The sequence below is a fragment of the Phocaeicola paurosaccharolyticus JCM 15092 genome (assembly GCF_000613805.1).
Lineage (GTDB): Bacteria > Bacteroidota > Bacteroidia > Bacteroidales > Bacteroidaceae > Phocaeicola > Phocaeicola paurosaccharolyticus.
Map to the genome: position 1 here is coordinate 1 of NZ_BAJR01000025.1, position 48,702 is coordinate 48,702.

The window sequence follows — 48,702 nt, forward strand, 5'->3', positions numbered from 1 at the left end:
TAAAACTTATATAATGTCTGATTTGGCTCTAGCAAATATTGAAGCGCTTGCCAATATTGAAAGCAATTCAGATTGTAATACATACTGCACCACAGATCCGAATTATGATTGTATTATACTTTATGGTTCTGGAGTTGAAGGTATAACATGCTTTGATATGAGGAAAAGATAAGTAGTACTATAGAAACTTTCATAATATCCAAATTGAACAAAATGCCACTGTTATACATAGCTATGGCAGTGGTGATTTTTGAAAGAAAAAAGATTTGATTCCCCTACTTAATATATAAAATATAGATAATGAGAAAATATTTTTTTATTCTAATTTCAATTAGCATATTGTTTATATCCTGCAACAATGTGGAAACATATAATGATGCTGAAACTTTTGATCTAAAAGGTTTTTTCTAAAATAGAAAATCTTAAGGGTAAAACACTAGAATTTGATAGTTTGGTAATGCATCCGAGTGATATTATTGTGTATGATTCGTTATTGGTACTTGTTGAACCCAAATGCGATAAAATGATTCATATTTATAATCTTAATTCAAGGAAAAGAGAAGCATCACATATTTCATTTGGTCAAGGACCCTATGAGATGATTAGACCTAAATTTATAGCAAACAATACAAGTGGTGATACACTCCAACTTTTTGACAAGTCTTCGTACTGTATTATGAAATACGATATGAAAGCATTCAGAAAACCTGAGAAAGTTATGCCATTTGATCGTGTGAAACTTTCTCAGCAAGTATTCCTGAATGTGGAAAAGATTGGCAATGATATTTGGGGATATTCGCATAATCCCAAATATCAGTTTTATCTTTTTGATGCATGTAATGGCAATAAGATAAATGAAATTATAGGATATCCATTATGCAATGTTGAGTATTCTGATATTGAGAAAGTCGATGCGTTCTATATGAATTTTGTAAGCAATGGTGCAGATAAGATTGCTATCTGCTATTGTATGACTGACTTGATTGACTTCTATAATATAGATGGTACCTTACATAAACGTATTCATGGACCTGAACATTTCTTCTCACATTTTAATGATTATAAAGATGGTAAGGTTGTTTCTTCATCTCCTGACAAAAATACTCGCGACGCTTATTTTTCTCCTTGTTCAGCAGGTGATAATCTTATGGTTCTTTATAATGGTGGTTTAGTAAATGATTCCAATCATAGTAGCTCATGCAAATGGATATTTTCATTTTCATGGGATGGTAAACCAAATGTAGCGTATAAATTGAGTGACCCATTATTGTTTATGACTGTTGATGAGAAGCATCGTAAAATATATGGAATTAGTAATATACCAGAATATCATATAGTAGAATATACATTCTAGAATTTAATAATTCAAATTATAAATGAGAAAATATATCTATCACCTCTATGGTATCGGAATCTGTATTCTTATTGCATCTATAATACTAATAATTGATAGATCTAATAATATTTATGCATGGACTTTAGGAGATTTATCTTCAAGGTATGATTCTGTTTTCGAAGCTATCAATTCTCATGATTATATTACAGCTCGTCAGGAATTGAAACCATTAGCAAGGATTGATTCAGCCAAGTTTGCCCAATATTCTTTAGGAGATTTATATTATCGTGGTCTTGGAGGAGAAAAAGATTATGATAAGGCATACAAGTTGTTTAAAGAATCAGCAGAAAATGGAAATATGGATGCAATGAACAACATAGCTTTCATGTCTTTGTACGGTCATGGTACTGATGTTAACTATGCAAAGGCTTATGAATTATTTCGTAATGCAGCATTGCAAGGCAATCCTCATGCTCAATTAGGATTGGGGACAATGTATCGTCATGGATGGGGAGTAACACGTAGTTGCATGCTAGCTATGGACTGGTATAAACGTTCAGCATCGCATGGTAATAGTGATGCCATGAATAACATAGGATATATGCAATACAATGGAATAGGTGTCCCAATGGATTCACAACAAGCCTTTTATTGGTTTAGCAGAGCTGCTGTACTTGGTAATCCTATAGCCGAATATAATATGGGTGTTCTTTATTGCGTTGGAAGAGGGGTAGACCATAAAGACTTAGTTAAGGGAGCTGAATGGCTTACAAAATCGGCAATGAAAGGTAATTCATCGGCACAATATAACTTAGGGAATATGTATTACTTTGGTAAAGGAGTAGAAAAGGATGTAGAGAAAGCTGAATTATGGTATCGCGCAGCAGCAAAGGAAGGACATAAAAGAGCATCTTTTACAATAAAAGATTTAGAGAACAAAGGCTATATTGAACCTAAAGATTCATTAATGGAGTTTGATGTTGAAGATTAAATGCTTAGGAGATATTTTCCGAAACTTTAAAATTAAAAATAAAAAGTGAAGCGATAAACAAGTTTACTGATATGTTAAAAATAAGAAAAGTCTTAGATAGATTGTTGTCTGTATGCTTTTGGCTGTGCATTCTACTATTGGTATGGTTGACTCTTTTAGTAACTTCATTTGCTTCTTTTAGAATTCCATCAGATTCTATGGAACCATCAATACTTCCTGGAGATAATATCCTAGTAAATAAATGGGTTATTGGTGGGAGAATCTTTAATATATGGAAAGCTGTAGAAGGGAAAGATGTAAATATATTTAGACTTCCAGGGTTCGGAAAGATAAAGCATAATGATGTATTGGTCTTTAACTTTCCCTATCCTGCGTCATGGGACAGTATTGGAATTAATCTTCATACATATTATGTGAAGCGTTGTGTAGCATTGCCTGGTGATTCATTTGAAATAAAAGATTCACGCTACATGGTAAAGGGATATAATGGAACTTTAGGTCCGGAGGAATCGGAGTACAGAATGAAACAGATATTATCATCTGGTAAGGAACAAATTAACGATGTTATAATGAATAGTTTTCCTCTTGATGATTCAATAGGTTGGACTATCGAGAATTTCGGACCTCTGTTTATTCCGTCTGAAGGTTCTACGGTAAAGATGACTCCTACAAACTGCAAATTGTACCGAAATGTGATAGAATGGGAACAGAAGAAAAAATTGGTTCTGAAGGGAAATTCAGTCATGCTTGGTGACAGTCTGATTAGTGAATATATGTTCTGTAAGAATTATTACTTCGTGGCAGGCGATAACAGGATAAACTCGCAGGATTCACGATACTGGGGACTTCTGCCAGAGGAATTCATTGTAGGTAAGACTACACTGATCTGGAAGTCGGTTGACCCAAATACAGGAAAGATACGCTGGGATAGGTTATTTAAAAAGATACGTTAGCTATAATGATTATATTACTATGAGAGACAGATATTTCAGATTTGCAGTGATGCTTGCTATATTTATTACTATGGCAACATGTCTTAGTGTGGTATGTCATGGCTCAAGCTATCTGCCTGTCGAGATATTGGATGATGATCGGGCATGGATGCATATCAGTCTTGCTGTTTCCATGCCTATTCTTGCTACCTTTATATTGCTTCGTCCCAAAGAGTTTGCAGGAATATCAGCCATGCTGACTCCTTGGGTGTTCATAATATATGGAGGCATTCTGTGCGTTTGGGGAATGATGCAGATTTATGGATACTCATATTCCAATCACTCGCTCTATTCACTCACAGGACCTTTCTATAATCCGGGACCATACTCCGGCTATATTGCATGATACTGCCTATCTGCGTGCATGAATGGTTTAACCAAAGGAATGCCAACAAATGGCTATCGTATATCTCGTTATCAGTTATGCTGCTTATAGTCTGTCTGTTGCCAGCCGGTATGAGCCGTTCTGCCTGGATGGCAAGTGCTATATCATGTATTTATGTTATTTCTATGAATTATTGGAGTAAGATTGGAACATTAATAAATAGATACAGAAAAAGAATCGTTCCGTTTGCTATAATATCATTAGTTATAATATCATTAGTTATAATAACATTAGTTATAATAACATTATCGGTCATTGGCTTATATATGCTGAAGAAAGACTCGGCCGACGGCCGTCTTTTTATGTGGAAGATCTCATCACAGGCAGTTGCACAAAATCCATGGACGGGGTCAGGATGGGACAATGTCCCAGCTGCTTATGGTCAGGCACAGGAAAAGTTCTTTGCCGAAGGTAATTATTCGGAAACAGAAGAATATGTAGCTGGTACTCCTGAATATGTATTCAATGAATATCTGCAAGCATCAATTGCATGGGGATTACCTGTTACCTGTATGTGTTTGCTTGTTGTAATTTTTTGTTTTTATATTGGAAACAGGAATGGTCTGTATGGTATCTGTGGAGCTATACTATCATTATCGGTCTTTGCTTTTTCCTCTTACCCTTTTCAATTCCCTGCATTTGTTTCTGCCTTGTTTGTTCTGTTATTTACCTGTATTGTTCAAACAATCAAATCAAAGAAATCTATTATTCTTTATCCTGTTGTTTGTGGTCTGTTGTTATGCACTTTTGTCTGTTCCCAAAACTACAGGCAGGATAGCAGGATAGTCGAGGCATGTAAGAAATGGAACGGAAGCCGTATCTTCTACCAATCAGGAGCATATAGCCGGGCAGAACTGGAATATGCAGAAATTGAAGCAGAGATGAAAGGGAATGCACGCTTTATGTTTGAATACGGTCATACTCTACATAAGCTTCATAAGTATAAAAAATCAAATGAAATTCTTATTAAAGCTTTAAGTCTCAGTGGCGATCCTATGATTCTTAATATAATAGGTAAGAACGAACAGGAGCTGAAAGAATATGATAGAGCTGAACATTATTTTCTCCGCTCTGTACACCGTCTTCCAAGTAGGATATATCCCTACTATCTGTTGGCAAAGCTATACAGTACACATGAGTACTACAACTATGATAAGTTTAAATGGGCATGTAATATGGTCATACATAAAGAGCCAAAGGTTCAGTCAACTGCAATAAGACAGATGAGAGATGAGATAAGAAAGCTTTCAAGAACCACTAATATCAAATAATTAATATAGAATATCAGACATGAAGAATATTACCATAATCAGCATTTTAATTATTTTGCTTTGTTCCTGTTCAACAGTGGACAGTCAGTTGGATATTGCCCTTGATATGGCGGGCAGTAACAGTGTAGAGCTTCAGAAAGTTCTAAAGAGGTATAAGGATGAAGACCCTGAGAAATACGAAGCAGCCTGCTTCCTTATAAGTAATATGCCTTTCCATGGCTCATATAAAGGAAAGGACTTAAAAAAATATTATAAGTATTTTGAGGAATATTCTAAGCTACCATTCTCAAAGAAAGTACAGGAGCTTATTGATTCCTTAAAAAAAGCTGATGGGGATTTTGATATATCACAATTATCATACCAGAAAGACATAACTCATATTGACTCTGCTTTTCTTACAAATCATATTGACTTCGCTTTTAAAGTCTGGAGGGAAAAGCCATGGTGTAAGAATGTAGATTTCAATTCATTCTGTGAATATATATTGCCATACCGTATAGGTGATGAACCATTATCCTGTTGGCGTGAGGATATTTATAATAAGTACAACCCTATCGTAGAGAAACTTTCTAAAGATATGGATGATCCTAAAGTGGTAGCTCAGATATTACTTGACAGTCTGTGTACTGGTAAATACCATCATACTTCTCTTTTCCCTTCAGGGCCTCATATCGGGCCTGATGTTTTAAAATGGAAATCGGGCAGTTGCCGTGAGTTTACTGATGCAATGATATATGTACTCCGTTCTTTAGGAATCCCGTGTGGAGTTGACAGAACTATTCTGCTGGGTGACAATAATGCCTCTCATTTCTGGAATTTTATCATTGACAAAAATAAGGAAACATATTATACCAACCTGCCATATGATATAATATGGCGAAAAGCAATAAAATATAATACCACAAAAGCAAAGGTTTACAGAGTGACATTCGGGATGAACTTTAAAATATATGATGAACTGAAAGGTTACGAAAATATCCATCCTAATTTTAGGTTTCCATTGTTTAAGGATGTTACAGATATTTATATAGGCGATAAAAATAGAAATGTTTCTTTTGATGCTCCCAGCTGTTATGCAGTATAAAAAGTAACAAATTGCTTTACCTGTCGCTTACTAATAGAATGGGATGGGAACCTGTAGCATACTCTGTTTTTAAAGATGGCAAGATAACATTCAAGGATGTGGAGGGCGGTGCTGTGTACATATTATCATATTGGAATGGTGATAAATATGAAACGGTAACCAACCCTTTTTTTATGGACAAGGAAACAGGTAAGATACGTTATATAACAGCTAATAGAGAAACAGAGCGAATGACAGTCTACAGGAAATGTCATTTCCCATCCAGCGCATGGCTTGATGAAAGAATGATTGGAGGTGTATTTGAGGGAAGCAACAATGTAGAATTTAATGATGCAGATACATTGCACAGCGTAACAGAAGTTCCATATCGTCTCTGTACGTCTGTAAAGCTTAATGCAACAAAGCCATATCGCTATCTGCGTTATAAAGGAGCCGACGGTTACTATTGTAATGTTGCAGAGATAGGTTTCTATGAGAATTATAATGATTCAATTCAGTTATGTGGAGAGATAATAGGTCCCCCCAGTAGCCTTGAGGACAGAGGACGTGAATACAAATATGCATTTGACGGTGATGTAAACACATCTTTTGGTTATAAGAATCCGGATGGAGGATGGACAGGGATGGATTTCAGAAGGAAGACTTATGTAAGAAAAATAGTATATACTCCACAGAACGATGTCAACTTTATATATAAGGATAATATATATGAGCTTTTTTACTGGAATGATAACAATTGGGAATCATTAGGAAGGCAGACAGGTAAATCAGATTCATTGCTTTATACTGTTCCCAAAAATGCTTTGTATTATTTGAGGAACTATACGACTGGTAAGGATGAAAGAATATTTGAATACATAGACGGGAAACAAATATTCAGATAGTATAATTAAAATGATATAATTAGATTCTGAAATGTACACTGGTAATAATCACAGTAATAAAACCAGATAAAATATGAGATAAGATAGGTGGCAAGGATTTATGGCTCTTCACACCAAATATATCCTTTACCACCTACTGATTCTCCAAAAAAAGAAAGGAGGAAACATTAAACAAATTTATTTAAAATAATCAGAAAACACAAAGCTATAGCTTCTTTCTTCTGCGGTTCTAATCTTTACGAAAACAAGATTAAGATTAAAATGATTAATAACTCAAAAATTTAAAACGATGAAAAAGAATTTATTTAAGATATTTACAGTGATAGTATTTGCAACAATTGCAGGGTATAATTTATATAATTCTCAGAAGACTGATATGATGTCTGATTTGGCATTGGAGAATATAGAAGCTTTGGCTCAATCAGAAAGTTCAAGTGGAATTAGATGTTATACTGGAGATGGGCATTCATTTTTGTGTATATGTAATAGTTGCGTATGGGGTTATACAGGAACCTCTTCAAATGGTTCATGCTACAAACAAACATATTAGTCTTACTTCTTTGTTAAGTTTGTAATGTACTTTAATTTAGTTATACAATAATAAGTACTTGCTAATTCAATTAATAGAACAGCACTTATATTGTATAACTATTAAAAATCATCATCTATTAAAGTGTGATGTAATTAAAAGCATACTTAATCTATACAATCAGATAAATTTATTTCTTATTAATAAAAAAATGAAAAAATATTTATACATATTCTGTATTTTACAACTATGTTCTTGTTCTTCTATTAATAAGAAGAACTGTATTATTGAGGAAAATAATATAGAAAAGACAAACTCAGTAAGAATTACTACTAATGAGGCTCTATACGTAGATAAGGTATTTGCCGATGATTCACTTTTATATTTAATAAACAGGAAGACTGATTCATTCCTTTATGTTTATAATAAATTTGATTTTTCTTTTAAATGTTGTTTCGGAAATTTAGGACAAGGACCAGATGATTTTCAATTTCCGTTTTTTCTTGAATCAAAACAAATACAAAAGAACGTCCTTAAATTATATGATGTCAATTTAGTCTCTTTTAAAAATATTGACATAGACAAAATGCAGAAAAAGGAAAAAGATGCAATTATCTCTGTGTCTATGCCAAAGTATATTATAGGCTCACCAAATCTGTATATGACAAATGATTCTATATTTATAGGGAATATGGATAATAGTCAAGGACTATTTTTTACATACAATAGCATAAGGAATGATTTAAAATGGATTAATTTCCCAAAAGAACTAATACAACCAGAAAATGATTTTTCTGTTATGAATATGAATCGTGTAGCCATTAATGAGGATGAAAATAGAATAGTCTCTGCTATGTGCTACTATAACCTATTCTTTTTATATGATATGAATGGAACTCTAAAAAGAACAGTTCAATTAGGCAAGGAGAAAATTATTCCGAAAATTATAGACAAACAAATCATAAGTGAGGATAATCTAATAATTAGTAGAGATATTGCATCTAGTAATAAATATGTTTTTATTCTTGTCGAAAATGTAAAAGAGAAGGATTTTGAGAACTTAAATAATAAACATTCTAAGATTATTGTATTAGATTGGGATTTAAATTATATAAAAACGTACAAATTACCACATTATGCAATAAGTGTATATTTTGATAAATTTGCTGAAAGAATAATTTATACAACATTAAATAGTGAGGGTGGAACCGACTTGTATTACATTCCGACACGTCTGTAGGAATTACTTACTAATTTTCACCTCATTCCTAATATATTAGATTTATCAAACATATTTTTTATGCAATATCTCAACCTGAAAATTTGGAATATAATATAATAGCATTTAGTTTGAATTAAATAAAATATTCATATTTATCTCTACAAAATATATGAAGAACACAATATTACTATGTACTTTGGTATTCGGAGGAATGCTTATCTCCTGTTCTGACAGGAAGCAGTCGGATAATGACAAGGAAGGAGTTGAGACATCCTTACCCACCCTTACTAACGAGGTGACGGTGAGGACACTTAAAAAGGGTACGTTCAACCATGAGCTTATAAGCAACGGAAAGGTATCGGCAGATAGTTATGCGGATCTGTATTTCCGCACTCCCGAGGTGATAGCACATATATGGGTGAAGAACGGTGAACATGTACGCAAGGGGCAGAAGATTGCTGAGCTTGACCTGTTTAGGCTCAACAATTCCCTCTCACAGACAAAGAACAGCATGAAGCAGTCACAGCTGGAGATGCAGGATGTACTTATAGGGCAGGGATACTCACCCGACAAGACAAAGGGCATTCCGGAGGATGTAATGGAACTGGCAGGTGTGAAGAGCGGATACATACAGTCAAAGGCTCAGTATGAATCTGCTAAATACGACGTACAGCAGGCAACATTAATCGCTCCATTCGACGGAGTCGTTGCGAATCTTTTCTCGAAGAGCCATAATATGGCGAAGACTGCGGAACCTTTCTGCAGGATAATAAATACCGGAGATATGGAAGTGGACTTCACAGCACTGGAGAGCGAACTGCCTTTAGTACGGAAGCGAGACAAGGTTGCCATTATTCCTTACGCTGCTACTGTAGATGAATGTTCTGGGAGTGTCAGCGAGATTAACCCGAGTGTGGATGATAACGGAATGGTGCGCATCAAGGCAAAAGTAAACGGTAACGGTAAGCTGTTCAACGGAATGAATGTCAGGGTAAGTGTACACAGGTCGGTTCCCGATCAGCTTGTGATACCTAAGAGTGCAGTAGTACTCCGCTCAGGCAAACAGGTGGTATTCACCCTTGATAAAGGAAAGTCAATGTGGAACTATGTTACAACAGGACTTGAGAACATGAACGAATATACCGTCACCGACGGACTGGAAGAGGGAATGCAGGTAATAACATCAGGTAACGTGAACCTTGCCCATGAATCTCCTGTGAGAGTGGTGAAGGAAAACAAAACAGTCAAGTCTGAATGATAAAACAGGTGTGATATGGTAAAATTTCTATTACAACGTCCGATTGCCGTGCTGATGGCATTTACCGCCTTCTTCATAATCGGATTGGTAACATATTTCACGCTTCCTGTTTCATTGTTGCCTGACATTGCGATACCGCAGATAACTGTACAGGTCAGCGGTGACAATACATCAGCACGTGAACTTGAGAACACTGTAGTGGCACCTGTACGCAGACAATTACTGCAGGTCGCAGGTTTACGACAGATAAGCAGTGAGATAAGGGACGGAGCAGGAGTGATACGCATGGAATTTGACTTCGGTGTGAACACCGACCTTGCCTTCATTGAGGTGAACGAGAAAATCGATGCTGTGATGAACTATCTGCCCAAGGAGATTGCACGTCCCAAGGCAATAAAGGCAAGTGCTACAGATATACCTGTGTTGTATCTGAACATGACACTCAAGGGGGACAGACCTTATTCCGCTACCAATGAAAAAGAATTCCTTGATATGTGCAACCTTGCCGAGAATGTAGTGAAGAGACGTATCGAACAGCTGCCCGAAGTGGCAATGGCTGACATGACAGGAGTACCAAGTCGTGTGCTCCAGATCGTTCCCGACAAGGAGAAACTTGCAATGACCGACATCAGTATAGAAGATATTGAAAATGCCCTTTCCTCGAATAATGTGGAACCAGGAAGCATGCTTGTACGTGACGGTTATTATGAATATAATATAAGAATATCATCCATGCTCAGGACAGCTGATGATGTAAAAAACATATTCATACGTAAGGGAGAGAGGATGATGCAGCTCAAGGACCTATGCTCTGTGGATATAACAACACAGAAAGAGACAGGACGCTCCCTCTTCAACGGCAGACGGGCAGTGACACTTGCGGTAATCAAGCAGAGCAATGAGAACATGGACAGAATGAAGGAGAAACTCAGTGAGACCACTGATTATCTCTCCTCTGTATATCCGGACGTAGAGTTCAGCGTGAGCCGAAATCAGACTGACCTTCTCGACTATACCATCAGCAATCTGCAGCAGAACCTTTCCTTAGGATTCCTGTTGATATTCATAGTTGCCGTGCTCTTCCTGGGTGACGTACGTTCACCACTGCTAATAGGAATAAGCATGGTCACGTCCATAGTGATCACATTCTTCCTCTTTTATCTGTGTCATATATCACTGAATGTCATATCATTGTCAGGACTGATACTTGCCGTTGGTATGATGATAGACAGTGCCATAATAGTAACGGAGAACATATCACAATACCGTGAAAAAGGATATTCACTGAAACGTTCATGCGCCATTGGCACTACCGAGATGATTACTCCTATGCTAAGCTCCTCACTGACTACGATTGCCGTATTCGTTCCGCTGATATTTATGAGCGGTATTGCTGGAGCTATATTCATGGACCAGGCATTCTCAATAACCGCAGGACTCATGATATCGTATATTACAGGTATCATGCTGGTACCTGTACTATATCTCATATTCTACAGGACAGGAATCAGACGTAAAGGATTCCTTAATGTACGTTTTGATAATATATTCAGGAATGAATGGCTTGAGAGATTCTATGACAACGGTTGTAACTGGGTGTTCTCACACAAGACTGTATGTATGATTACAACCGCCGTTACAATCCCTCTGTGTGTGCTGCTGTTCGTCATCATGCAGAAGTCACGTATGCCTGAGATTGACTACAACGAGCTTGTGGCACGCGTGGAGTGGAACGAGAATATTAATGTGGAGGAGAATAACAGAAGGGTTGAGAAAATAGAGGAACAGATATATTCAATGGTAAGGGAACATTCTGCATCAATCGGTGTGCAGGACTATATACTTGATGGCGGCAATGACATGTCGTCTTCCGAGTGCGAGCTATATTTCAGAACTGGAAATCCAGATGAGATAGCACCATTAAAAAAGAAAATTGAGAATGGCATACACGGCAGCTATCCGCTAGCCAAGGTCACTTTTTCTCCTCCCCAGACGATATTCGAAAAACTGTTTGTCACTGCTCAGGCAGACATAGTAGCACAGCTTCATACATCCGACAGGAGTCGTGCTCCTGAAGCACAGGAACTAAGAAAACTTGAGGGAGAGATATCCAGGACAGCAGGTGTCACGGCAGAGGAAATAGCCTTCAGCAATCAGCTCGGTATTATTGTGGACCGCGAGAGACTACTTCTGTACGCTGTGTCATATGATGAGGTTACAAGAACCATCCGTACAGCATTCAAGGAGAATTATGTGTCAACCCTGCATTCATACCAGCAGTGCCTTCCTATAAGCATAGCGGGTGAGCAGATGAGTGTTAACTCGATACTTGAGAATACCATGGTGAAAACGATAGCAGATGGCAGCGGCAATTACAGCTATATACCGCTGAAGAGTCTTGTAAAGGTAATACCTTCAGAGGATCTCAAGAACATAACTGCTGGAAAGAACGGAGAGTACATACCACTGAATTTCTACAATGTAAAGGATGCAGACAGACTCACTGAGAATATACGCAAGGCAGTAAATGCTGACAAGAACTGGGAGGTTGACTTCTCCGGCAGTTTCTTCGACAACGAGAAAATGATGGGAGAGCTCGTGGTGATACTTATGGTATCACTTCTTTTGATGTACTTCATACTGTGTGCCCAGTTCGAAAGCTTTCTCCAGCCGCTCATCGTACTTCTTGAGATTCCGATAGACACCGCATTCGCTCTTGCAGCACTGCTTATTTTCGGTCATACCCTGAACCTTATGTCGGCAATAGGTATAATAGTGACATGCGGTATAGTGGTCAACGATTCAATTTTAAAACTCGATACGATAAATGAACTGCGAAAAGGTGGCATGCCACTGCTTGAAGCAATACATACCGCAGGAAGGCGCAGGCTCAGGGCAATAATAATGACATCGCTTACAACCATCTTTGCAATGGTACCGCTACTATTCACATCCGACATAGGCTCTGAGATGCAGAGACCATTGTCTATTGCCATGATTGGTTCCATGAGCATAGGTACTCTTGTAAGCCTTTTTATCATACCGCTAATATATTGGTTCATATACAGAAAACATGATGTCAATGAAATACATTAGGATAATACTCATGGGACTCATCGTCCCTGTATTAATGTCGGCACAGCGCAAGGTACGCCTTGACCTAAACCGCACGATAGAGATGGCAGCCAAGAACTCACTCTCGGCTTTCAGATACCAGAACCTGTACCTTACAGGATACTGGGAGTACAGGACATACAGAGCAAACCGTCTGCCAAGCCTGACGCTAGACATTACTCCAGCAAGATATTACCGCTATATCACACAGAGATACGATTCGGAAAATAACTTGGATGTTTACAGGGAACAGCAGATGTTCAGTGCCTCCGGATCAATGAATATAAAGCAGAACTTAGACATTACGGGAGGTACATTTTATATAGACTCGGAACTAGACTTCATGCGCAACTTCGGCGATACAAGGTCGACGCAATACTCCACTATCCCCGTGCGTATCGGTTATCAGCAGAGCCTTCTGGGATATAACGCATTCAAATGGGACAGGAAGATAGAACCCCTTAAATTTGAGAAGGCAAAGAGACAGCTACTCTACAACATGGAGAGCGTGTCGGAAAATGCCGTGACATGTTTCTTCAATCTAGCAATGGCACAGGCAGATATGAAACTGGCCAAGGAGAACGTTTCCTCTAGTGACACACTATATGCCTTGGGGTTACAGCGACATAAGATAGCTGCCATATCACAGGCCGATCTTCTTACATTGAAACTTGACAAGGTAAATGCACACAACACACTTGAGAATGCTAGGATAGCACTGAAGAGGGCAATGTTCTCACTTGCATCCTTCCTCGACCTTGACAAGAACACGGAGATAGAGCTTGACATTCCGGCACATCTGCCAGGTAAGATGATATCCGTCGACGATGCACTTCTCAGGGCGAAGGAGAACAACCCTACATACCTTGAACAGAGACAGAACATACTCGAGGCTGAGCAGACAGTTGACAGGACAAAGAAGGAATCACATTTCGATGCGAGTTTCAATGCCAGCATAGGATTCAATCAGGTAGCCGACAAGATAGGAAACGCATACAGGAATCCGCTGCAGCAGGACCTCGTATCGGTTAGTGTATCAATTCCGCTTATCGACTGGGGCGTGAGAAAAGGAAAACATAATATGGCACGCAACAACCTGAATGTCATCAGGACTACTGCAAGGCAGGAAGAACTTAGCGTGGAAGAGGATGTGGTAATGACAGTGAACGATTTCAACGTTCAGCAGAATCTCATCGGCAGCGCCGAGGAAGCACTTGACATAGCAATAACGGCATACGACCAGACACGCCAGAGGTTTATTATAGGCAAGGCTGACATAAACAGTCTTACACTGTCACTCAACAGACAGCAGGAAGCGCAGAAGAACTATATTTCATCGCTTAAGAACTACTGGCTGAGCTATTACAAGATACGCAGACTGACACTGCATGACTTTGAATCTGGATTCTCTCTTTCAGACAAGTTTGTCTTCAATCATGGAATATCCAGATGACAGGTATGAATAAAATATCATCATTCACGCTGATAGTGACATTCGTATGCCTCTCCCTTATAGGAGCGGCATTCATACCCATGCTAACTGTCAAGCTTGCCCCGTCACGCAACCTTCCCGGACTAAGTATAAGTTTCTCAATGCCGGGCAACTCATCAAGAGTGATAGAGATGGAGGTTACAGGGAAGCTGGAGGGAATGATGTCAAGGGTGAAAGGTATAAGGAAGATTACCTCGACATCCGACAACGGTAGCGGACAGATAGACCTTGAACTTGACAGACATGCCGACATAGAGGTGGCACGCTTTGAGGTATCCACCATAATAAGACAGGTATGGCCACAACTACCCGAAGGTGTGAGCTATCCTCAGATATCTACGAGACGTTCGGATGACAAGTCTGCCAGACCATTCATCACATATACCATCAATGCTCCGTCAAGTCCCTATCTTATACAGAAATATGCCGAGGAGAACATCAAACCGGCTCTCTCTTCACTGAAAGGAATCTACAAGATAGACCTTAAAGGAGCCACACCTATGGAGTGGAAACTAGAGTATGATACCGACCAGCTCAGGCGTCTGGGCGTAGAACTATCCGATATTCAGGTGGCAATTAACCAGAACTATGAGGGTGAGTTCATCGGTATATGTCCGGTCGATAACGGAACAGGAAAGGATGAATGGATAAGGGTGGTACGCAAGTCATCTGACAATGAAAAGGAATTCAATCCTGAAAGAGTGAGTATCAGGAACAGGAACGGTGATATCATAACCCTTGACAAGCTGATAAAGGTACGTCATCAGGAGCAGGACCCGCAAGATTACTACAGGATTAACGGACTGAATTCGATCTACATGAACATTACGGCCGATGAGACAGCAAACCAGCTGAAACTGAGCGGAAAGGTCAGGGAGAAGATGCAGGAACTTGAAATGAAAATGCCAGGAGGGTATGAGGTACATATAGGATATGATGCGACTGAATATATACAGAGAGAACTTGACAAGATATACTTCCGTACGGGACTGACAATACTTATCCTGCTGCTGTTCGTCGCACTTATAACGATGAATCTTCGATATCTCTTCCTGATAGTGACAAGCCTTGTTGCAAATATTCTTGTGGCAACGATATTCTACTATCTGTTCGGACTTGAGATGCAGCTCTATTCATTGGCAGGCATAACCATATCACTGAACCTTGTCATAGACAATACTATAGTGATGACCGACCATATAGTGCACCGCAGGAACCTTAAGGCGTTCACGTCAGTACTCGCTGCGACTCTTACAACCATTGGTGCCCTTGTTATCATATTCTTCCTCGATGAGAAAATACGCCTTAACCTTCAGGACTTTGCCGCAGTGGTAATAATAAACCTTGTTGTTTCACTTTTCGTGGCTCTTTTATTCGTACCGTCAATGATAGAAAGGACAGGTTTTGCAAAAAGAAAAAAGAAATGGACAGGAAAGAGGTTGAGGTTTATCCCTGCCATGTCATTGAAACGTATTACGGTATATATCACACATCTCTATCAGAGGATGATATGTAATTTGATCCGTTTCCGTGTTGCTACAGTCATACTCCTGGTGCTTACCTTCGGAATTCCTGTATTCATGTTGCCAGAAAAGTTGGAGGGTGAGGGTAAGATGGCATTGTTGTATAACAAGGTTTTTGATAATGATGTTTACCGCGATAAAATAAAGTCCGTGAGCGACAAAGTTTTGGGCGGCAGCCTGCGTCTGTTCGTTGAGAATGTATATAATGGAAGCTATTTCAACCGTGATGAAGGAGAGGTTGTACTATCTGTATCTACCTCACTGCCCAATGGGAGCACTATGGAACAGATGGATGTGCTGGTAAGGAAAATGGAAGCCTATCTGACGGAATTCAAAGAGATAAGACAGTTTCAGACCAGTATATACAATGCACGTCAGGCACTCATACAGATATATTTCAACAGGAAAGACCAGAGAGGATCATTCCCATACATCCTTAAATCCAACATAATCAGCAAAGCATTGACTCTTGGTGGTGGTAGTTGGAGCGTATATGGTCTGGAAGATCAGGGATTCAGCAATGACGTACGTGAGAATGCTGGCAGTTTCAGGGTAAGGATGTACGGATACAACTACGATGAGCTGACCCAATATGCTGACAATCTTAAGAGTATCCTGCTCACTCACCGAAGGATAAAGGAGGTTACGGTCGGTGCAGAGTTTTCATGGTGGAAGGATGACTACAGTGAATTCTTCCTCAAATTCAATAAAATGCGCATGGCACAGGAAAGGGTGACAGCATCACAGCTATTTGCTGCGCTGCGTCCAATATTCGGAAAGGATATATATTGTGGCAACGTTATATACGATAATCAGTCGGAAGCACTCAAACTCTCATCCAAGCAGTCAGACGAATATGATGTTTGGGGACTTTCAAACATTCCCATCACAATAAGTGAGCATACATATAAGCTGTCCGATCTTGCAACTGTGGAGAAAGGTCAGTCACCACAGAAAGTTATCAAGGAGGACCAACAGTATGTTATATGTCTGCAATATGAATATATAGGCTCATCGGAACAGGGTAAAAAGATTCTCAAGGAAGACCTGGAGAAATTCAACAGGACACTGCCAATGGGTTACGGAGCTAAGGATGAAGAGAGCTACTGGTCATGGAATGATGAGGACAAGAGCCAGTACGGACTTCTGCTGGTGGTGATAACCATCATATTTTTCACAACGGCAATACTCTTCAACTCTGTCAAGCAACCACTGGCCATAATATTCATAATACCGGTATCGTATATCGGGGTATTCCTGACCTTCTATCTATTCGATTTAAATTTCGACCAGGGAGGTTTTGCATCATTCATACTGCTCTGTGGTATAACCGTCAATGCAAGCATCTATATACTGAATGAATACAACTCCATACGAAAACGTTATATTAGGTTATCTCCTTTGAGGGCATACACCAAGGCATGGAATACGAAGATCATCCCTATATTCCTTACAGTAGTTTCTACCATATTGGGCTTCATTCCTTTCATGGTAGGAGAGGGAAAAGAGGCATTCTGGTTTCCTCTTGCTGCAGGAACGATAGGCGGACTTGTTGCTTCGGTCATCGGGATTTTCATATTCCTGCCTCTGTTTTCATTGAAAAAAGATAAACATTAGGTTAATATATATTGAAGCTCAATGAAATAGGATATTTCTATTCACTAATATATAGAGTATAAATATATCGGCATTGATTATTTAAACTTACTTTTTCTAATCTATTTTTTGTATATACTATGGCTGAAATTTGTAACAGAATAAAGTCTTAGAATGGGAACAATAACGGAAGCAAGAATATCATAACAATACCAAGTATTATTTGGAGTGGGAGACCAACCTTTATATAATCCATAAATGTGTATTGTCCTGCCGAGAGCACCATTGCATTAGGTGGAGTAGAGAATGGAGAAGCCAAACACATTGATGCTGCTACTGTAACTGCGAAAAGAAATGATACGGGACTTACGCCTATACCAATGGCACACTGAAGGGCAATAGGTGCCATCAGCAGGGCTGTTACGGAATTACTTATAAAGATGGTCATTGTTGATGTTGCAAAGTATATTGCTGCAAGGGCCATATATGGGCTGCTTGCTCCGAAACTACCGACTATATAATCGGCTACCATGGTAGACACTCCTGTTTTTTCTAGTGCTGTAGACATAGGAAGCATAGATGCAAATAGTATAATTGTTGGCCAGTTTATAGTTTTATAAGCAGCATCCATACTTCGTACACATCCTGTAACTACCATCAGTATTGAAGCCAAAAGGACTGCTGTAACAGGTGCTATAGGTATTGAATCGAACACCATGGAAACAATCATAGCTACCATGATAGCTCCAGCTATAGGAGCTTTATAATCTAAGGTAACTTTTGCAGCCTCATTCAGCGGACGGCCAAGGACGACCCAGTTATTCGACTCATCACTAAGACGTGAGATATCTTTCCATTCTCCCTGAATGAGAAGGATATCACCTTCATGTATCTTCTGATCTGCTATATTATTCAGGATTATGTCATGATTGCCTCTTCTAATGCCAAGTACATTGATGTTAAACTTACTGCGGAATCCTGTTTCTGATACTTTTCTGTTATTCATTGATGAGGATTGCATGATAAGGATCTCAGCTATACCTATATCATAAAAATTGAGTTCAGGATTGCTGTGCCCCTCTATTTCATCTGTATGGACATCAAGTAGCTTGCATGTATACTCATTGGCAAACGTCTGGATCATCTCTATATCACCTGATAGGTAGAGGATGTCTCCTTGTTGTAGAACAAGAGAGGTAGATGCCAATTGCTGATTAACAGTTCTCACAAACATATTATTGCCTGAGCTACGGCGTAACTCCATGACATTGATGCCATATCTGCGATATACATCAAGGTCGACTATAGTTTTCCCTATGGCTTGTGAAGGAGTATCTAACTGTACTCTGAATAGGTTTTCTGTCAATCCATACTCTTTGACCAACTGATTTAAAGACTTTCCACCAGATTTCTTTTTCCCTTGTTTTTCTTTAGAAGTCAAGAACCATTTTGTCACTGGCAGAAGATATAATACTCCTACTAAAAGTACAACTATTCCCACCGGTAGGAATGTAAAGAATGATATCTCTTGAAAAACCGGCTTCCCTTGTTCGGCAAGTGAAAGGTTATAATTATGTAATACCTCTTGTATAATCATATTAGGAGGAGTACCAATCAGCGTCATCATACCTCCCATACTACTAGCAAAAGCAAGAGGTATTAGAAGCCTGCGTGATGATGTGTCTGCATATGCTGCCATACTTACAACAATAGGAAGCATTAAGGCTACTGTTCCGGTATTACTTACAAAAGCTCCGATAAAAGAGGTAACAAGCATTACGAGAATAAATAGCTTTGATTCACTTGTTCCTGCTAGTTTAATTATGCGGCTACCAATCATCTTTGCCAGCCCGGTCTGGAAAATACCTCCTCCGACAATAAACAGACCAATCATCATGATTACGACTGTATTCGAGAAACCGGCTAATCCTTCGGCAGGTGTTAATACTTGAGCTAAAAGCAAAACTATGAGAGAACAAATGGCAACAAGGTCTGAACGGACCTTGCCACTGACAAATAATATCGCAGAAATTAATAGTACTATAAGGGTAATTAGCATAATATGTTTTTATGATTTATACAAAAATAGCAATTTTCTGCCAAATTTCCTCCTCTCTAGTACGACCGTAATGATATATTTGATTATAATCTATTAAGCTACATTGATAATTAATCATTATGTAATTTGTTTTATTGCAATCATTTGTATTATTTAGTCCTATCAAAATTTATATTCAGAAATATGATAAGCATAGTTTTACAATAAAACAATAGAAGGCTGTTGATATAACATCTTGATTGATTTGCTTCTCACTAAATTTAGACCTTTTGCCTATTTGTATTTGTTATATATTAAACCAAATATCTGTATAATATGAAAGCATGGATAATCTCTTCTCTATCAATTATATTCTGTTTGATAATAGGATTTATCTCAAGTATGTTTCAGACAGAATCTATGATTTCTTGGTATCCCACACTTGAGAAATCAGTTCTTACTCCTCCTGGTTTTGTATTTCCTATTGTCTGGACTTTACTATATATCTGCATTGGTATCTCACTTGCTTATATCCTATTACAAAAGCCTGAGAAAAAGTTTGTATTGGTATTTTTATGGTCTTCCCAGATTCTGTTTAATTTCTTGTGGAGTATTTTATTCTTTTATATGAAGAGTCCTTTGCTGGGATTTATAGATATAATCTTACTTGACATCGTGGTTATTCTTTTTATTATCTGCAGTTTTAAACCATCTAAGGTATCGTCAGTACTGTTTATACCATATTTGGTATGGCTTGTTTTAGCAACATATCTGAATGGCTATGTAATGTTGAATAACTGATTGTTTATAGATAAAAAATGGAGCAGATAATTATCTGCTCCATTTTAAATTCATATAGTATGATTTATTGATTATCTTCTTTATCGATCTCTTCCTGAATAGATCTGTCAATAATATCAATCTTTTCAAGTATAAGATCAAGATCTGATCTAAGCTTTTCAACTTTACGATTCATCTCTGTCAGCAATGAACTACCTTTCTTTGATGAACTTGATAAGAATCCAAGATTATTTTCATAAGTCTGAAGATCATTTTTCAAGTTTTCGTATTGGCGGCTCAACTTCTCCCTTTCTCTATACAAGTTAGATTCTTTATTGTTTATTGAGTTTTTAAAGCTGCTCAACTTCTTTTGCGAAGATGATATGTTCAATTTAGTAAAGAGCTTGTCAATAATATCGTGATATTTATTATATAACTTGTCTTTCTCTTTAAATGGAACATGCCCAACATTGCTCCATTCTTTTATAAGACCTTTTATTGTTTCTTCATCACTCTCTTCAGCAACCTCTTTTGCATTGATAGCATTAAGCTTTTCTATAATCTCTTTCTTAAGTTCCAAATTGGTTATCTCAACTGAATGTTTAGATGAACTATTCTTATTCTTTTCAGCAAAGAAATAATCGCAAGCAGAGATGAAACGTTTCCAAATAGCATCTGATTGCTTCTTTGGAACTGGTCCTACGCTCTTCCACTCTTTCTGGAGATTAGTAAGTAATGCAGCAGTCTCTTTCCAATCAGTGCTATCTTTAAGAACTTCTGCTTTTTCACACAATTCTTTCTTCTTCTCGAGATTGTTTGACATGTTTTCTTTTAAGCCCTTGAAGAATTCACCTTTCTTAGAGAAGAACTCATCGCAAGCTGTTCTGAAACGCTCGAAAATTTTAACATTCATCTTCTGTGGAGCGTATCCTATGGTTTTCCATTTAGCCTGAAGTGCAAGTATTTCCTGAGTCTTATTATCCCAATCTTGGAAAGTCTTGAAACTATCGTACTCCATGCTCTCTACTATTTCACAAATAACTGTCTTTTCATCGAGATTTCTCTGCTCTTTCTCTTTCAACTCATCGAAGTGCTGTTGATGTCTTTTGTTTACTGCTGTAGAAGCAGTCTTGAATCTATTCCACACATCTTCTCTTAAATCTTTAGAAACAGGTCCTGTCTCACGGAATTCTTGATGTAGTTTTTGGAGTTGGTGGAAAGCAGAAATAACATCCTCTTCGTCTTCAAGTTTCTCGGCAGCTTCACAAAGGTGTAGCTTAATTTCAAGGTTTTTCTTGAAGTCGTATTCTCTAAATTCGTTGTTTAGCTTAATGATATCGTAGATTTTCTCAACATATATCTGATAGCTATTCCATATCTCATTAGACTTAGCTTGTGGAATACCCTTTATTTCATTCCACTCTTGCTGCAGTTTCTTTAATTCGTTATATGCTCTGTTAGAGTCTTCTGTAGATTCAGACAAGACTTTCAACTTCTCAATAATTTCAAGTTTTCTTCTAAGGTTTTCTTCCTTGTCTTTATCTTCCACTGCTAACATTTCATTTCTTTTCTCTTTTATAGAACTCATGATCTCTTTGAACTGATTCTCATAATCATTGGCCACCATTTTGTAAGACTCTGGAGCACCACCAGCTTCCAGATACTCTTTATAGAGGGTGTCTTGATTATACTTAAGAGTTTTGTAAAAAGATTGTTTCAATTGATTCAGCTCTGATTTGTCAGCGTTGCATGGATCATTGTTAATCTCTTTTAACCTCTCAATAATTTTTTCCATTTTCTGTTTAACATCAAGCACAGGAGTTTCCTCTTCTGCTGTAATAGGAGAGACCGATGTTTCTGGAGCTTTATCTTCAGGAACCTCGGTTAAAGAATCATTAATTTCATTAGAGTCCATCATATAGAATTTTTAGAGTAAAATATCGTTAATGCAATTATATTAAAATACAAATTAAATAAAATTAATTATTAAATTGCAATTAATATCTTTTTTTTTTAATATGGGACGAAATAACTAATGATCCTCTGCTGTTAAGATAAAAGAACAGTTATACTCATATAAACTAGCATTCCTATGATGTCGTTGGTTATGGAAATAAATGGTCCGGTAGCTATTGCAGGATCAATTTTCAGCCTGTCCAAAGTCATAGGAACGAGCGTTCCGAAAATTGAAGCGAACATAACTACAGCAAACAAACTTATAGAAACGGAGTATGATATAGTATTATTTGCACCGAATCGTACAAAATTGTATATGTAGACGAGCATTGATATAATTGTTGCATTGATAAGTGCAACGATGGCCTCTTTAATGATCTGTTTCCAGGTATTAGAGGAATCCAGAGAACTATTGGCTAGGCCTTGAACAACAATAGCTGAAGACTGTGTTCCTACATTACCACCTGTACCGCCGATTAATGGAATATAGAGTGCCATTTCAGGGTGCATAGCAAAAGTGCTGTCGAAATTACCTAAAATCATTGAGTTACCTATTCCGCCTATCATACCGATAAGAAGCCAAGGTAGTCGAGCTGTTGTTTGCCTCATAAGTGAGTCGTCAGTCTCTACATCCTGAGAAAGACCTGAAGCCAACTGATAATCTCTTTCAGCCTGTTCACGTACCTCATCCATAACGTCATCGACAGTGATTCTTCCAACCAAGCGTCCTATACTGTCAACAACAGGTACGGCAACAAGGTCATATTTCTCGATAAGCTGTACTACCTCCTCAATTTTAGTATCAACATGAGCAGAAATAGGATCTTTCTTCATCACATGCTTCACTTTAGAAACAGAGGGACTTGTAATCATCTTTTTGAGAGGGAATACACCTCTTAATCTTTCATCATCATCAACTACATAGACATAATAAATCTCGTCCATCTCTTCAGCTTGTAGCCTCATCTCTTTGAGGCATTCGGGCATACTCCAGTTTTCGTTTACGACAACCATTTCTGTACCCATCAAACCACCGGCAGTATTCTCATCATATTTAAGCAGGTCGACGATATCTCCCGCCTGCTCAATATCTTCAATGTGAGATAGAATCTCTTCCTGCTTTTCTTCATCCATTTCTCTGATGATATCAACAGCATCATCAGTATCCATGTAGTCTACGAATTTCTTGGCAATAGTTTCGGAAGGAAGAAGATCAAGAAACCTCTTTCTAGCATCTTCGTCCATTTCAATGAGGACATCGGCAGCAGTCTCATTATCTAAAAGAAGATAAATGAACCTGGCATCTTCTGTATCCAAATCATTACAAAGTTCAGCTATATCGGCAGGATGTAGCCCATTTAATAATTCTTTTACATTCTCAGAATCCTTATCCTCAATAAGTGATTTTACTTTGTCTTCAATCTCTTCCTTATTCATCGCAAAACTATTTGTTCTTTAAAGCATCCTCTACTCTGTTTGTTAATTCTACGAACTGCTCTACTGACAGCTGTTCAGGCCTTTTGTTGAATATCGGGTCTGCACTTAATGGATTTTGCTTGTCTAATATAGATGATATAGAATTACGTAATGTCTTTCTTCTTTGATTGAATGTTGTCTTTACTATCAGTTTGAATAGTTTTTCATTGCATCCCAAATCGGTAGTTTCATTTCGAGTCATTCTGATGACTGCGCTTTTAACCTTTGGAGGAGGGTTGAAAACATGCTCGTGTACAGTGAAGAGATATTCTACTTTATACCATGCCTGAATTAGGATGCTGAGAATACCATAGGTCTTGCTGCCTGGTCCGGCTGCAATTCTCTCTGCTACCTCTTTTTGTATCATTCCGGTACAGCAAGGAATCAGATCTTTGTAATCAAGCATCTTGAAGAATATCTGACTTGAGATGTTATATGGATAATTACCTGTGAGTACAAATGGATTATTGTCGAATATTTTATCAAGTTCCATCTTCAAAAAGTCACTTTCAATTATGTCTTCTTGAAGCTGAGGATAGTTCTCTTTAAGATAATCTACGGATTCGAAGTCTAGTTCTACAACTTTAACTTTTCTTCCTTTCTGAACGAGGTATTGAGTAAGTACTCCCATACCGGGACCAACTTCCAAAATAGGTAGGGATGGGCATGAGTCGACTGTATCTGCTATGTCTTTTGCAATATTCAAATCTTTGAGAAAATGCTGACCTAGAAATTTTTTCGGTTTTACTAATCCCATTGTTATATTTTATTTCATTAATAAATAGTTTTATTTCGCTAAGATAGTATCTTTGCAGGCAACAAAGGTAATTATTATAACGATAAAAAATTACTATAAAATTTTATATCTGAATAAATTTTGTGAGAATCAAGTATAAAAAAATAATTAGTAAGGCGCTACAAATTGTATTCCCCATAGTTTTAGGTGGAATAATTTTGGTATACATGTATCAAGGCTTTAATTTTGATCGTGTATGGGAAGTGCTTAAGGATGACATGAATTATTGGTGGATGTTCTTGTCATTAGTATTTGGAGTATTAAGTCATGTCTTTCGTGGAATGAGGTGGAAACTGACTTTGGCACCTCTTAATGAATATCCAAAGACCTCCAATTGTGTCAATTCAATTTTCATTTCGTATGCAGCCAATCTTGTAATTCCACGTGTTGGAGAGATTTCACGATGTGGCGTATTGGCGAAATATGATAATGTATCATTTGCAAAGTCACTTGGAACAGTAGTTACGGAGAGACTTATTGATACATTATGTGTTGTTATAATTACAGCTGTGGCTGTACTTATGCAGACTAATATCTTTCTGACCTTCTTTACAAAGACGGGAACAAAATCGGATGTTATTGAGAGTATCTTGTCATCATCCAATTTCTATATTACGTTGGCTTGTATTGTTGCCATATTTGTACTCTTTTACTTTTTGGTAAAGAACGTAGCTATGTTTGCCAAGATAAAAGGTATAATCAGCAATATCTGGTTAGGCATAATCTCTTTGAAGGATGTAAAGAATATCAATCTGTTTATACTATACACAGTAGCAATATGGGCATCTTACTTCTTCCAGTTTTATCTCTCTTTCTTCTGCTTTGACTTCTCTAGTAATTTGAGCATTATGGCAGGACTTGTGATGTTTGCTGTTGGAAGTATTGCTGTCGTTGTACCAACTCCTAATGGTGCCGGCCCTTGGCATTTTGCTGTTATAACAATGATGGTACTTTATGGAGTGGGCAAGGAGGATTCAGGAATTTTTGCACTTTTAGTGCATGGTATACAAACGTTTTTGCTAATTTTGTTAGGTATCTATGGATTGGTGGCACTGCCACTTACAAATAAAAATAAAAAATTATGAGTACAATTCTTTCATTGGCTCCACAAAATGTGTGGAAACACTTCTATTCATTGACTCAGGTACCTCGTCCATCAGGGCATCTAGAGAAGATTCAGAAGTTTCTTTTAGACTTTGGAAAAAGTATTGGCGTGGAAACTCTTCTGGATGAAGCGGGCAATATTATCTATAAAAAACCTGCCACTGCAGGTATGGAAAACAGAAAAAAAGTTATTCTTCAGGCTCATATGGATATGGTTCCTCAGAAGAATAATGATACAGTTCACGATTTTGTAAAAGACCCTATCGAGACTTTTGTTGACGGAGAGTGGGTAAAGGCTAAAGGCACTACTCTTGGATCAGATAATGGTATGGGTGTTGCTGCTATCATGGCTGTAATGGAATCGAAAGAGATCAAACATGGTCCTATAGAGGCTTTAATCACTGCTGATGAAGAGACCGGAATGTATGGAGCTTTTGGACTGAAAGCAGGAGAACTGGACGGAGAGATTCTTCTTAATCTAGACTCTGAAGATGAGGGTGAACTATATATTGGTTGTGCCGGAGGTGAAGATCTGACAGCTACTATTCAATACAAAGAGGTAGAAACAGATCCAGAGGATATCGCTTTTAAGGTTGTTCTTAAAGGTCTTAGAGGTGGTCACTCAGGATTGGAGATTAACCAAGGTCGTGCAAACGCAAATAAGTTGATGGTTAGATTCGTAAATCAGGTTATTGCATATGATGAGGCTTGCTTGGTATCATGGAATGGTGGTAATATGCGCAATGCCATACCAAGAGAGTGCGAAGTTGTGGTTACTATACCTGCTAGCGAAGAAAATGATTTCTTGGATTACGTTAATGAGTGTGAGACTACCTGGAATGAAGAGTTCCATGCTACTGAGACTCCTATAAGTTTCAAGGCTGAAAAAGTTGAACTTCCAAAAATGATGGTCCCAGATGAGATCAGAGATAACTTAGTTGATGCCATCTACGCTTGTCACGACGGAGTAATGAGAATGATTCCTACTATCCCTGATATTGTTGAGACATCTTCAAACCTTGCTATTGTTACTATAGGTGGCGGTAAAGCAGAAATCAAGATTCTTTCTAGAAGCTCCAGAGATTCTATGAAAGATTATCTTAATACAACTCTTGAAAGCTGTTTCTCAATGGCTGGTATGGAGGTAGTTAGAAGTGGAGCATATTCCGGTTGGGAACCAAACGTTGATTCTCCAATTCTAGCTGCAATGCGTGAGTCTTACAAAGAACAATTCGGTGTAGAGCCTGCAGTCAAAGTTATTCATGCAGGATTGGAATGTGGCATCATCGGTGCTGTAATGCCAGGACTTGATATGATTTCATTTGGACCTACACTTCGTTCACCTCACTCACCTGATGAACGTTGCAATATTCCAACTGTACAGAAGTTCTATGATTTTCTTGTAGCTACTCTTGAAAATGTTCCTGTAAAATAATAGGATAGAGATAGAATAAATATAAAATATATAAATAGCAGGCCATATTTAACTCATTTTGAGATTGATATGGCCTGCTTTATTTATATAGCCTTAGCTAGTGCTTTTAAATAATTTTATCTGATTAATATGAAACCATATTACAATAATTGCTTAATTTGTTAGCAGTAATATTAATTACACTATTATGAGACACCCTTTTTCAATTTTATTTATTTCATTGCTGATATTCTGCACAAGTAGCTTTGCTCAAAGCTATGATAAGATGTGGCGTAATATTTCAGAGTATCAAAAGAAAGACTTGCCACAGTCTGTTATAAATCAAGCTTATGTCATATTTGATAAGGCATGTCAGGAAAAGAACAGCTCACAGATAATAAAGTCTTTTCTTACTGCAATGCAATATAGAGAGGAGATATCAGCTGATAGTTTGAATAAAGATATAACATCACTTGAGAAGCTTGCTTCTGAGTCTAGCAAAATAGAAGAGAAAGCGTTGCTGTATTCTATTCTAGCTAGGATTAAGTCAGACTCAGATCCGGACAAAGCCTTAGTGTATATAGTTAACTCTATGAGAGATGCTTCCAAAGTAGTAGAACTCTCAGGTGATACATATAAGCCCATAATCAAAAGCGGAGATATTAGTGAAAAATACTTCAAGAATAATTTGTTGCATATAATAGCTGATATTAATCTCAAGAGCATTAATAGAATGAATAACTCATCCTGGGATAGGAAGAAAATATTAGACTATAAAATAAATAGTATCTCAGATTTCGAAAAACTAGAGATTGTACCCAGCTCTGATAAGGATCTTTCAAGGCAATATTTAATAATATATCAGACTCTTCTTCGTCAATATAAGAGGATTGGCATGGTTGATGCCTGGATAATAACTGCTTCAGACCTTCTTAATGAACTGAAATACTATGTCAAAGGATATAATGATTCTAATGTATCTAATAGCCTGGAAAAACTTATTAAGGAGAATTCTCAGCAGGTCTCATCTGCATATGCTAGCTCTATATTGATAGACAATAAATATTCTAATGAAGATTATGTAGAGGCATTGAAGCTGATAAGAAGCACTGTCGCTGAATATCCTGGATATGTAAGGATTGGATATATAAAAGATAGAGAGAAAGATATACTAAGTGAATCATTATCTGCCTCTACAAATAATCTCTACGCAGGAGTGGAAAATAAGTTGCAGGTTTCGTATCGTAATGTAACATCCATGAAGATGAATCTGTATAGCATGGACTCTTCCATTACACCTATAGATATCTATAATAACCCTGATACTCGTGATATAATAAAGAAGAAGGGTTCATTGGTAAATAGTAATGTCTATAATCTAACCAAATTCAATGACTATAAGTTTCATAATGAAGAGGTAGCAATTAGGATTGATAATCCTGGATTATATTATCTAGAACTCCAGACAGAGAATGGAGTAAAGGATGGTAGGATTATAACTGTTACTTCTTTTTTGCCATTTATTCAGGCACTTCCAGGAGATAAGACAAGAGTTGTAATTTTAGATGCATTGAATGGTAAGCCGGTTGAAGATGCTGATTTCAATATCTATTCAGAGAGTGCTGAAAAAAGAAAACTTCAGCTGTTCAAAAAAATAAAAAGTGGTTCTGATGGAATAATATACATTGATTCAAACCGTGAATTTAGGAAATATAATATAACTAAGGGCAAAGACATTTCTATGGAACTGACCAACTTCAACTCTGATGTATATAGAAGTTTTACTGACTATAAGAAAGAGAGGGTAGCTCTATTTACTGACCGCTCTATATACAAGCCTGGTCAAACAGTAAATTTCAGTGGATTTGCATATACTCAAGTTGATGATTCAAGTAAGGTGTTGCCGTTGAAGGAGTATGAAGTCACTCTTTCTGATGCTAATCATGTAGCTATAAGCTCTATAAACGTTACTACTGATAAGTATGGAGCATTTAGTGGCCGTTTTAATTTGCCAAATGCATCACTTAATGGACGTTTCTGTATTAAGGTTATATCATGTGAGACATCTTTTATGGTAGAGGAGTACAAGAGTCCCTCTTTCCAGGTTGAGTTTATGCCAATAAAGGAGTCATTTGCTATAGGAGATACTGTGAATGTAGTTGGTTATGTAAAGACCTTATGGGGAATAGCTTTGCCAAATGTTTCTGTGAAATATAAGATAAGCAATGCACCACTCTATATGAGAAATGCTGAACCAATAGAAGAGAAAGAGATAAAGAGCGATGAAAAGGGCTATTTTTCTATTCCTATAACTATTAGTGAGAATGAAGATAAACTTTCAAAATATTGGTATAGGCAATATGTTTTATCTGCTGTTGCTACAGATAAATCGGGTGAGAGTGTTGAGAATAGTATTTCCATCCCTTATGGGTCATCATCTTTGGTTATTGACTGTGAAGGATTAAAAGATATAGTATTAAAAGAGAGCAGTGACAGTGTTGTATATAGAGTGAAGAACTTATCTGGAGAGGAGATTGATTCAAAAGTGTTGCTGAAACTCTATAAAATAAGAGAAGAGGGTAAAGATTCACTCCTTGTATTAGATAGAACAGAAAAAGCGAATGTTAAATTAGATATGGACTGGGCTAAGAATTTGCAGAGTGGTAGATATAGAATAGTTCTTCAATCTTTTGATAGCAATAACAGAGAGGTTCAGTATAGTAATAATGTCACATTGTTCTCAAAGAGTGATAGCCGCCCACCAATTGATAGCAACTTTTGGATATATGATGATGGTGCTGAGGGCTCACTATTATCTTTTGGAACAAGTAAGAAAGATGCAGATATTTATTATAGCATTTTAGCTAAAGACAAGATTATTGAGGATAAGGTATACTCGGTATCTGATAGTATAATTAATATGGATTGCAGTTACAAAAAAGAGTATGGAGATGGAGTTGAGATAAGCATTGCATTTGTAAAGGATGGTAATATATATACCTATAGTAAGGAGATTGTAAAACCGTATCCTTCAAAGGAACTATTACTGCGTTGGGAGACATTCAGGGATAAACTTCAGCCAGGAAAGAAGGAGGAATGGAAATTAGAAATAACATATCCCGATGGAAAAGCTGCAGATGCACAACTGATGTGTACAATGTATGATGCCTCTTTAGATGAGATATATAAAGATAGATGGAACTTTGGCATTTTCTATACAAGGGATATATATAGATATCCATTTAGTTCTTTCCAAGGTGAGTCATGTTTCTTTAATATTGCCGAGAATGTATCATATAACAGAGACTACAGACAAGAGTTTTCATATCTTGATCTCCCTTACATTAACGGTAATGAAAGAGTCTTTTCTCCTGTAAGATATGAAAAATCTGCAATGGGTGTTTCTATGTTATCAGTTAATAAGATGGATATGTCATCTATGATGAAACCTAAAGCTATCATGTCTCGTTCTGGAGATGAATCTACTGTGACAGTACGCAAAGATTTTTCGGAGACTGCATTCTTCTATCCACTTATGAATACTGATAAGAATGGAGTAGTAAAAATCTCCTTCACTTTACCTGAGTCTCTTACTAAATGGCACTTTACCGGATTTGCACATACCGAAGATGTATATTCAGGTTTGATAGATGCAGACATTGTGTCGTTTAAAGATTTTATGGTAAGACCCGAGCTTCCTCGTTTCCTTAGAAGTGGGGACAGATGTGTAATTCCTGTATCGGTTACCAACCTGAAAGATAGAGTGGCTAAAGGTGATTTGTCGATTGAAATGATTGAGCCTGCAACAAATAAAGTTGTCTTCTCTTCAGTTCATGAGTTTGACGTTCATGAAGGTGATATGAAAACTTATCAGTTTGAATACACAGTTCCTGAGAACTATTCAATGCTTATCTGTCGTATCATAGGTAAATGCAAGAAGTTCTCGGATGGAGAACAGAACTTTGTGCCTATTTTATCGGATAAAGAGATGGTTACAGAGTCTGTTCCAATGATAATGTCCGACAAGGGCAAATACAATTTCAGCGTTACACCATCGAAGGATAAAAAGATTGTTCTCGAGGTAACAGCCAATCCTATATGGCATGTAGTTCAGTCGATACCTGGTATTATAACTCCAAGGGATAATTCAGCTTATTCATGGGCAACTTCGTTATATGCGTCTTTTGTAAATGAGTATATTCTGAAAAATAATCCTGCTATTCATAATCTATCATCTGCATATAAATCTACACCTGAGGCTGTCCAGGATGATATGGTGTTAAGTGAACTGCAGAAGAACCAGGAGTTGAAGGAGATTATTCTCTCTGAGACACCTTGGGTAGCTCAGGCCAATAAAGAGGAGAGCCAGAGAAAAATGCTCTCTCAGATTGCTGATCTGAACTTTATCAATTATAACAGAGAGATAGCTGCACAGCATCTTTCTGATCTTCAAAATAATGATGGTAGCTGGAGCTGGTATAAGAGTATGAGCGGAAACATATCTGTTACATCTGATATACTGGAGGCTTTGGTTAGGATAAAGATACTAACAGGTGAAGAATTTAGTGGTGAAATCAATAGGATGTATCTTTCCGCATTTAATTACCTTAAAGATGAGGCTGAGAAATGTTACAAAAATGATATAAAGAAGAGTGGAAGTGCAGCAGAGGGATATGATATGCCACAATGGTTAGTTAAGTATCTTTATCTTTCAAATCTTGACAAGTCATTGAAATATGATGAAAAGGTTAATTCGTATTTCATAGACAAACTTAAAGATAGTGCTTCATCACTTGATATATACCAGAAGAGCCTTGCCGCTGTTATATTCTATAAATCGGGTGCTAAGAGTGATGCAGAGGACTTTATAAACTCTCTTCTTCAATATACTAGATATACAAAAGATATGGGAAGATACTTTGATACAAAGAAGGCAAAATATACCTATTCTTCGAATATTATCCCTTCAGTGGTAAGTACTATAGAGGCTCTTAAACTTTCTTCAGGTAAAGAAGATTATATAAGTCAGATGAAACAGTGGCTTATTGCTGTTAAGGGTATACAGAGTTGGAGTTCCAATATGGCAATCACAAATGCTATTTATGCATTGCTTGGTGATGAAGATGTGACTTCTGATAAATCAGGAAGTGGATTTATAAAGATTAATGTTGGCAAAGAAAGTTTTGTTGTTGATAAAAATGTACCTCTGGGATATATAAAGAGAGATATTGTCAATAGTGTAAGCAACATTAGTATAGAGAAAACATATCCTGGACTTAGCTATGGAGCTATTTATATGCAAGGATTAGAGAAGGTAGATACATTAAGAGAAGCTTCAACAGGACTTTCTATTAAAAGACGTCTCTATCTTGGTGATAAAGTGATAGATGAGAATACTGTTCTTAAAGTTGGTGATGTGATAAGAGTACAACTGATAATAGATTCACCTGCTTATATGGACTTTGTTCAGATAAAGGACCCTTTGTACTCATGTATGCAGCCAAGAGAACAGCTATCTTCTGTATTATGGAGTGATGGAATGCTTTACAACAAGCAGGTTAGAAATGCATCTGTGAATCTATTTGTTGATAAACTAGGCAAAGGTATTCATACCTTAAGTTATGATGTATATATAACCAAGAGAGGCACTTTTAAATCAGGTCTGACAATTGCTGAATCTGCATATTTTCCTATGCTAAGATCTTTTTCTTCATCACAGACTTTAAATGTTGAGTAGTTAGCTCCTATATATAAAAAAGATGAATCCCGGAATATTATTTCCGGGATTCATCTTTTTATGCTAAACCATTAATTGTCAAAAAAGAAAAGGATACAATTAAATTTCTTTCTAAGATTTAAAATTAATGGTACTTATATCAGTAATATTATCAATTAATGATGCAAAATTAGTTTGCTCTTCTCATAAAGAAATATTGTCCATATGCTCCATCTACGAAATCATCGTAAGAGTTGTACCAAACACCGGAGAATGTTCTTGAACCTGCTTCAGCACCCTCAATATATGCATAAGATCCATCATTAATAAAATGAAGTTCCATAGTTGTGTCATATTTATATCCGGTTAGCCAACGCCATTCAAACACAAGGTAGTCTGTTGATGTACCTATTGTACCTTGATGATTTTGATTGAAAGTCATTATAGTTCCACTTCCCCATACATCTGCACCGAAGTCAATATTTTCCTCAGTGTACCATGTTCCAGGCAGGTTATATTCCAACTCCTCTTTATCATCGCAAGAACTCATTGTGAATAGCATCATAGTAGCTATTAAAACGAATAGATGTTTGCTAAATGTTTTCATATTTTTTAATTATTGTAATCTGTTGTGCTGCAAAGATATATTAAAAAATTAACACAAAATGCGTTTATTGAATAAAATGTTATTCACTATTTTATATCTTATAAATAAGCATGACTCTTCTTGCATAACTAAAGTCCTATTTAATAAAGCTATTGTTTAGTGAATAGTACATATTATATATAATTAGAATAATATAGTTTTTTGTAGGAAAGTCTTTAATGAATAAGTTCCTCTTTTAAATGAAATATATTTATCTTTGCTCTAAGCAAATAAATGATAAATATGAAATATCTACTCTCTATATTTACAATAATTTCTCTGAGTACATCAACTGCAATAGCCCAAGCAAAAATAGATTTTGATAAGAAAGCATATGATTTGGGTGAAGTACTATGGAAGAAACCTGCTACAGCTACATTCTCAATAACGAATAGCGGCGATAAGCCTCTTGTTTTGTCAAATGTTACCTCATCTTGCGGATGTACAGTTGTTGATTGGACAAAAAGTCCTATCCTTCCTGGACAGAGCGGCACTATCTCATCTACTTTCGATGCTAAATCTTTAGGTCGTTTCAATAAGAGCATTGGTGTTTATTCAAATGCATCTAATATGCCAATATATCTTTCCATAAAAGGAGAAGTCACAACTGAAATAAAAGACTATTCAAATAATTTCCCTTATAAGATAGGTTCAATCCTAATGGATCGTGATGAGATAACTTTTGACGATATAAACAGAGGTGAGAGTCCGGTAGTGGAAATTAATCTGGCAAACAACTCAAATAAACCTTACTCGCCGGTATTAATGCATCTACCATCATACCTGTCGGCTAAAGCTGTTCCAGAGAGAATTTTACGTAATGAGACAGGAAAAATTATCATAACTCTAGATACGAGAAAACTAAAAGATTTCGGTCTTACTACAGCTCCTGTTTACCTTGCCCGATTCCCTGGTGATAAGGTAAGCCAAGAGAATGAAATTCCTGTTTCTATTGTCCTTCTCCCTAATTTCTCTAAGCTTAGTGAAGAGTTTAAGAATAATCCTCCTGCGATAAACATATCATCAATGGAGGTAAATATGGGTGTGATAAATTCTAAGCAGAGGAAAACATATACCATATTGTTGAAGAATAATGGTCACTCGGATCTTGAAATTAGAGATTTACAGGTATTTAATTCAGCTTTAGGTGTACAGTTGGATAAACGTGTATTGAAACCTAAAGGTGTGACAAGATTAAAGATTGTTGTGTTTGGGCGCAACCTCAGCAAAATAAAAGGAACACCTCGTATTTTGATGATTACAAATGATCCTAAGAATCCGAAAATAATAATCAAGGTGAAAACAACTCTAAAGCAATAGCTATGGAACATCCTGAAAACAATGATAAGTATAAAGGACTTGCAGTTAATGCCGGCATTGAGCAGCCATCTTTGGTTAACCCATATCTCAAAAAACGTAAGAGGATAAAGAGGACTGAGCTTTCTGTGTCGGACTATGTAGAAGGTATAACAAAAGGTAATATAACCATTCTTAGTAGGGCGGTAACACTTATAGAGAGCGTTCTCCCGGAGCATCAGTCATTGGCTCAGGAGGTTATTGAGAAATGCCTTCCTTATTCTGGCAATTCAATGAGAATAGGAATAAGCGGAGTTCCGGGAGCCGGTAAAAGTACCTCAATAGATGTTTTCGGAACTCATGTTCTTGAAAAAGGAGGAAAGTTGGCTGTGCTGGCTATTGATCCAAGCAGTGAACGCTCTAAAGGTAGCATTTTGGGTGATAAAACGAGAATGGAGACTTTATCTGTACACCCTGATTCATTTATACGTCCTAGCCCTTCAGCAGGATCATTAGGTGGTGTAGCTAGGAAAACTCGTGAGACCATAATACTTTGTGAAGCTGCTGGCTTTGATAAGATCTTTGTTGAGACAGTGGGTGTAGGGCAGAGCGAGACAGCGGTTCATTCAATGGTTGATTTTTTCTTACTTATACAACTTGCGGGAACAGGCGACGAACTTCAGGGTATCAAGAGAGGTATAATGGAGATGGCCGATGGCATAGTTATAAACAAGGCTGATGGAAGCAATATTGAGAAAGCAAAATTGGCAGCCAATCATTTTAAGAATGCATTACATCTTTTTCCTACTCCTGATTCTGGATGGGAACCTAAAGTCCTTACATACTCAGGTTTCTATGGATTAGGAATAAAGGAGATATGGGATATGATATACGAATACTTTGATTTTGTGAAATCAAATGGATACTTCGAATATAGAAGAAATGAACAAGCCAAATATTGGATGTACGAGACAATAAATGAGCATCTCCGTGACAGCTTTTATAATAATGATACTATAAAGTCTATGCTTGCTGAGAAGGAAAATGATGTACTAAGTGGAAAGCTTACCTCATTCATTGCAGCTAAAGATCTTCTAGACAGATATTACAAAGAATCATTTGGCAAATAATAGTCATGAGAAAGCCCGAAAGTTTACTTTCGGGCTTTCTCATATTTATTGTAAAACGTATTTATCAGATTGATAATTCACGCAAAACATTTACAAGTTCTTTATCAATAGGTTTGTCATTCTTGATGGCTTTAGTGAATGGTACATATACGATTTTATCGTTTTCGATACCTATCATAACATTTCTTTGTCCTTCCAGTAGAGCCTGAATACTTGCCACACCCATTCTGCTTGCAATTATTCTATCGTGTGCAGTAGGGCTACCACCTCTTTGCAGATGTCCCAATATAGTTACACGAACATCATATTGAGGATATTCATTTTTTACACGTTCAGCGTAATGCATAGCACCTCCTGTCAATTCGCTCTCTGCTACAAGTACTATACTACTACTTTTAGATTTACGGAATCCATTTTTTATGAACTCTTCCAATTGGTCTACTTCTGTGCTGAACTCAGGTATGATAGCAGCTTCCGCTCCAGCAGCAATAGCTCCGTTCAAAGCAAGGAATCCTGCATCTCTTCCCATCACCTCAACAAAGAAGAGACGTTCGTGTGAAGTAGCTGTATCTCTTATCTTATCTACAGCATCAAGTATCGTATTCAAAGCTGTGTCATATCCAATTGTAGTGTCTGTTCCATAGAGGTCATTGTCTATTGTACCGGGTAGGCCTATACAAGGAACATCAAATTCTTGAGCGAATATTCTTGCACCGGTAAGTGAACCATCTCCCCCAATTATAACAAGAGCATCAATCTCCTCTTTCTTCATGTTTTGGTAGGCTAATTCTCTTCCTTCAGGAGTTGTGAACTCAACGCATCTAGCTGTCTTAAGGATTGTTCCACCAAGTTGTATAATATTACTTACATTCTGAGTCTTAAATTCCTGAATTTCTCCAGTAACCAATCCTTTATACCCACGATAAATACCTTTCACTTTCAGCCCATTATAGATTGCTGCTCGTGTAACCGCTCTAATAGCAGCATTCATACCTGGGGCATCACCTCCAGAGGTCAAAATTCCAATACATTTTATAGTTGCCATATGTATCTTATTGTTTTAAGTCCCAAAGATAGCAAAAAGCTAAATAAAGGAATTGATTTTTATTTTTTTATATTTGATAAATCCTCAAGGATTGCCTCTTTGCACCTCTCCATTAACCATTTAGGTGTAGATGTTGCACCACATATTCCGACAGATTTAACACCTTCTAACAAAGATCTGTCAATTTCTTCAGGGCCATCAATTAAGTAAGAGTTCTTGTTAATTTTCTTGCATTCGTTGAACAGAATTTTTCCATTAGAACTTTTTTTCCCGCACACGAAAAATATAAGTTCGTGTGAAGCTGCAAAATCTCTAATGTTAGGCATCCTGTTTGCAACTTGTCGGCATATCGTATCATAATATTCAAAGGTTGCAGGTGGGATTATATTCTTCTTAATGTACTCTATTATCAGCCAGAATTCATTAAGTGATTTTGTAGTCTGTGAATATAGTCTTATATCTCTTGTAAAGTCCAATGATTCAGCTTCCTTAAGGCTCTCAATAACTATAGCCTCACCTTTTGTCTGCCCCACAAGTCCCAATACCTCTGCATGTCCGCTCTTTCCATAAATAACAATCTGAACATCTTTATCTTCTACAACCTGATCATCAAATTGTTTTTTTATTCTCTTCTGTAATCTGAGAACAACAGGGCATGTGGCATCTATCAGCTTAATATTATTCTTTTTTGCAATTTGATAAGTTGATGGAGGTTCACCATGAGCTCTTAGAAGAACTTTAGCATCATGAAGCTTTTCAAACATGTTATGATCTATTGTAATAAGTCCCATTTCCTTAAGCCTTTCACACTCTTGTCCATTGTGAACTATATCTCCAAGGCAGTATAAGACCTCACCTTGGGCAAGCTCCTCCTCTGCTTTGTTTATGGCCGTAGTTACCCCAAAACAGAATCCTGATCCTTTATCAATTTCAACATTCATACCTTAGCCACCTCTTTATATTTATTGAGAAGCCACTCTTTCTGTTGCTCTATAGTGATATTTGAGTTATCCAGAACTATAGCATCATCAGCTTTTCTTAATGGGCTTACCTCTCTATGTTCATCAATATAGTCTCTCTCAATTACATTTTTTAGAATTTCATCAAATGAAGCCTCCTGATTTTTCTCTTTCAGCTCATCATATCTCCTCTGTGCTCTAATCTCAGGCGATGCTGTAACAAAAATCTTTAGTTCGGCATCAGGGAAAACTACAGTACCTATATCTCTTCCGTCCATTACTATCCCTTTTTCTTTGCCCATCTGCTGCTGTTGTCTTACCAACTCTTCACGGACAAAGGCAAGGGTCGCAATAGGACTTACATGTGACGAGACCTCCATGCTGCGTATCTTATCCTCAACTACGACTCCATTAAGGCAAGTAAGTGGTTTCTTGCTCTGCTCATCCAGGATAAATGAGATTTTTATACTATCAAGAAGTCCTTTTAATCTTTCTGAATCAATCTCATTACCTTTGAATATATTGTTTTTAAGAGCAAATAGTGTAACACATCTGTACATTGCTCCACTATCTATATATATGTATCCAATTTCTTTGGCAAGATCTTTTGCCATTGTACTCTTGCCACATGATGAGTATCCGTCTATTGCAATAGTTATTTTATTCATAAATTAATATGCTTAATTAATTTTTTTCAAAGATAGATAAAAGTTCAATCAGCATTAAAGTAATAAAATAAAATAAAATGAAATTGATTATTTTTAGAATAAGATATATTGGACATTAAAATAAAATAATTACATTTGCTAATAGAGAACACACTTTAATTTATAATAGAAACATATGGAAGTCAAAAAATCTCCTAAAGCAGACCTTGAAAGTAAAAGAAATACTTGGCTGCTTATCGGAATTATCTTATCTCTAGCCATAATGTTTGTTGCGTTCGAATGGACTGAGCGTGATAAGAAGATTATGACTGATTCAGGTATCTCCGAAGTCGTTTTTGAAGAAGAAATTATTCCAATCACAGAACAAGAACAGAAACAAGCGCCTCCTCCTCCAGACGCTCCGAAAATAGAAGAAGTATTGGAAATTGTAAAGAATGATGCTGATGTCGTTGAGAGCTCAATTCAAGCATCTGAAGAGACTGGTAAGGCTGTAGAAGTTAAATACGTAGCTGCTCCAGTAGTACAGGAGGAAGAACCTGAAGAACAACAGATATTTCAGGTTGTAGAAGAGATGCCGGATTATCCAGGTGGTATGGCTGAATGTTTGAAATTCTTAAGTAAGAATATTAAATATCCAACAGTTTCACAGGAAAACGGTGTTCAAGGTAAGGTTATAGTGCAATTTGTTGTCAATAAAGACGGTTCAATAGTAGATCCAGTTGTTGTACGTAGCGTTGACCCATATTTGGATAAAGAGGCTCTTCGTGTAATAAAGATGATGCCTAAATGGAAGCCAGGTAAACAACGTAACAAACCAGTTAGAGTAAAATATACAGTGCCTGTAACATTCAAACTACAGTAATTGTAAATGAATATATAAAAAGGCTGCCATTAAGCAGCCTTTTTGATTTAATCACATTTTATATATAAATTATGATATTTAAAGTCTCATATCTTACAGAGAAAGTAAACGAATATATCAATTCGTTGGCTTACAATCATGCGCCTAATGAATTATATAATCCTATAGATTATGTACTGGAAGTAGGAGGGAAAAGAGTTAGGCCGTTGCTTATGCTTTTGGCTTACAATCTCTATAAGGATGATATAGAATCTGTATTACCACAGGCTGCAGCCATAGAGATGTATCATAATCATACTCTTCTTCATGATGACTTGATGGATAATTCGGACATGAGAAGAAACAGACCTACTGTACATAAGGTGTGGGATGAGAATACTGCTATACTGTCAGGAGATACTATGCTTATTCTAGCATATAAGTATATGTGTGAATGTGATAAAGATTTCTTAGATCGTATATTACCTTTATTTACAATAACAGCCATCGAAATATGTGAAGGTCAGCAATGGGATATTCAATTCGAGACAATGGAAGATGTTACTATCGACCAATATATAGAGATGATTAGGCTGAAGACAGCTGTACTTCTTGCAGCTTCGCTAAAGATTGGAGCTATTAAGGCAGGTGCTTCTGATGAAGATGCTGATTCTCTATATCAGTTTGGCATAAATTTAGGCTTGGCATTCCAGTTACAAGATGATTATCTTGATGTCTATGGTACTCCTGAAACCTTTGGAAAGAGTATCGGTAACGATATAATAAGCAATAAAAAGACATTTATGCTTTTGTCTGCTTATAATAATGGCTCTGAGCAACAGAAAGCAGAGATACTTCGTTGGGTTAAAATGGATAACTTTGACCCTCAAGATAAGATAAAAGCAATAACAGCAATATACAATGAACTCAATATAGATAAACTCTGCTTTGAGAAGATTGATAATTACTTTGAGAAGGGGCTCGTTTTGCTTGACTCCATAGGTGTAGAAGAAAGCAAAAAGAGTGAGTTGAAAGATTTTGTTAAACGTATGATGAGAAGAAACGTCTGATGATTGATACCCATACCCATCTTTTTACAGAAGAGTTTGATAATGATCGCTATGAGATGGTGAATCGCGCTATTGAAGCAGGGGTGACTAAGTTGTTCATGCCAAATATAGATGTATCTTCATTACCATCACTGAAAAAAATGTGTGGAGAGTATAAAGGGGTATGTTACCCAATGATTGGTCTTCATCCTACAGAGGTGAGAGAGGACTATAAATCACAGCTAGATATTTTAGAAAAGGAACTTGCAAACAATTCAGATTACATAGCAATAGGTGAGGTGGGACTTGACTTATATTGGGACTCCACCTTCAAAGATGAGCAGATTGATGCTTTTCATACACAGATAGGTTGGGCAATAGACTCAGATTTGCCAATAATAATTCATAGCCGTGCCGCTTCGAATGAATTATATAATACACTTTTACCCTATAAGTCGACAAAGCTAAGTGGCATATTCCATAGTTTTGTAGGTGATAAGGCTGAGGCTGAAAGACTCATGGAATTTCCCAATTTCCTTTTTGGAATTAATGGAGTAGTTACATTCAAGAAGAGTACTTTACCTGAGGTGTTAGAAGATATACCTCTATCAAGAATTGTACTTGAGACAGATTCTCCATACCTTGCTCCAGTTCCTTATCGTGGAAAACGAAATGAGAGTTCATATATTATAGATATTGCAAAGAAACTGTCATTAATTTATGACACTCCTTTAAACGATATATCCTCTATAACGGATGATAATGCTTTAAGATTATTCAAAAAAGTTTCCGGAGTTTTATAAATGATATTATTTTTTATAACTATTTTGGTATAACTTTTTAATTAGCTAGTAATGAAAGGTAAAAAAGATACATTTGTATATTAAAACGCTTGTAGTTACCAAATTTCTTTGTAATTTGCATACGTTTTAAATAGAGATACAGAGGAATTGCTTCTTTGGAGAGATGCTCGAGTGGTTGATGAGGCACGCCTGGAAAGCGTGTATGCGCCTAAAGCGTATCGCGGGTTCGAATCCCGCTTTCTCCGCATACATTGATAGATAGAGAACAAAATAAATAGAATAAATATATCAATTAATTAATCTTAAAAAATTAGACACACAATGAAAAAGTTATTTGCAATTCTTGCAGTGATGGGAGTCCTTACTTTAGGATCAATTCAATCAGCAATGGCACAAGAACAAGCTGCTCCCCAAACAGAACAAGTTGCTCCAGCAGATGGTGATAACGCAGAACAAGCTGCAGTAGTAGAAGAAGGTGGAGGCCTTCATAAAGAGATTAAAACAAAGTTTATTGAAGGTAGTGCAGGCTTTATGTCATTGGTTGCTATCGCTTTGGTTGTAGGCTTAGCTTTCTGCGTTGAGAGAATTATTTATTTAAGTCTTGCAGAGGTTAATGCTAAAAAGTTGATGACTAAACTTGAGGCTGCTTTGGAAAAAGGAGATGTAGAAGGTGCTAAAACAATTTGCCGTAATACTCGTGGTCCTGTAGCTTCTATATGCTACCAAGGTCTTATGAGAGTTGACGAAGGCATAGATGTAGTAGAACGCTCTGTCGTTTCTTATGGTGGTGTTCAGGCTGGTTACCTTGAAAGAGGATGCTCTTGGATTACATTGTTTATTGCCATGTCTCCATCTTTAGGTTTCTTGGGAACTGTAGTTGGTATGGTTATGGCATTCGATAACATCCAAGCAGCTGGTGATATTTCTCCAACAGTTGTTGCAGGTGGTATGAAAGTTGCTTTGATCACAACAATCTTTGGTCTTGTTGCTGCTTTGATTCTTCAGACTTTCTATAACTACATTCTCTCTAAGATTGAAGCTTTAACAAGCGATATGGAAGACTCTTCTATCAATTTGCTTGATATGATCATGAAGTATAACCTGAAATACAAAAAATAATTAAAATGGCTAAATTATCATATAAAGTATCTTTCTATGTTTTATATGCCTTATTTGCTATTATTTTGATAGTTCTAGGTCTATTTTACTTCGTTGGATACAATAATACTATAGGTGAACTGACTGCACCTCAGCATACAGACACTCTTATATACTTGATGTATGCATTAATAATTGCTATTGTTGTAATTACAATTGCAGCTGGTCTTGCACAGTTTATAACTGCCTTAAAAGATAGCCCCAAAAGAGCACTTAAATCTTTATTAGGATTAGTTGTATTAGTTGCTGTTATTGCTATCTCATATGCTATTGGATCAGATGAACCAGTTACTGCCAATGGAATGCCTTATACAGATATATTTTGGTTGAAGATTACCGATATGTTTTTGTATTCAATATATATTCTTTTAGGCGCTTCTGTTCTGGCTACAGTAGTTAATATGCTAGGTATCTTTAAAAAATAATATTATTACATTGATTTTAATTTAAATAGAGTAAGTAAAATGGCAAGAAAGAAAAGAAATGTCCCTGGAATTAATTCAAGTTCTACAGCGGATATTGCCTTTATATTGCTTATCTTCTTCCTTATTACGACATCAATGGATACTGATCGTGGTCTTGCAAGACGTTTGCCGCCACCTCCTGAAAGGAATCAGACAAAAGATGATAATATTATTGTGAAGGAGCGTAATGTGCTTCAGGTACGTCTTAATAAAGACAACCAACTAATGTGTGGTACTGAGTACATTAGCATAGGGCAATTGAAAGATAAGGCAAAGGAATTCATTAAGAATGAACAAGACAGCCCAACTCTTCCGGAGAAACATCGAAAAAACATACCTTTATTAGGTGATGTTATGATTACGGAAAAGCATGTTATTTCAGTTCAGAATGACGTTGGTACTAGCTATCAAGCTTATATCAATGTCCAAAATGAACTTGTAGCTGCTTATAATGAGTTAAGAGATGAATTGGCTAAGGAAAAATTCGGAGGAAGAAAATATTTAGAATGTTCTGAGGATGAACAGAAAGCTATTCGTGATTATTATCCTCAGAAGATTTCTGAAGCTGAACCTAAAAAATATGGAGCTAAGTAATGGGAAAATTTAATAAATCAGGGAAACGTGGAATGCCTGAGTTGAATACTTCATCACTTCCTGACCTTATCTTTACATTGTTGTTCTTCTTTATGATTGTAACAACAATGCGTGAGGTAACTTTGAAGGTTCAATTTAGGGCTCCTCAGGCTACAGAGCTTGAGAAACTTGAAAAGAAATCTTTGGTTTCATTTATCTATATTGGTAAACCAACGCCTGAGTTTCAGGCTAAAATGGGTTCTGAAAGTCGTATCCAGTTGAACGATAAGTTCTCTGAAGTATCAGAAGTACAGGACTACATTACTCAGGAGAGAATGAACATGAAAGAAGAAGATCAGCCATTTATGACTGTTTCTCTCAAGATAGATAAAGATACAAAGATGGGTATTGTAACTGATGTTAAGCAGGCTCTGCGACAAGCATACGCTTTGAAGATTAATTATTCTTCTGTTCAACGTCAGTAATAAATTAGTTTATTTAAGCCTTTAAGGCATATAATAAAATAAAGGGTCGCCGCTTAGTGGTGACCTTTTTATCGTTATATAGGTTTAATGCCGGCATATTAAGCAATAATAAAGGGTAAACATTAATGTTTACCCTTTAAATATTTGATTACATATCAAATCCATTCCAAAGATTTCCTTCAGGGGTAGGAGCAACTATATCTATCTCTATCTTTGAGACCGGATGTGTGAACCTTACTCTTCTAGCATGAAGGCAGATACTTCCATCCGGATTAGATCTTTGAGCACCATACTTAAGATCACCTTTAATAGGGCATCCCATATTAGCAAGTTGACATCTAATCTGATGATGTCTTCCGGTCATCAAGTCCACCTCAAGAAGGAAGTAATTTTGAGAGTGACCAATCAACTTATAATGAAGCATAGCTTTTTTTGAATTTGCTACCTCTTTGTCATACGCATACGACTTGTTCTGTTTTTCGTTTCGTACCAGGTAGTTTTCAAGTAGAGCTTCTTCTTCTTTCGGACAGTTCTTTACAATTGCCCAATATGTCTTCTTGACCTCTCCATCTCGGAACATCTCATTTAGTCTGGCAAGAGCTTTACTAGTCTTTGCTAATACAACAATTCCGCTAACTGGTCTGTCAAGCCTATGAGGAACGCCTATAAAGACATTTCCTGGTTTGTTGTATTTCTCTTTTATATATTCCTTTACGATTTCCGATAGAGGCTTATCCCCAGTCTTATCTCCTTGAACTATCTCAGAAGCTGTCTTGTTGACTATAATGATATGATTGTCCTCGTATATAACTGTCATATAAACATATTACATGTTCATACCACCATCTACCTGAATCACCTGTCCAGATACATATGAAGATAAATCTGAAGCAAGGAATGTAGCTATGTTTGCCACATCTTCAGGAGTACCGCCACGACGAAGAGGAATAGTCTTCATCCACTCTTTGCGGACTTCTTCAGGAAGGGCCTCTGTCATAGCAGTTTCAATGAAACCAGGAGCGATAGCGTTTGCACGAATACCTCTAGAACCCATTTCCTGAGCAATAGATTTAGCTAAAGCGATAAGACCTGCTTTTGATGCAGCGTAGTTACACTGACTTGCGTTACCATGAACACCTACTACAGATGCCATGTTGATGATAGAACCACCTCTTTGACGCATCATGATTGGTGTACATGCATGTATGAAGTTGAATGCACTCTTTAGGTTTACAGCAATAACAGCATCCCATTGTGCTTCGCTCATCTTGAGCATTAATCCATCTTTTGTGATACCAGCGTTGTTAACCAAAATATCTATAGAACCAAAATCTTCTTTTACTTTATTAACTACCTCTTCAGTCTGAGTGAAATCAGCAGCGTTTGAAGCATAACCTTTAGCTTTTACACCAAAAGCAGCAATTTCTTGTTCGGTTGCTTTCCCATTTTCGTCAATAACTAAGTCTGTGAATGCAATGTTAGCTCCTTCAGAAGCAAATTTAAGAGCGATAGCTTTACCGATACCGCGAGCAGCACCAGTAATAAGTGCTGTCTTTCCTGTTAATAATCCCATTTTAATATAAGTTAAAAAATTATTTTCTACATAATGCGCCAAATATCATTTTTGAGGCATGTTGCCATGCTATTTTTTCGTCTAAGTCACGACCTATATTTCCTCTAATATAAGGAACTTCTATTCCTCGTATACTATAGTGAACAATCTCAGCGACGAATTTACTATCTTTTATATCAAAAATGTCTTTTTCTATGCCTTCATCAAGAATCTTCTTAATAAGTTCCATCTCTTTGGCATCAAAATTCTTTCTAACAGCCTCTACGCTCCATATATTCCTAAAGAAACCTGCGCGGAGAGTTCCGTTTCTGTAAACTACAGTCTTAATAGCATCAAGGTGTGTCTCAATCATCTCAACAATTTTTTCATCTGGGCTTATTGGCTTGAGTACCACTTGCTCCATAGCTTTCGACAACATCTCGAGTTCTGCTTCCACAACAGCCATGTATATGTCCTCTTTACTCTTAAAATAGGTATAGAGTGTTCTTCTACCTTTTTTAGATGCCAAGGCAATATCATTCATAGTTGTATTGTCAACGCCATTTTTTGCAAATAGCTGCCTTGCTGCATCAACTAATTTAGCTCTGGTTTTCGATACTGTCATTATAGTTTAAATTCTATGTTATACTATATAATAGCAAAAGTACATTATTTCTCATTCCCTGACAAGAAAAAAATATAGTTTCTTAAGGGTTACAAACTTTAACATATTTCTTATGTTCTATTAGTCAGAAGATTAGAATGATTTCTCTTTATAAGCGAGAAAATAATATCCTTATTGTTTGTTTTTTAATTAAAAACCCGTACCTTTGCATCCGTAATCAAAAACAATATCGCGGAGTGGAGCAGTTGGTAGCTCGTTGGGCTCATAACCCAAAGGTCGTTCGTTCGAGTCGAGCCTCCGCAACTAAATAAAGACAACTATCTGATAATTCGATAGTTGTCTTTTATTTTTAAGGCGGATGGAACAAAATGGGCTCACCCATTAACTTTGGATCATACCGAAATTCGGGTCAGCGGATATTTTAGGTTGTTTTCATTATCTTGATAAATTCTTTTCTTTGCCCTATGAAATCCGATAATATACTAAGAGATTTCCGATGAATCCCAAATAGTTTTTCATTTGCCGTCGCCGTCTGATAAGTTGCCGTTGTCAGCCATTCAGACGCCGTCGCCGTCTGAAAGATTAACGTTGCCGGCCGGAGATTACATCCTAAAAAAAGTTAGTTTAAAACCATTCTATAGAAGTTCGTTTCCTTCTTCTCAAATCCTAAAGATTGATATATTATGTTTGCCTCAATGCGTTTAGGCTTAGATGTGAGTTGAATCTCTATAGGCGACTCCTCTTTTGCTTTGCTTATTTGATGTGCTACTTGAAATAATCAGAATGAGTCAATAATGCTGATTCTGTTCTTTGACAAAAAAGATGATACACATATATTGTGTACCATCTTTGATATATTAATAATAAGCGTAAAAATCATTACGCAGATTATAGTTGATTCTGAAATTAAGGAATCATCTTCTTGTCGACAATCCATCCTTCTCTTTTTGAGAGTCCACAAGGAGCACCTGCAAACATCTTTTCAGCAGTCTTATCCCCTTTAAGTTGCCATAACAACCAGTTTGTAGCTACAACACCAAATTCACCTCCGTTAGGTTTACCATAAGTACCCCCATGTCCAACATTAAAGTTAGCTACAAATGCAGGTACATGATTTATTCTTTTGAAGTCATCCATTCCGTTTCCGTAAGCAATATCTGTCTCGCCTCCAAGTATGTATAAAATAGGAGTGTGAATAGAGTTAAGTTTCTCTTTCTTTGGCATTGGCATACCCTCTATTGCTTGGGTAGGATTTAGAAATAGTCCGCTATTGCAAATCATCACAGTCTTCAATCTTGGGTCTTGGCAGATGTCCAATGTCTGCAAACCACCGCAAGACATACCTGCTGCAGCAATTTTGTCAATGTTCAATTTCTGATAATAGATGCTGTTTTTGTTACTATTCTGAGCTATAGCCCAATCAATGGCATCTGTTAATAACTTAGAACTTGTCAACTCATGCTTTACCTCGCCTTCACCTGGCATAGGTCCGATGGCAACTACAAGAAAGCCATGCGATGCAATCTCGTTTAGGAAGTTGATATGCTCGTAAGGAGTGTTTGCACATGCTCCATTTCCCCATACCAGAATAGGGAGTTGTTGTGCAGGACCAAATTTAGATAAATCCTGAGGTTTGAAGATTGTGTGAGTAGGTAGTGATGAGTCACTAGCCATGATAGCTTTATAACTTCCGCTACCTCCATTATCAATAACTTGAGTACGAGAATCCTGAGCCTGTACACCATATGTTACTAGACATAGAGCACAGCCCAACATAAATTTTGAAAGTGTTTTCATAATAATAGAATTAAAATATAAGTGTCTCTTAAAGATTATTTTTTGTTTGCTTCGCGTGCAAATTTAAACAACTGTGGGTTAATATGGCAATATCCCGATGGGTTTTTGTCAAGATAGTCTTGATGATATAGCTCAGCATTGTAGAAGTTCTCTATCGGTTTGACCTCAATTACAATAGGTTTGCTGTATTTAGCAGATAATATAGAAATTGCATTGTCTATTATTTTCTTATCCTTGGTGTCTGTGTAGTATATTCCGGTACGATACTGTGTTCCTCTATCTCCACCCTGCTTGTTAAGACTGGTAGGATCTATTGTCTTGAAATATAGTTCTAAAAGTAATGATAAAGGCAATACATCAGGATTAAAAATAACCTTAACTGTTTCAGCAGCATTGGTCTTGCCTGTACATACCTCTTCGTATGTAGGGTCTTTTATCATGCTGTTAGCATACCCAACATCCGTTCTATTTACACCGTTAATCTGTTTCAGAAAATGCTCTGTACCCCAAAAGCATCCTCCAGCTAAATATATAACTGATTCTTTTTCCATAATGCTACTATTGCTATTTAATGAAAATAATAATGATAAAGTCAATAATATAAGTCTCATATTAATATATAATGTAAAATTATAGTATATGATGATATAATGT

General features: G+C 36.8%; 38 protein-coding genes, 2 tRNA genes and 1 pseudogene. 28 read left to right on the forward strand and 13 right to left on the reverse strand.

Annotated features, from left to right (window positions below):
• Positions 1-457 precede the first annotated feature (457 nt).
• From JCM15092_RS15785 to JCM15092_RS10405, 13 genes are all read left to right on the forward strand, one after another.
• A complete protein-coding gene (locus tag JCM15092_RS15785) occupies positions 458-1,354 on the forward strand; it encodes a BF3164 family lipoprotein (RefSeq protein WP_235782329.1) in 897 nt (298 codons plus the stop codon).
• Between the two features lie 22 nt (positions 1,355-1,376).
• A complete protein-coding gene (locus JCM15092_RS10360; RefSeq protein WP_024994600.1) occupies positions 1,377-2,327 on the forward strand; it encodes a tetratricopeptide repeat protein in 951 nt (316 codons plus the stop codon).
• Positions 2,328-2,398: 71 nt separating this feature from the next.
• Positions 2,399-3,280, forward strand: coding sequence for a signal peptidase I (lepB, locus tag JCM15092_RS10365; RefSeq protein ID WP_024994601.1), 882 nt, complete (start codon positions 2,399-2,401; stop codon positions 3,278-3,280).
• 19 nt (positions 3,281-3,299) lie between these two features.
• A complete protein-coding gene (locus tag JCM15092_RS17930) occupies positions 3,300-3,665 on the forward strand; it encodes a hypothetical protein (RefSeq protein WP_369384654.1) in 366 nt (121 codons plus the stop codon).
• Positions 3,662-4,975, forward strand: coding sequence for an O-antigen ligase family protein (locus JCM15092_RS15790; RefSeq protein WP_369384655.1), 1,314 nt, complete (start codon positions 3,662-3,664; stop codon positions 4,973-4,975). Before JCM15092_RS17930 ends, JCM15092_RS15790 begins: the two co-directional genes overlap by 4 nt.
• A gap of 19 nt (positions 4,976-4,994) precedes the next feature.
• On the forward strand, positions 4,995-6,059 hold the full coding sequence (locus JCM15092_RS17590; protein WP_235782330.1) for a transglutaminase-like domain-containing protein: 1,065 nt from the start codon (positions 4,995-4,997) through the stop codon (positions 6,057-6,059).
• Between the two features lie 38 nt (positions 6,060-6,097).
• Positions 6,098-6,943, forward strand: a complete 846-nt coding sequence (locus JCM15092_RS17595) for a hypothetical protein (protein WP_235782331.1) — start codon at positions 6,098-6,100, stop codon at positions 6,941-6,943.
• A gap of 289 nt (positions 6,944-7,232) precedes the next feature.
• Positions 7,233-7,493, forward strand: coding sequence for an NVEALA domain-containing protein (locus tag JCM15092_RS10380; RefSeq protein WP_024994602.1), 261 nt, complete (start codon positions 7,233-7,235; stop codon positions 7,491-7,493).
• A gap of 190 nt (positions 7,494-7,683) precedes the next feature.
• On the forward strand, positions 7,684-8,712 hold the full coding sequence (locus JCM15092_RS10385) for a TolB-like 6-bladed beta-propeller domain-containing protein (protein ID WP_148296644.1): 1,029 nt from the start codon (positions 7,684-7,686) through the stop codon (positions 8,710-8,712).
• A gap of 193 nt (positions 8,713-8,905) precedes the next feature.
• Positions 8,906-9,952, forward strand: a complete 1,047-nt coding sequence (locus JCM15092_RS10390) for an efflux RND transporter periplasmic adaptor subunit (protein WP_439645908.1) — start codon at positions 8,906-8,908, stop codon at positions 9,950-9,952.
• Between the two features lie 15 nt (positions 9,953-9,967).
• Positions 9,968-13,048 (forward strand): efflux RND transporter permease subunit, encoded by a 3,081-nt coding sequence (locus tag JCM15092_RS10395; RefSeq protein ID WP_024994605.1) that lies wholly within the window; start codon positions 9,968-9,970, stop codon positions 13,046-13,048.
• Entirely contained in the window at positions 13,035-14,519 is a 1,485-nt protein-coding gene (locus JCM15092_RS10400) for a TolC family protein (protein WP_024994606.1), read from the forward strand. The genes JCM15092_RS10395 and JCM15092_RS10400 overlap by 14 nt, the downstream gene beginning before the upstream one ends.
• The gene (locus tag JCM15092_RS10405) at positions 14,516-17,698 is read left to right on the forward strand and encodes an efflux RND transporter permease subunit (protein WP_024994607.1); all 3,183 of its coding nucleotides are present in this window, start codon (positions 14,516-14,518) and stop codon (positions 17,696-17,698) included. Before JCM15092_RS10400 ends, JCM15092_RS10405 begins: the two co-directional genes overlap by 4 nt.
• 148 nt (positions 17,699-17,846) lie before the next feature.
• Here the strand turns inward: JCM15092_RS10405 and JCM15092_RS10410 are convergent, their stop codons facing one another.
• Positions 17,847-19,736 (reverse strand): SLC13 family permease, encoded by a 1,890-nt coding sequence (locus JCM15092_RS10410; RefSeq protein WP_024994608.1) that lies wholly within the window; start codon positions 19,734-19,736, stop codon positions 17,847-17,849.
• Between the two features lie 315 nt (positions 19,737-20,051).
• Here JCM15092_RS10410 and JCM15092_RS10415 point away from each other — a divergent pair, with 315 nt between their 5' ends.
• The gene (locus tag JCM15092_RS10415; protein WP_024994609.1) at positions 20,052-20,516 is read left to right on the forward strand and encodes a TspO/MBR family protein; all 465 of its coding nucleotides are present in this window, start codon (positions 20,052-20,054) and stop codon (positions 20,514-20,516) included.
• Positions 20,517-20,580: 64 nt separating this feature from the next.
• Here JCM15092_RS10415 and JCM15092_RS10420 read toward each other — a convergent pair whose 3' ends face one another.
• From JCM15092_RS10420 to rsmA, 3 genes are all read right to left on the reverse strand, one after another.
• Complete coding sequence (locus JCM15092_RS10420; RefSeq protein ID WP_024994610.1) at positions 20,581-22,410, reverse strand: DUF349 domain-containing protein; 1,830 nt, start codon at positions 22,408-22,410, stop codon at positions 20,581-20,583.
• Between the two features lie 134 nt (positions 22,411-22,544).
• Entirely contained in the window at positions 22,545-23,888 is a 1,344-nt protein-coding gene (mgtE, locus tag JCM15092_RS10425) for a magnesium transporter (protein ID WP_024994611.1), read from the reverse strand.
• A gap of 7 nt (positions 23,889-23,895) precedes the next feature.
• Positions 23,896-24,684: a 16S rRNA (adenine(1518)-N(6)/adenine(1519)-N(6))-dimethyltransferase RsmA gene (gene rsmA / locus JCM15092_RS10430; RefSeq protein ID WP_024994612.1), complete on the reverse strand. Its 789-nt coding sequence runs from the start codon at positions 24,682-24,684 to the stop codon at positions 23,896-23,898.
• A gap of 113 nt (positions 24,685-24,797) precedes the next feature.
• Between rsmA and JCM15092_RS10435 the strand changes: the two genes are divergently transcribed.
• The 3 genes from JCM15092_RS10435 to JCM15092_RS10445 all read left to right on the forward strand — a co-directional run bounded on the left by JCM15092_RS10435 (position 24,798) and on the right by JCM15092_RS10445 (position 32,978).
• Positions 24,798-25,808, forward strand: a complete 1,011-nt coding sequence (locus JCM15092_RS10435; RefSeq protein ID WP_148296645.1) for a lysylphosphatidylglycerol synthase transmembrane domain-containing protein — start codon at positions 24,798-24,800, stop codon at positions 25,806-25,808.
• Complete coding sequence (locus tag JCM15092_RS10440) at positions 25,805-27,262, forward strand: aminoacyl-histidine dipeptidase (RefSeq protein ID WP_024994614.1); 1,458 nt, start codon at positions 25,805-25,807, stop codon at positions 27,260-27,262. Before JCM15092_RS10435 ends, JCM15092_RS10440 begins: the two co-directional genes overlap by 4 nt.
• Before the next feature lie 265 nt (positions 27,263-27,527).
• Positions 27,528-32,978, forward strand: a complete 5,451-nt coding sequence (locus JCM15092_RS10445) for an alpha-2-macroglobulin family protein (RefSeq protein ID WP_024994615.1) — start codon at positions 27,528-27,530, stop codon at positions 32,976-32,978.
• Positions 32,979-33,147: 169 nt separating this feature from the next.
• Here the strand turns inward: JCM15092_RS10445 and JCM15092_RS10450 are convergent, their stop codons facing one another.
• A complete protein-coding gene (locus tag JCM15092_RS10450; RefSeq protein WP_024994616.1) occupies positions 33,148-33,564 on the reverse strand; it encodes a hypothetical protein in 417 nt (138 codons plus the stop codon).
• 282 nt (positions 33,565-33,846) lie between these two features.
• Between JCM15092_RS10450 and JCM15092_RS10455 the strand changes: the two genes are divergently transcribed.
• Both JCM15092_RS10455 and meaB read left to right on the forward strand, forming a co-directional pair.
• Positions 33,847-34,923 (forward strand): DUF1573 domain-containing protein, encoded by a 1,077-nt coding sequence (locus JCM15092_RS10455; RefSeq protein WP_024994617.1) that lies wholly within the window; start codon positions 33,847-33,849, stop codon positions 34,921-34,923.
• Positions 34,924-34,925: 2 nt separating this feature from the next.
• Entirely contained in the window at positions 34,926-36,029 is a 1,104-nt protein-coding gene (meaB, locus tag JCM15092_RS10460) for a methylmalonyl Co-A mutase-associated GTPase MeaB (protein WP_024994618.1), read from the forward strand.
• A gap of 64 nt (positions 36,030-36,093) precedes the next feature.
• Here the strand turns inward: meaB and pfkA are convergent, their stop codons facing one another.
• From pfkA to cmk, 3 genes are read right to left on the reverse strand one after another with little or no spacing between them, the layout of a single operon-like run.
• A complete protein-coding gene (gene pfkA / locus JCM15092_RS10465) occupies positions 36,094-37,074 on the reverse strand; it encodes a 6-phosphofructokinase (RefSeq protein WP_024994619.1) in 981 nt (326 codons plus the stop codon).
• Positions 37,075-37,133: 59 nt separating this feature from the next.
• The gene (locus JCM15092_RS10470; protein ID WP_024994620.1) at positions 37,134-38,015 is read right to left on the reverse strand and encodes a 4-hydroxy-3-methylbut-2-enyl diphosphate reductase; all 882 of its coding nucleotides are present in this window, start codon (positions 38,013-38,015) and stop codon (positions 37,134-37,136) included.
• Positions 38,012-38,701 carry a (d)CMP kinase gene (cmk, locus tag JCM15092_RS10475; RefSeq protein ID WP_024994621.1) on the reverse strand — a complete coding sequence of 230 codons (690 nt, stop codon included), beginning with the start codon at positions 38,699-38,701 and terminating at the stop codon, positions 38,012-38,014. The genes JCM15092_RS10470 and cmk overlap by 4 nt, the downstream gene beginning before the upstream one ends.
• A gap of 175 nt (positions 38,702-38,876) precedes the next feature.
• Between cmk and JCM15092_RS10480 the strand changes: the two genes are divergently transcribed.
• The 8 genes from JCM15092_RS10480 to JCM15092_RS10515 all read left to right on the forward strand — a co-directional run bounded on the left by JCM15092_RS10480 (position 38,877) and on the right by JCM15092_RS10515 (position 44,074).
• A complete protein-coding gene (locus tag JCM15092_RS10480; protein ID WP_024994622.1) occupies positions 38,877-39,563 on the forward strand; it encodes an energy transducer TonB in 687 nt (228 codons plus the stop codon).
• Between the two features lie 71 nt (positions 39,564-39,634).
• A complete protein-coding gene (locus JCM15092_RS10485) occupies positions 39,635-40,612 on the forward strand; it encodes a polyprenyl synthetase family protein (RefSeq protein WP_024994623.1) in 978 nt (325 codons plus the stop codon).
• Entirely contained in the window at positions 40,609-41,394 is a 786-nt protein-coding gene (locus tag JCM15092_RS10490) for a TatD family hydrolase (RefSeq protein ID WP_024994624.1), read from the forward strand. The genes JCM15092_RS10485 and JCM15092_RS10490 overlap by 4 nt, the downstream gene beginning before the upstream one ends.
• A gap of 157 nt (positions 41,395-41,551) precedes the next feature.
• Positions 41,552-41,639, forward strand: a tRNA-Ser gene (locus JCM15092_RS10495).
• Between the two features lie 76 nt (positions 41,640-41,715).
• Positions 41,716-42,513, forward strand: coding sequence for a MotA/TolQ/ExbB proton channel family protein (locus tag JCM15092_RS10500; protein WP_024994625.1), 798 nt, complete (start codon positions 41,716-41,718; stop codon positions 42,511-42,513).
• A 5-nt stretch (positions 42,514-42,518) separates the two neighbouring features.
• Complete coding sequence (locus JCM15092_RS10505) at positions 42,519-42,977, forward strand: hypothetical protein (protein ID WP_024994626.1); 459 nt, start codon at positions 42,519-42,521, stop codon at positions 42,975-42,977.
• Positions 42,978-43,016: 39 nt separating this feature from the next.
• On the forward strand, positions 43,017-43,610 hold the full coding sequence (locus tag JCM15092_RS10510) for an ExbD/TolR family protein (protein ID WP_024994627.1): 594 nt from the start codon (positions 43,017-43,019) through the stop codon (positions 43,608-43,610).
• The gene (locus JCM15092_RS10515) at positions 43,610-44,074 is read left to right on the forward strand and encodes an ExbD/TolR family protein (RefSeq protein WP_024994628.1); all 465 of its coding nucleotides are present in this window, start codon (positions 43,610-43,612) and stop codon (positions 44,072-44,074) included. Before JCM15092_RS10510 ends, JCM15092_RS10515 begins: the two co-directional genes overlap by 1 nt.
• Before the next feature lie 148 nt (positions 44,075-44,222).
• Here JCM15092_RS10515 and JCM15092_RS10520 read toward each other — a convergent pair whose 3' ends face one another.
• From JCM15092_RS10520 to JCM15092_RS10530, 3 genes are read right to left on the reverse strand one after another with little or no spacing between them, the layout of a single operon-like run.
• Positions 44,223-44,891 carry an RluA family pseudouridine synthase gene (locus JCM15092_RS10520; RefSeq protein ID WP_024994629.1) on the reverse strand — a complete coding sequence of 223 codons (669 nt, stop codon included), beginning with the start codon at positions 44,889-44,891 and terminating at the stop codon, positions 44,223-44,225.
• 9 nt (positions 44,892-44,900) lie between these two features.
• The gene (gene fabG, locus JCM15092_RS10525) at positions 44,901-45,647 is read right to left on the reverse strand and encodes a 3-oxoacyl-[acyl-carrier-protein] reductase (RefSeq protein ID WP_024994630.1); all 747 of its coding nucleotides are present in this window, start codon (positions 45,645-45,647) and stop codon (positions 44,901-44,903) included.
• Between the two features lie 19 nt (positions 45,648-45,666).
• Positions 45,667-46,251, reverse strand: a complete 585-nt coding sequence (locus JCM15092_RS10530) for a TetR/AcrR family transcriptional regulator (protein ID WP_024994631.1) — start codon at positions 46,249-46,251, stop codon at positions 45,667-45,669.
• Between the two features lie 230 nt (positions 46,252-46,481).
• Here JCM15092_RS10530 and JCM15092_RS10535 point away from each other — a divergent pair.
• Positions 46,482-46,554: transfer RNA gene (locus tag JCM15092_RS10535), tRNA-Met, on the forward strand.
• 603 nt (positions 46,555-47,157) lie between these two features.
• Here the strand turns inward: JCM15092_RS10535 and JCM15092_RS10540 are convergent.
• A complete protein-coding gene (locus tag JCM15092_RS10540) occupies positions 47,158-48,048 on the reverse strand; it encodes an alpha/beta hydrolase (protein ID WP_024994632.1) in 891 nt (296 codons plus the stop codon).
• Between the two features lie 44 nt (positions 48,049-48,092).
• Positions 48,093-48,599, reverse strand: a pseudogene (msrA, locus tag JCM15092_RS15800) (peptide-methionine (S)-S-oxide reductase MsrA); the annotation flags it as partial.
• Positions 48,600-48,702 lie beyond the last annotated feature (103 nt).

Bases quoted from the DNA above. Each gene is read 5' to 3' on its own strand.
- JCM15092_RS17590 (WP_235782330.1), top strand. From the start codon at position 4,995: ATGAAGAATATTACCATAATCAGCATTTTAATTATTTTGCTTTGTTCC.
- JCM15092_RS10530 (WP_024994631.1), bottom strand. From the start codon at position 46,251: ATGACAGTATCGAAAACCAGAGCTAAATTAGTTGATGCAGCAAGGCAG.
- JCM15092_RS10540 (WP_024994632.1), bottom strand. From the start codon at position 48,048: ATGAAAACACTTTCAAAATTTATGTTGGGCTGTGCTCTATGTCTAGTA.
- JCM15092_RS10415 (WP_024994609.1), top strand. From the start codon at position 20,052: ATGAAAGCATGGATAATCTCTTCTCTATCAATTATATTCTGTTTGATA.
- JCM15092_RS10480 (WP_024994622.1), top strand. From the start codon at position 38,877: ATGGAAGTCAAAAAATCTCCTAAAGCAGACCTTGAAAGTAAAAGAAAT.
- JCM15092_RS10405 (WP_024994607.1), top strand. From the start codon at position 14,516: ATGACAGGTATGAATAAAATATCATCATTCACGCTGATAGTGACATTC.
- JCM15092_RS10385 (WP_148296644.1), top strand. From the start codon at position 7,684: ATGAAAAAATATTTATACATATTCTGTATTTTACAACTATGTTCTTGT.
- JCM15092_RS10390 (WP_439645908.1), top strand. From the start codon at position 8,906: ATGCTTATCTCCTGTTCTGACAGGAAGCAGTCGGATAATGACAAGGAA.
- JCM15092_RS10410 (WP_024994608.1), bottom strand. From the start codon at position 19,736: ATGCTAATTACCCTTATAGTACTATTAATTTCTGCGATATTATTTGTC.
- JCM15092_RS15785 (WP_235782329.1), top strand. From the start codon at position 458: ATGCATCCGAGTGATATTATTGTGTATGATTCGTTATTGGTACTTGTT.
- JCM15092_RS17595 (WP_235782331.1), top strand. From the start codon at position 6,098: ATGGGATGGGAACCTGTAGCATACTCTGTTTTTAAAGATGGCAAGATA.
- JCM15092_RS10510 (WP_024994627.1), top strand. From the start codon at position 43,017: ATGGCAAGAAAGAAAAGAAATGTCCCTGGAATTAATTCAAGTTCTACA.
- JCM15092_RS10520 (WP_024994629.1), bottom strand. From the start codon at position 44,891: ATGACAGTTATATACGAGGACAATCATATCATTATAGTCAACAAGACA.
- cmk (WP_024994621.1), bottom strand. From the start codon at position 38,701: ATGAATAAAATAACTATTGCAATAGACGGATACTCATCATGTGGCAAG.
- pfkA (WP_024994619.1), bottom strand. From the start codon at position 37,074: ATGGCAACTATAAAATGTATTGGAATTTTGACCTCTGGAGGTGATGCC.
- JCM15092_RS10360 (WP_024994600.1), top strand. From the start codon at position 1,377: ATGAGAAAATATATCTATCACCTCTATGGTATCGGAATCTGTATTCTT.
- JCM15092_RS10420 (WP_024994610.1), bottom strand. From the start codon at position 22,410: ATGGACTCTAATGAAATTAATGATTCTTTAACCGAGGTTCCTGAAGAT.
- JCM15092_RS17930 (WP_369384654.1), top strand. From the start codon at position 3,300: ATGAGAGACAGATATTTCAGATTTGCAGTGATGCTTGCTATATTTATT.
- JCM15092_RS10395 (WP_024994605.1), top strand. From the start codon at position 9,968: ATGGTAAAATTTCTATTACAACGTCCGATTGCCGTGCTGATGGCATTT.
- JCM15092_RS15790 (WP_369384655.1), top strand. From the start codon at position 3,662: ATGATACTGCCTATCTGCGTGCATGAATGGTTTAACCAAAGGAATGCC.
- JCM15092_RS10440 (WP_024994614.1), top strand. From the start codon at position 25,805: ATGAGTACAATTCTTTCATTGGCTCCACAAAATGTGTGGAAACACTTC.
- JCM15092_RS10500 (WP_024994625.1), top strand. From the start codon at position 41,716: ATGAAAAAGTTATTTGCAATTCTTGCAGTGATGGGAGTCCTTACTTTA.
- rsmA (WP_024994612.1), bottom strand. From the start codon at position 24,684: ATGGGATTAGTAAAACCGAAAAAATTTCTAGGTCAGCATTTTCTCAAA.
- JCM15092_RS10445 (WP_024994615.1), top strand. From the start codon at position 27,528: ATGTGGCGTAATATTTCAGAGTATCAAAAGAAAGACTTGCCACAGTCT.
- mgtE (WP_024994611.1), bottom strand. From the start codon at position 23,888: ATGAATAAGGAAGAGATTGAAGACAAAGTAAAATCACTTATTGAGGAT.
- JCM15092_RS10485 (WP_024994623.1), top strand. From the start codon at position 39,635: ATGATATTTAAAGTCTCATATCTTACAGAGAAAGTAAACGAATATATC.
- JCM15092_RS10470 (WP_024994620.1), bottom strand. From the start codon at position 38,015: ATGAATGTTGAAATTGATAAAGGATCAGGATTCTGTTTTGGGGTAACT.
- JCM15092_RS10400 (WP_024994606.1), top strand. From the start codon at position 13,035: ATGAAATACATTAGGATAATACTCATGGGACTCATCGTCCCTGTATTA.
- JCM15092_RS10455 (WP_024994617.1), top strand. From the start codon at position 33,847: ATGAAATATCTACTCTCTATATTTACAATAATTTCTCTGAGTACATCA.
- JCM15092_RS10515 (WP_024994628.1), top strand. From the start codon at position 43,610: ATGGGAAAATTTAATAAATCAGGGAAACGTGGAATGCCTGAGTTGAAT.
- JCM15092_RS10505 (WP_024994626.1), top strand. From the start codon at position 42,519: ATGGCTAAATTATCATATAAAGTATCTTTCTATGTTTTATATGCCTTA.
- JCM15092_RS10380 (WP_024994602.1), top strand. From the start codon at position 7,233: ATGAAAAAGAATTTATTTAAGATATTTACAGTGATAGTATTTGCAACA.
- meaB (WP_024994618.1), top strand. From the start codon at position 34,926: ATGGAACATCCTGAAAACAATGATAAGTATAAAGGACTTGCAGTTAAT.
- JCM15092_RS10450 (WP_024994616.1), bottom strand. From the start codon at position 33,564: ATGAAAACATTTAGCAAACATCTATTCGTTTTAATAGCTACTATGATG.
- fabG (WP_024994630.1), bottom strand. From the start codon at position 45,647: ATGGGATTATTAACAGGAAAGACAGCACTTATTACTGGTGCTGCTCGC.
- lepB (WP_024994601.1), top strand. From the start codon at position 2,399: ATGTTAAAAATAAGAAAAGTCTTAGATAGATTGTTGTCTGTATGCTTT.